The 57671-nt window shown below is 35.1% G+C and carries 46 protein-coding genes and 2 tRNA genes (1 of these 48 running past the window's edge); 19 read left to right on the top strand and 29 right to left on the bottom strand.

From position 1 onward, the window contains the following. Positions 1–940, bottom strand: the beginning of a protein-coding gene (locus FHP04_RS10910; protein WP_139856174.1) for a TonB-dependent receptor. It extends 1886 nt beyond the left edge of the window; only the first 940 of its 2826 coding nucleotides appear in the window; it begins with the start codon at positions 938–940; the stop codon falls past the left edge of the window. 173 nt (positions 941–1113) lie between these two features. Between FHP04_RS10910 and FHP04_RS10905 the strand changes: the two genes are divergently transcribed. Continuing rightward, positions 1114–2442 carry a deoxyguanosinetriphosphate triphosphohydrolase gene (locus FHP04_RS10905; protein WP_139856204.1) on the top strand — a complete coding sequence of 443 codons (1329 nt, stop codon included), beginning with the start codon at positions 1114–1116 and terminating at the stop codon, positions 2440–2442. A gap of 170 nt (positions 2443–2612) precedes the next feature. Then, positions 2613–5228, top strand: a complete 2616-nt coding sequence (locus FHP04_RS10900; RefSeq protein WP_139856173.1) for a T9SS-dependent M36 family metallopeptidase — start codon at positions 2613–2615, stop codon at positions 5226–5228. A gap of 52 nt (positions 5229–5280) precedes the next feature. On the opposite strand, the gene FHP04_RS10895 is transcribed toward FHP04_RS10900, so the two are convergent. Continuing rightward, complete coding sequence (locus FHP04_RS10895) at positions 5281–7074, bottom strand: 1-deoxy-D-xylulose-5-phosphate synthase (protein ID WP_246051419.1); 1794 nt, start codon at positions 7072–7074, stop codon at positions 5281–5283. A 105-nt stretch (positions 7075–7179) separates the two neighbouring features. Here FHP04_RS10895 and FHP04_RS10890 point away from each other — a divergent pair, with 105 nt between their 5' ends. Further along, positions 7180–7629 carry a nucleoside deaminase gene (locus FHP04_RS10890; protein WP_139856172.1) on the top strand — a complete coding sequence of 150 codons (450 nt, stop codon included), beginning with the start codon at positions 7180–7182 and terminating at the stop codon, positions 7627–7629. A gap of 25 nt (positions 7630–7654) precedes the next feature. On the opposite strand, the gene FHP04_RS10885 is transcribed toward FHP04_RS10890, so the two are convergent. The 12 genes from FHP04_RS10885 to FHP04_RS10835 all read right to left on the bottom strand — a co-directional run bounded on the left by FHP04_RS10885 (position 7655) and on the right by FHP04_RS10835 (position 22344). Next, a complete protein-coding gene (locus tag FHP04_RS10885; protein WP_139856171.1) occupies positions 7655–7903 on the bottom strand; it encodes a hypothetical protein in 249 nt (82 codons plus the stop codon). Positions 7904–7924: 21 nt separating this feature from the next. Beyond that, positions 7925–9721: a chloride channel protein gene (locus FHP04_RS10880; RefSeq protein ID WP_139856170.1), complete on the bottom strand. Its 1797-nt coding sequence runs from the start codon at positions 9719–9721 to the stop codon at positions 7925–7927. Further along, positions 9694–10566 (bottom strand): tetratricopeptide repeat protein, encoded by an 873-nt coding sequence (locus FHP04_RS10875; protein WP_139856169.1) that lies wholly within the window; start codon positions 10564–10566, stop codon positions 9694–9696. The genes FHP04_RS10880 and FHP04_RS10875 overlap by 28 nt, the downstream gene beginning before the upstream one ends. Further along, positions 10538–11083, bottom strand: a complete 546-nt coding sequence (locus FHP04_RS10870) for a hypothetical protein (protein ID WP_139856168.1) — start codon at positions 11081–11083, stop codon at positions 10538–10540. Before FHP04_RS10870 ends, FHP04_RS10875 begins: the two co-directional genes overlap by 29 nt. Positions 11084–11166: 83 nt before the next feature. Next, positions 11167–12921 (bottom strand): aspartate--tRNA ligase, encoded by a 1755-nt coding sequence (gene aspS, locus FHP04_RS10865; protein ID WP_139856167.1) that lies wholly within the window; start codon positions 12919–12921, stop codon positions 11167–11169. Between the two features lie 205 nt (positions 12922–13126). Beyond that, on the bottom strand, positions 13127–14083 hold the full coding sequence (locus FHP04_RS14720) for a T9SS type A sorting domain-containing protein (RefSeq protein ID WP_246051418.1): 957 nt from the start codon (positions 14081–14083) through the stop codon (positions 13127–13129). 3 nt (positions 14084–14086) lie between these two features. Then, positions 14087–14248: a hypothetical protein gene (locus FHP04_RS14515; RefSeq protein WP_158319136.1), complete on the bottom strand. Its 162-nt coding sequence runs from the start codon at positions 14246–14248 to the stop codon at positions 14087–14089. 320 nt (positions 14249–14568) lie between these two features. Next, on the bottom strand, positions 14569–15471 hold the full coding sequence (locus FHP04_RS10855) for a T9SS type A sorting domain-containing protein (protein WP_139856166.1): 903 nt from the start codon (positions 15469–15471) through the stop codon (positions 14569–14571). 190 nt (positions 15472–15661) lie between these two features. Further along, positions 15662–19159, bottom strand: coding sequence for an efflux RND transporter permease subunit (locus tag FHP04_RS10850; RefSeq protein WP_139856165.1), 3498 nt, complete (start codon positions 19157–19159; stop codon positions 15662–15664). A 14-nt stretch (positions 19160–19173) separates the two neighbouring features. Beyond that, positions 19174–20334: an efflux RND transporter periplasmic adaptor subunit gene (locus FHP04_RS10845; RefSeq protein ID WP_139856164.1), complete on the bottom strand. Its 1161-nt coding sequence runs from the start codon at positions 20332–20334 to the stop codon at positions 19174–19176. A 26-nt stretch (positions 20335–20360) separates the two neighbouring features. Next, positions 20361–21740 carry a TolC family protein gene (locus FHP04_RS10840; protein WP_139856163.1) on the bottom strand — a complete coding sequence of 460 codons (1380 nt, stop codon included), beginning with the start codon at positions 21738–21740 and terminating at the stop codon, positions 20361–20363. Further along, a complete protein-coding gene (locus tag FHP04_RS10835) occupies positions 21733–22344 on the bottom strand; it encodes a TetR/AcrR family transcriptional regulator (RefSeq protein WP_139856162.1) in 612 nt (203 codons plus the stop codon). The genes FHP04_RS10840 and FHP04_RS10835 overlap by 8 nt, the downstream gene beginning before the upstream one ends. 227 nt (positions 22345–22571) lie before the next feature. Here FHP04_RS10835 and FHP04_RS10830 point away from each other — a divergent pair, with 227 nt between their 5' ends. Further along, entirely contained in the window at positions 22572–23546 is a 975-nt protein-coding gene (locus tag FHP04_RS10830) for a polyprenyl synthetase family protein (RefSeq protein WP_139856161.1), read from the top strand. On the opposite strand, the gene FHP04_RS10825 is transcribed toward FHP04_RS10830, so the two are convergent. After that, entirely contained in the window at positions 23543–24073 is a 531-nt protein-coding gene (locus tag FHP04_RS10825; RefSeq protein WP_139856160.1) for an alpha-ketoglutarate decarboxylase, read from the bottom strand. The two genes, FHP04_RS10830 and FHP04_RS10825, sit on opposite strands and share 4 nt — an antisense overlap. Positions 24074–24185: 112 nt before the next feature. Between FHP04_RS10825 and FHP04_RS10820 the strand changes: the two genes are divergently transcribed. Together FHP04_RS10820 and odhB are read left to right on the top strand one after the other, a co-directional pair. Next, positions 24186–26963, top strand: a complete 2778-nt coding sequence (locus FHP04_RS10820; protein ID WP_139856159.1) for a 2-oxoglutarate dehydrogenase E1 component — start codon at positions 24186–24188, stop codon at positions 26961–26963. An 87-nt stretch (positions 26964–27050) separates the two neighbouring features. Then, entirely contained in the window at positions 27051–28271 is a 1221-nt protein-coding gene (gene odhB / locus FHP04_RS10815; protein WP_139856158.1) for a 2-oxoglutarate dehydrogenase complex dihydrolipoyllysine-residue succinyltransferase, read from the top strand. Between the two features lie 90 nt (positions 28272–28361). Here odhB and FHP04_RS10810 read toward each other — a convergent pair whose 3' ends face one another. The 3 genes from FHP04_RS10810 to FHP04_RS10800 are packed head-to-tail and all read right to left on the bottom strand — an operon-like array spanning position 28362 to position 31515. Then, on the bottom strand, positions 28362–29003 hold the full coding sequence (locus tag FHP04_RS10810; RefSeq protein WP_139856157.1) for a response regulator: 642 nt from the start codon (positions 29001–29003) through the stop codon (positions 28362–28364). Next, positions 29000–31009, bottom strand: a complete 2010-nt coding sequence (locus FHP04_RS10805) for an ATP-binding protein (protein ID WP_139856156.1) — start codon at positions 31007–31009, stop codon at positions 29000–29002. The genes FHP04_RS10810 and FHP04_RS10805 overlap by 4 nt, the downstream gene beginning before the upstream one ends. Positions 31010–31068: 59 nt before the next feature. Then, entirely contained in the window at positions 31069–31515 is a 447-nt protein-coding gene (locus tag FHP04_RS10800; protein WP_139856201.1) for a retropepsin-like aspartic protease, read from the bottom strand. Here FHP04_RS10800 and FHP04_RS10795 point away from each other — a divergent pair. The 8 genes from FHP04_RS10795 to FHP04_RS10760 all read left to right on the top strand — a co-directional run bounded on the left by FHP04_RS10795 (position 31510) and on the right by FHP04_RS10760 (position 37120). Then, positions 31510–32328 (top strand): TatD family hydrolase, encoded by an 819-nt coding sequence (locus tag FHP04_RS10795; protein WP_246051417.1) that lies wholly within the window; start codon positions 31510–31512, stop codon positions 32326–32328. The genes FHP04_RS10800 and FHP04_RS10795 overlap by 6 nt on opposite strands. 73 nt (positions 32329–32401) lie before the next feature. Beyond that, positions 32402–33430, top strand: coding sequence for an asparaginase (locus FHP04_RS10790; protein WP_139856155.1), 1029 nt, complete (start codon positions 32402–32404; stop codon positions 33428–33430). A gap of 159 nt (positions 33431–33589) precedes the next feature. Next, positions 33590–33677: transfer RNA gene (locus tag FHP04_RS10785), tRNA-Ser, on the top strand. A gap of 302 nt (positions 33678–33979) precedes the next feature. Next, entirely contained in the window at positions 33980–34783 is an 804-nt protein-coding gene (locus FHP04_RS10780; protein WP_139856154.1) for a MotA/TolQ/ExbB proton channel family protein, read from the top strand. 18 nt (positions 34784–34801) lie between these two features. After that, positions 34802–35227 carry a hypothetical protein gene (locus FHP04_RS10775; protein WP_139856153.1) on the top strand — a complete coding sequence of 142 codons (426 nt, stop codon included), beginning with the start codon at positions 34802–34804 and terminating at the stop codon, positions 35225–35227. Next, a complete protein-coding gene (locus FHP04_RS10770; RefSeq protein WP_139856152.1) occupies positions 35227–35856 on the top strand; it encodes an ExbD/TolR family protein in 630 nt (209 codons plus the stop codon). Before FHP04_RS10775 ends, FHP04_RS10770 begins: the two co-directional genes overlap by 1 nt. A gap of 10 nt (positions 35857–35866) precedes the next feature. Further along, entirely contained in the window at positions 35867–36337 is a 471-nt protein-coding gene (locus FHP04_RS10765; RefSeq protein WP_139856151.1) for an ExbD/TolR family protein, read from the top strand. A gap of 90 nt (positions 36338–36427) precedes the next feature. Beyond that, complete coding sequence (locus tag FHP04_RS10760; protein WP_139856150.1) at positions 36428–37120, top strand: porin family protein; 693 nt, start codon at positions 36428–36430, stop codon at positions 37118–37120. Here the strand turns inward: FHP04_RS10760 and FHP04_RS10755 are convergent. From FHP04_RS10755 to FHP04_RS10740, 4 genes are all read right to left on the bottom strand, one after another. Then, complete coding sequence (locus FHP04_RS10755) at positions 37115–37720, bottom strand: hypothetical protein (RefSeq protein WP_139856149.1); 606 nt, start codon at positions 37718–37720, stop codon at positions 37115–37117. The genes FHP04_RS10760 and FHP04_RS10755 overlap by 6 nt on opposite strands. Then, entirely contained in the window at positions 37720–39171 is a 1452-nt protein-coding gene (gene rpoN, locus FHP04_RS10750) for an RNA polymerase factor sigma-54 (RefSeq protein ID WP_139856148.1), read from the bottom strand. Before rpoN ends, FHP04_RS10755 begins: the two co-directional genes overlap by 1 nt. Before the next feature lie 89 nt (positions 39172–39260). Further along, positions 39261–40703: an asparagine--tRNA ligase gene (gene asnS, locus FHP04_RS10745; RefSeq protein ID WP_139856147.1), complete on the bottom strand. Its 1443-nt coding sequence runs from the start codon at positions 40701–40703 to the stop codon at positions 39261–39263. Positions 40704–40809: 106 nt separating this feature from the next. After that, positions 40810–43215: an efflux RND transporter permease subunit gene (locus tag FHP04_RS10740; RefSeq protein ID WP_139856146.1), complete on the bottom strand. Its 2406-nt coding sequence runs from the start codon at positions 43213–43215 to the stop codon at positions 40810–40812. Between the two features lie 180 nt (positions 43216–43395). On the opposite strand from FHP04_RS10740, the gene FHP04_RS10735 reads away from it, so the two are divergent. Further along, positions 43396–43728, top strand: coding sequence for a hypothetical protein (locus tag FHP04_RS10735; RefSeq protein WP_139856145.1), 333 nt, complete (start codon positions 43396–43398; stop codon positions 43726–43728). Between the two features lie 31 nt (positions 43729–43759). Here FHP04_RS10735 and FHP04_RS10730 read toward each other — a convergent pair whose 3' ends face one another. The 3 genes from FHP04_RS10730 to pyrH all read right to left on the bottom strand — a co-directional run bounded on the left by FHP04_RS10730 (position 43760) and on the right by pyrH (position 46538). After that, entirely contained in the window at positions 43760–45043 is a 1284-nt protein-coding gene (locus FHP04_RS10730) for a DUF5686 family protein (RefSeq protein ID WP_139856144.1), read from the bottom strand. Between the two features lie 90 nt (positions 45044–45133). Beyond that, the gene (frr, locus tag FHP04_RS10725) at positions 45134–45688 is read right to left on the bottom strand and encodes a ribosome recycling factor (RefSeq protein ID WP_139856143.1); all 555 of its coding nucleotides are present in this window, start codon (positions 45686–45688) and stop codon (positions 45134–45136) included. A gap of 142 nt (positions 45689–45830) precedes the next feature. Beyond that, the gene (gene pyrH, locus FHP04_RS10720) at positions 45831–46538 is read right to left on the bottom strand and encodes a UMP kinase (RefSeq protein ID WP_139856142.1); all 708 of its coding nucleotides are present in this window, start codon (positions 46536–46538) and stop codon (positions 45831–45833) included. Between the two features lie 179 nt (positions 46539–46717). Here pyrH and FHP04_RS10715 point away from each other — a divergent pair, with 179 nt between their 5' ends. Then, positions 46718–48103 carry a T9SS type A sorting domain-containing protein gene (locus tag FHP04_RS10715; protein ID WP_139856141.1) on the top strand — a complete coding sequence of 462 codons (1386 nt, stop codon included), beginning with the start codon at positions 46718–46720 and terminating at the stop codon, positions 48101–48103. Positions 48104–48534: 431 nt separating this feature from the next. On the opposite strand, the gene FHP04_RS10710 is transcribed toward FHP04_RS10715, so the two are convergent. Further along, positions 48535–49218 carry a LytR/AlgR family response regulator transcription factor gene (locus FHP04_RS10710; protein ID WP_139856140.1) on the bottom strand — a complete coding sequence of 228 codons (684 nt, stop codon included), beginning with the start codon at positions 49216–49218 and terminating at the stop codon, positions 48535–48537. A 19-nt stretch (positions 49219–49237) separates the two neighbouring features. Further along, the gene (locus FHP04_RS10705; protein ID WP_139856139.1) at positions 49238–51190 is read right to left on the bottom strand and encodes a tetratricopeptide repeat-containing sensor histidine kinase; all 1953 of its coding nucleotides are present in this window, start codon (positions 51188–51190) and stop codon (positions 49238–49240) included. Between the two features lie 209 nt (positions 51191–51399). Here FHP04_RS10705 and FHP04_RS10700 point away from each other — a divergent pair, with 209 nt between their 5' ends. Further along, positions 51400–52653, top strand: a complete 1254-nt coding sequence (locus FHP04_RS10700; protein ID WP_139856138.1) for a metallophosphoesterase — start codon at positions 51400–51402, stop codon at positions 52651–52653. Between the two features lie 139 nt (positions 52654–52792). Next, positions 52793–53089, top strand: coding sequence for a thioredoxin family protein (locus tag FHP04_RS10695; protein WP_139856137.1), 297 nt, complete (start codon positions 52793–52795; stop codon positions 53087–53089). A gap of 31 nt (positions 53090–53120) precedes the next feature. Here the strand turns inward: FHP04_RS10695 and FHP04_RS10690 are convergent, their stop codons facing one another. Together FHP04_RS10690 and FHP04_RS10685 are read right to left on the bottom strand one after the other, a co-directional pair. Continuing rightward, positions 53121–53762, bottom strand: coding sequence for a polysaccharide deacetylase family protein (locus tag FHP04_RS10690; protein WP_139856136.1), 642 nt, complete (start codon positions 53760–53762; stop codon positions 53121–53123). Positions 53763–53885: 123 nt separating this feature from the next. Then, positions 53886–57209, bottom strand: coding sequence for a glycosyltransferase family 117 protein (locus FHP04_RS10685; protein ID WP_139856135.1), 3324 nt, complete (start codon positions 57207–57209; stop codon positions 53886–53888). A gap of 196 nt (positions 57210–57405) precedes the next feature. Between FHP04_RS10685 and FHP04_RS10680 the strand changes: the two genes are divergently transcribed. Further along, positions 57406–57478, top strand: a tRNA-Gln gene (locus FHP04_RS10680). Positions 57479–57671: the final 193 nt, after the last annotated feature.

The following is a 57671-nucleotide window of genomic DNA, read 5'->3' as shown; positions in this document are numbered from 1 at the left end:
CAATTCGTTTTCCACCAGAAAGTGAATAGCTGCCGTTTAGCTGTGCGTTCTGAGTTTCTGGTTTAAAATTATTGTCGAAAGAATGAATGTTTAAATTGGTAATTGGAACATTGGTATTGTGGATGTTACCAATATATTTAGCGTTATCCATTGTTAAGAAATCCTTCCCGATTGCGCGAGAGTTTATCCCTGGTGAAATTGAAAATTGTAAACTTCCAGGACCCGTAAGTTCTTTGCTTACTATATCAATATTAGCACCCGCAACATCGCCGTAAAGTGGTACGGAGAAAGTTTTGTTGATTCCTACGCTCTCGATAATATCTGAAGCGAAAAAGTCTAAAGAAATGTTCTTGTATTCAGGATCTTCTGAAGGTAGTGGCAAACCATTTAAGGTTGTTGAATTGTAACGATCACCTAAACCGCGAACAAAAACGTTTTTGGTCCCGGCTTGTTTTTTCACTCCAGTTACTTTGGTTACGGCGCCCTCTGCGTCGCTTACACCTTTTCTAGAAAGATCTTCAGCACCAATAGATTGGGAAATTCCTACAGCTTTCTTTTGTTCTAGTAGTAAAGCAACTGCACTTTCTCGGCGAGTTATAGTTTTTATAACAACTTCATCTAGTGCGGCAGCACTTGCACCCATCGGCACATTAATATTAGTTACTTTATTAGCAGTAACATTTACATTGGGAATTTCAACAGTTTCATAACCTACGTAGCTATAAACTACGGTGTAAGTACCAGGTTCAATATTTTCTAAAGAATATAACCCGTCTATATCAGATGTTACTCCAGTTGAAGTTCCCTTTAAAAATACATTTGCAAAAGGAAGAGGTTCGTTATTGTAATCGGTGTCGGTAAGTTGTCCAACAATAGATCCGCTTTGAGCGAATGTAATTGACGTAATTAGTAAGAATAAAGTTTTAAAAAGTGTTTTCATTTTTGCCGTTTGATTTATTGGTGCAAAGAAACCTCTACCTTGTAAAGTCTACGTTAATTATGAATTATCAATAAGTAACCAATGTGTTAGCTTAATGTTAAGAGCGATTCAAAAAATAATATTGACTTCCCTTTTGAAAATAGTATCTTGCCTTCAAAATATTATTACTTATGATGCAATGGGAACAGTTGCTCTCACTTAGAAAGCAAGGCGATAAAAACAAACGACTTAGGATTGAAGAAAACGAAACTCGTATAGGTTTTGAAGTTGATTTCGACCGAATTATTTTTTCTTCTGCTTTCAGAAGTCTGCAAGACAAAACTCAAGTTATACCCTTATCTAAAACTTCTTTTGTTCACACTCGTCTTACTCATAGTTTAGAGGTTTCTGTTGTTGGACGTTCATTAGGAAGGACTGTTGGAAAACAGATTTTAAAAAAACACCCACATCTTGAAAGTGTACACGGTTACCAAGCAAACGATTTTGGAGCAATAGTAGCCGCTGCGGCTTTAGCACACGATATAGGAAACCCTCCTTTTGGTCACAGTGGGGAAAAAGCTATTGGGGATTATTTCTTAAATGGGAATGGGAAGCGTTTTAAAGATAAACTTACTGATAAGGAGTATCAGGATTTAATAGATTTTGAAGGAAATGCAAACGGCTTCAAAATTTTGACAGAATCTAAAAATGGAGTGTCTGGCGGATTGCGTTTGACCTATGCAAGTTTGGGGGCTTTTATGAAGTATCCTAAGCAATCACTTCCTAAGAAACCTACGTCACACGTGGCAGATAAAAAGTTTGGTGTATTTCAAAGTGATGTTGAATTTTTTGATGAAGTAGTTTCAGATCTTGGTTTGTTAAAAAGAGAAGGCGAGGGGTATGCACGTCATCCTTTAGCATATTTGGTAGAAGCTGCTGATGATATCTGCTATACCATTATCGATTTTGAAGATGGGATAAACCTTGGGTTGATTGAAGAAGAAGTTGCCCTAGAGTATCTTATAAATTTAGTTAGAAACAATCTTAAAAGTGATGTGTACTATAAACTTTCAACTTCCTCAGATAGATTAGCATATTTACGTTCGCTTGCAATAAATACTTTAATTGCAGAAGCCGCCTCCATCTTCCTTGAAAATGAAGAGGAAATACTTAAAGGTACATTCTCTGTTTCACTATTGGATAAAAGTCAATACAAAGCTCAAATCGCCGATATTATTGAGGTGAGCGTAAATAGGATTTATCAAAGTAATGAAGTAATGGAAAAAGAAATTGCAGGTTATACTATCCTTACTACTTTATTAGATGCCTATACAACTGCTTTTGAAAACACATATAATGGTGAAGCACGTCAAAAAGATAAGGTGTTATTAAAGCTTGCTGCTCTAGATAAGACAAAATCTAAGAGCGTATATGAATATTTAATGGAAAGCTGCAACCATATTTCAAGAATGCCAGATGGCAATGCACTTCAGATTTTTCAAAAATTAAATGGTAATCTTTAATTATAAAGGGTATGCCATTGACACAGTAAATGTTAAAATATACTGTTATGTTAATAAATACCTTAATTAATGTTAAATTTAGCGGCTACATTGCTCTTTTAGTTTCACAATTGTTTGTAGAGTTGGAACACTAATCTCGGCAAACTCTTATAATATTAAATCAAATTTTCATGAAAAAAATTATTTACTCACTCATTTTATTAACCTTTAATCTAAGCTTTGCCCAGGATTACACCAATTCCATCAAATCGTATCTTCAGCAAAATAGATCGAACTTAAATCTTGAACAACAAGATTATTCAGACATAAATATTACTTCACAAAGTCACTCAAAAAGCTTACAAGCAGACAATGTTTATGTAGAACAGCGTTTTCGTGGAATTAAGATTCACAATGCTATTTCTTCTTTTGTACTAAGAGAAGGATCAGTTATTTCAGCTCAATTAGCATTTACAAACAATATCGCACTTAAAGCGAACACTACTCAGCCTTCTGTTTCTGCTCTATCGGCAATTTCGAATGCTGCATCAGAATTGGGACTTCCAGCTCCAACAGGTTTAAACCTTATTGAGACAGTGGGAAATAACTCTTATGTTTTTACTGATGGAAATATTTCAATAAACAACATTCCTGTAACTCTTGTGTATCAAGGATTAAACGACAACCAAACTTTGCGTTTGGCTTGGGATGTTAGTATTTATAAAAAAGATGCTCAAAACTACTATAGTGTACGTATTGATGCCTTAACAGGAAAACTGTTGGAAATAAATGACTGGGTTGCTAGTTGCAATTTTGAGGCTCAACCTCACTCACACACTATGGAGGCAACTGAGAGTGTTTTATTTTCTAAAAAATCTTCAGCAGACTTTCATCAGCCAGTTGTAAATGGATCTGCATACAGAGTATTCCCAATACCATTTGGAGCGCCAAATGATGGAGATGATGTTTTAGTTTCGGACCCTTCTAACGTTGTAGCTTCACCATTTGGATGGCACGATACAGACGGTGTTGCAGGTGCTGAATACACTACTACTCGTGGAAACAATGTTTTGGCTAAAGAAGATATTGCAGGTAATAATGGTGCAGGTATGCAAGCTGAAGGAGGAGCAACGCTACAGTTTGATTTTCCTTTCGACTTACCTCAAAATCCATCAAACTATACAGAAGCAGCTATCACAAACTTATTCTATATGAACAACATCATGCACGATGTGTTTTACCAATATGGTTTTGATGAAGAAAGTGGAAACTTCCAGGCTAATAACTATGGTAATGGAGGTGCTGAAGGTGACCATGTGGTAGCAGAAGCTCAAGATGGTGGTGGTTTAAATAACGCAAACTTTATGACTCCTCCAGATGGATATTCTGGAAGAATGCAAATGTACTTATGGTCTGCTCCTCAAAATGTTTTAGGTACTTTTATGACTGTAAATAATGGGGCATTAGCTGGGGATTATTACGCACATAAATCAGCTTTTAGTGGTGGTGGAACGCCACTTCCAACTACGCCAATTACAGCTAATTTAGCATTAATTGAAGACGATAACTCTGGAAACTCTACAGACCCTCACGATGGATGTGATAACGTAACAAATGCTTCTGAGCTTAGCGGCAAAATTGTTGTTATAAGAAGAGGAGAATGCGGTTTCGCACAAAAAGTACAAGCAGCAGAAGATGCAGGAGCTGTAGCTGTTGTAATGGTAAATAATATACCAGGCGACCCAATAAGAATGGGAGGTTCTGGAGCAGGACTTGGTATTCCTGCGATTATGATCTTTAAAAGTGATGGAGATGCTATTATAGATGCATTACTAAATGGTGAAACTATTAGTACAACTTTAGTGGATGATGGTTCTGGAACAGATTTTAACCAACGTGATGGAGATGTAGACAATACTATTGTAGCTCACGAATACGGACATGGAATCTCAAACAGATTAACTGGAGGTCCAGCTGCTGCAGGATGTTTACAAAACGAAGAGCAAATGGGTGAAGGTTGGAGCGATTATTTCGCCCTTATGCTAACTATGTTACCTGGTGAATCTGGTGAAGATGTAAGAGGAATGGGAACTTATATTAGCGGCGAAAGTAGAGCAGGTGATGGAATTAGATCCAAACCTTATACTACTGATATGTCAATCAATAACTTTACTTATAACAGTATTAAATCTCAAGTTGCGCCTCATGGAGTAGGATCGGTTTGGGCAACTATGTTATGGGATTTAACTTGGGCATTTGTAGATGAGTATGGTTTTGATGAAGATATTTACAATGGTACTGGTGGAAATAATATGGCGTTACAGTTAGTTGTAGATGGTTTAAAATTGCAAAGATGTAGTCCAGGATTTATTGATGGTAGAGATGCTATTCTTGAAGCAGACGAAATTATTAATGGTGGAGCTAACAAATGTTTAATTTGGAATGTTTTTGCTCGTAGAGGATTAGGATTTAGCGCTAATCAAGGAAGTGTTGCAAGTAAGCAAGATGGAACTGAAGCTTTTGACGTACCTGCAGATTGTCCACTTGGAACAGCAAACAATGAAATAGAAAATAATTTCATTATTTACCCTAACCCATCTAATGGGCATATTAACATTAAATCTAGATTCGACCTTGGAAATACTAAAGTTTCTATCTATGATATTAATGGAAGATTAGTATTCAACAAACAAGTTGAATTACACCATACCGCTTTAATTGACGCTAGTGAATTATCTACTGGTATGTATATGATTACTGTAGAAGGTGGTGATAAAACTCAAACTTCAAAACTGATAATTAAATAAGAAAAGAAATTATCAGTTAAAAATTAAAAGAGGCTCAAAAGAGCCTCTTTTTTTATATATATTGTTGAAGTGTAAGCTTAATTTTTTCTGGGGATATTCCAGCAATATCACGTAATTCTGAAGTGGTTCCGTGTTCTAGAAATGTATCTTGAATCCCTAAAATTTCAATTTTGTTACTATATCCCATCGAAGCAGCAAAAGTAGCAATGGTAGATCCTAAACCGCCAGTAGTAGTTCCATCTTCAATAGTAATTATAGTATGGTGATTCTGGAATATATTATGAAGTAATTCCTCGTCTAAAGGTTTTAAGAATCTGATATCTACAACGCTTATTTTTTCTTTATCTGAAGGGTTAAGCATTTTAATAGCTTGTAATGCCTCGTTTACAATTGTACCAATTGTTATAACCGCTATAACTAAACCTTCCTTTAAAACATTTGCTTTTCCAATCTCGATAGCCTGAAAAGGCTGTTTCCAATCAATAATTTTTCCTCTACCTCGAGGATAACGAATAAAGATTGGTAACGGTAGCCCTTGCTGAGCGGTAAACATAATGTTGCGAAGTTCAACTTCATCTCGCGGTGCAAAAATGATGAGGTTTGGGATACAGTTTAAGTATGCCAAATCGAAAATTCCGTGGTGGGTTGCTCCATCTTCACCTACTATTCCAGCTCGATCTAAACAGAAAATAACTGGAATTTTTTGTAAACATACATCGTGTATCACTTGATCGTATGCCCTTTGAAGAAAGGTTGAATAAATATTACAAAATACGGTAAAACCTTGAGTCGCCAATCCTGCGGCAAAAGTTACAGCGTGTTGTTCTGCAATCCCAACATCAAAAGCTCTATCAGGAAAAGCGTCCATCATAAATTTTAAAGAGCTTCCAGTAGGCATTGCTGGAGTAATTCCAACTATCTTATTATTTGTAGTAGCTATTTCTACTAGTGTTTTTCCGAAGACATCCTGAAATTTAGGAGGTAAAACTTCGTTGCTTCTTGGCGCAAGATCTCCTGTTAAGGCATCAAATTTCCCAGGAGCATGATAAACCACCTGGTTTTCCTCTGCTTGACGTAATCCTTTTCCTTTTTTGGTGATTAAATGAAGAAGTTTTGGTCCAGGAATATTTTTTAATCGCTCCAATTCTGAGATTACAAGATCTAAATTATGACCGTCTACAGGGCCGGAATAATTAAAGTTTAAAGCTTCGAATATATTATCGGCTTCTTTTGCGCCGTTAAGTTTTACTTTTGTGAAGTACTCTTTTAAGGCACCTACGCTAGGGTCGATTCCAATGGCATTATCGTTTAAAATCACCAATAGGTTAGTATCTGTAACTCCAGCGTGATTTAGCGCTTCGAAGGCCATTCCACTAGCTATGGAGGCGTCTCCTACCACTGCTATATGTTGTTTGTTTGTTTCACCTCTTAGTTTTGAAGCAATCGCCATTCCTAATGCTGCTGAAATTGCAGTACTGCTGTGGCCCACTCCAAAAGTATCGTATTCACTTTCATCGCGTTTTGGAAAGCCACTAATACCATTAAGCTGTCTATTAGTGTGAAAAATTTCTTTTCTACCTGTCAAAATTTTATGGCCATACGCTTGATGACCCACATCCCAAACTAAAATATCTTCGGGTGTATTAAACACGTAATGTAAGGCTATTGTAAGTTCTACTACGCCTAAACTAGCGCCCAGGTGGCCTTCTTTAGTGGCAACAATATTTATTATAAACTCACGAAGTTCCTGTGCCAGTTGTGGCAAATTTTCCTGAGGTAACTTACGTAAGTCCTCTGGAGATTTAATATTATTTAGAATGTTTACTAACACGTGGTAAAGATACATTTATTGGGAATTTGTTAATTGGAGATTTCGTTAATTTGTCAATTAAGTAAATGCTAATTCAATTAATCGTAATTTTAAACTGAATTTAGAATACAATTTATTAAAATGATCAATCCTTACGACGATACATATTTTATGAAACGCGCCTATCAAGAGGCAGAAGAAGCTTACAAAAAAGGTGAGATTCCGATTGGAGCTGTAGTGGTAATTAACAATCAAATAATAGCTCGAGCGCACAATCTAACAGAAACACTAAACGATGTTACTGCTCACGCCGAAATGCAGGCCATTACTTCTGCTGCTAATTATTTAGGCGGAAAATACCTTATCGATTGTACGTTGTACGTAACAATAGAACCTTGCCAAATGTGTGCGGGAGCTTTGTTTTGGAGTCAGATTTCTAAAATAGTATACGGTGCGAGAGATGAAGCAAGAGGTTGTATTTCACTAAATACAAAGCTTCATCCGAAAACTGTAATGACAGGAGGGGTTATGGAAAAAGAAGCTTCTACATTATTAAAGCGATTTTTTATAGAAAAAAGAAATCTAAATTAGATTTGCGCTAAGCCTAAAAAAAAAATTACTTTTTATCTTTTGAGTTTTGATACTCTTGCATTTTAAGGATATTCTCCTTGGTTAGCATATAGTCTTTTACATTTTTATCCTTCCATCGATGGTATATAAACAGAGGCATCAAAATAAAAAAGCCAAGTGAAATACTTAAACCAATAAGTAAGTTGCCAGTGGCTTCATCATCTGGTTTTATATAAAATCCGCTTCCCAATCCTGTGAAAACTACAATTAATAATATTATTAAAATATACTTCATAAATACGTATTCTTTAAGGTATTAGTTTCTAGAAAAATCAATTAACTTTTTTCTGTAGGCTGTGAGTAACTTAGACTTTGATATAAATCCGTAATATTCGCCATTTTTAATTACAGGGAGATTCCACGCGCCAGTATCTTGAAATTTTTTCATTACTTCTGTCATCTTATCTTCACTAAGGTTAACTACTGCAGGTGGATGATGCATTAACTCGCTAGCTTTCATTTCTTCGTATAAACTCTGATTAAACATAACAGGTCTTAAGTCGTCTAAAAGTATAATTCCTTCCAAAGCCTTTGTTTCTTTGTTTAAAACAGGATAAATATTTCTTTTAGATTTCACAACCGCTTGGTTGACTATTTCACCTAAATTCATTTGTGGATTAACACTTATAAAATCACGTTCTATCACAGTTTTTATATCCATTAATGTAAGCACTGCGTGGTCTTTATTATGAGTAATTAAATCTCCTTTTTTCCCTAGTTCCATAGCATAAACCGAATGTGGAATAAAGTACTTTGTCATAGAGAATGATATGGTAGCTACAATCATTAAAGGAATAAAAAGCTCATAGCCTCCGGTTACTTCTGCGATTAAGAAAATTGCGGTTAAAGGAGCGTAAAGTACGCCTGCCATTAAGCCTGTCATTCCCACTAAAGTAAAATTGCTTTCCGAAACTCCATTTGGAAACAATCCACAATTATTTATTATTTTGGCTACAACATTCCCCATTATACTTCCCATAAAAAGTACTGGTGCAAAAATACCTCCTACACCTCCTGCGCCAAAGGTCAAAGCACTTGCTATAATTTTAAAAAAGACTAATCCAGATAATAAGGCAATCACCATCCACACACTATTTAGGTCTAGATTGAATATATTGTTCTGCAAAGCTAACTCTGGCTTTCCTTTTACTATATCGTTTATAATGTCAAAACCTTCTCCATAAAGGGGTGGAATAAAATATATTAGTACACCAATACTTAAACCACCTATAAAAAGTCTTTTAATTGGCGATTTTATCTTCTCGAACAATTCTTGAAAGAATGCATAGGTTTTTGCAAAGTATATTGAAACTAATGAAGCTATTACTGCAAGAATTATATAGAAAGGAATATTACTAATATTAAAGGTGTCGGTTTCTTTAAAAGGTAGTAGAACATCATTTCCGAAGAAGAAATAAGAAGTTAAAATTGCTGAAACCGAAGCTAACAGCAAAGGAACCATAGAAACTAAAGTGAGGTCTAAACTAAAAACTTCAATCGCAAAAATAATAGCAGCGATTGGAGCCTTAAACATAGACGACATAGCCCCTGCTGCAGCACATCCAATTAATAATGTACGGGTGGCTTGGTCTACGTGTAATACGCGTGAAAGATTCGAACTTATTGCAGCACCTGTAGCAACAGTGGGCCCCTCAAGCCCTACGGATCCACCAAAACCTACTGTAATTGGGGCGGCAATCATACTTCCAAACATTTGAAAACGCCTCATCAACCCCTTTTCTTTTGATATAGCAAAAAGGGTAGAAGGGATGCCGTGGTTTACTTTATTTCGGATTAAGTACTTAATAACTAAATAAGTAATTCCGAGTCCGATAAGTGGGAAGATAAAGTAAAAAGCAGAATAGTACTCCGCAATTAATTTTCCTTCTAGTAAAAGCTGAATAAAGTGAGTGCCGTTTTTGATAATTACAGCCACAACGCCTGATAAGAAACCTACAATTATACTTAAGATATATACAAATCGCTGATTTGATATATTCTTAATTCGCCAGATAAGTAGGCGTGCTAATATGCTTCTTTTTTGTGCGGGCATTGGTTGCTAATCGCGTTTTCTAAATTATTTAAGTCCTGAATATAGATCTGTTTTAAAGCTTCGGTATAAACGTGCTTGTTAAAATAACCATTTTTAAAATTATCCAAGGCCATATCTAATTCTTTCTTAGCGTCTTCACATTTATTTTGTTCAAATAAAATTAAAGCTTTATAATAACTTCCATCTGCCGTCTTGTTTTGATTATAGAAAATCATCTTGTCAAAGTCTATTAAGGCAGCTTCAGGGGTGTTATTTTCATAATGAGCAATACCTCTATATAAAAATGCAGTAGGCTCAGCCCAATCTTCACCATTCTTTTCTGTTACATCATCTAAATAACGGTTTAAATACTTAATTGAATTCTCGTAATCTTTTAGGCCTAGATAGGCCAATCCACGCCAATAATCTACACTGTGGCCCTGTGGTGCATCGGTGAAGTCTGGGGTTAAAGTATCTGAAGCATCAAAATCTGCAATAGCCTTTTCATAATCTCTATAAAACTGTAGGTAAAGATACCCTCGCCACGGCACCCAAATTTTTGGATCACATTTAGCTGCTTTGTCGAATTTGATTTTCCATTCATCAATCAATCCCCGCTTTAAATAGGCTACAGAAAGTTCTCGGAGCGCTTTACAATTGTTTGGGTCCATGGCAACCGCTGCTTCCAGCTTTGTCATAACTCTTGGGTCGCCTTGTGCAGCGTGTAAGCCTACTGCTTCTTTGTATAATTCAACCGAGTATTGCTTCTTTTCAGCTTCAGACATTTGTGAAGTGTCTTTTTCACAAGAAGTAAACACAGCTGCAATAAATAGTAGGCTAAGGTAATATTTCAGTAATTTCTCCATCTTTTAATTTATACGATACGTACATATAATAATCTACGGGTTGTTCATCAAAACGTAATATATTCCAATGTTTTGCTTGAGCTGTTATTGCGAGTAATTGGGAGACTAATTCTTCTGAAAATTGTGTTTTTTGATAATTTGTATCTACTTCAATAGTTTCAAACCATCCAGGTTTTCCTTCACAATTAACCAAAAATCTAAAGTTTAGATAGCCAGAATCTGTATAACTATTGTTTTTGTATTGCGCCAGTATATCATCCCTATACTGCTTTTTATTACCAGCATATCCTTCTTCTGAAGCACCGTGATGTACGTGATATATTGTTTTAGGATCACAAAGATTGTAACTTCTATTTAAGGCTGTTGTTTCTTGATTGATGTACCCCACATAATTTGGATAGGCCTCCTCGTTAACTGGGAATTTTTTGTGGTAATACAACCAACCGCCAAAAAAGACAAAGAGTGCTATAATGCAAAGACCTAGAACTATAAATGTGATGATTTTTAGAGCTTTCATTAATTATATTGATAACCTTAATCAAAAAACCTAACAGACATTGCGATACAAGAAGCACTCTGACCTGTTAGGTTTAAGGTGTTTTATTTATTTAATTCAACCCTAAGGTGAAGTTCTTCTAATTGTTTTTCATCAATTGGAGCAGGGGCGTCTATCATTACATCGCGTCCCGAATTGTTTTTAGGGAATGCAATAAAATCGCGTATTGTTTCTTGTCCGCCCAAAATAGAAACCAGTCTATCCAGTCCAAAAGCTAATCCACCGTGTGGAGGTGCACCGTATTGGAAGGCATCCATTAAAAAGCCGAACTGTGCTTTTGCTTCTTCAGGGGTAAATCCTAAATAATCAAACATCAATGACTGAGTTTTCTTATCGTGAATACGGATAGAGCCACCGCCAATTTCGTTTCCGTTTAAAACTAAGTCGTAGGCATTTGCTTTTACTTCTCCAGGATTAGTATCTAGAAGTTCTAGTTGTCCAGGTTTTGGAGATGTGAATGGGTGGTGCATTGCGTGGTAACGCTCCGTTTCTTCATCCCATTCTAAAAGTGGGAAGTCTATTACCCAAAGTGGTGCAAACTCGTCATTCTTTCTCAAACCAAGTTGCTCAGCTAAATGCATTCTTAAAGCACTTAGTTGTGCTCTTACTTTGTTTTTGTCTCCGGAAAGTACACATACTAAATCGCCCGGATTTGCACCTGTAATTTCTGCCCATTTTGCTAAATCATCTTGATCGAAAAATTTATCTACAGAAGACTTAAAGGTTCCGTCGTCATTACAACGCGAATAAACCATTCCTAAAGCACCAACTTGAGGACGTTTAACCCAGTCTATTAATTTATCTATTTCTTTTCTTGTAAACGCATTTCCACCAGGAACTGCAATTCCAACCACTAATTCAGCTTGGTTAAAAACGCCAAAGTCTTTGTGTTGAGCTACTTCATTTAACTCGCCAAACTCCATCCCAAATCGGATATCTGGTTTGTCGTTTCCGTATTTAGCCATTGCTTCGTCGTATGTCATTCTTGGGAATTCAGAAATCTCTACGCCGTTAATTTCTTTTAAAAGGTGTCTCGTTAAACCTTCAAAAGCATTTAAAATATCTTCTTGTTCTACGAAAGCCATTTCGCAGTCTATTTGGGTAAATTCTGGTTGGCGGTCTGCACGTAAATCTTCGTCACGGAAACATTTTACTATCTGGAAATACTTATCCAAACCACCTACCATAAGCAATTGCTTGAATGTTTGTGGCGATTGTGGAAGGGCATAAAACTGTCCTTCATTCATTCTTGAAGGAACCACAAAATCGCGCGCTCCTTCAGGAGTTGATTTAATTAAATAAGGAGTCTCTACTTCAATAAAACCTTGGTTTGATAAATAGTTACGCACTTCAATAGCAACTTTGTGACGGAAAATAAGATTTTCTCGCACTGGATTTCTACGAATATCTAGGTATCGATATTTCATACGTAAATCCTCACCACCATCTGTTTCATCTTCAATGGTAAATGGAGGCGTAAGCGATTCGTTTAATATAGTTAATTTAGAAACCAAGATTTCCACATCCCCAGTCGGCATATTTGGATTTTTTGAAACGCGTTCAATCACAGTTCCCGTTACTTGTATCACAAACTCTCGCCCTAGTTTTGAACATCTGTCCATTACGTCTTTTGGGGTACGTTCTTCATCAAAAATAAGTTGGGTAATGCCGTAGCGGTCACGAAGGTCCACCCAAACCATAAATCCTTTATCACGAGTTTTTTGAACCCATCCTGAAAGGGTTACTTCTTTATTGATATCTGCGGCGCGTAGTTCGCCGTTATTATGCGTTCTGTACATCTTATTCTGAAAAAAATTAGCAGGGCAAATTTAACAAGTATAAAGCGAATTGTTGTGGTTTTGTGCGGATTATTATTTCTGTGGCTGTTTTGCCACTCCCGAAGGCTTGGGACACGAATTATATAGAAATACTCAGTAAAAAAACCTGCAAAGTTTTTTAAATCTTTGCAGGTTAAGAAAAATGCTGTTAGGTACATAAGATTATTTATTCTTTTACAAGCTTTTTGATAGTTATATTTCCTCTTTCATCTTCAATATTTAAAAAATATATGCCGCTGGAAAGATTTGAAACGTCTATTGAACTTTGCTTGTTGAAATCTAAAGTTTGATTGCTTAAAAGTTTACCTACAGTATTGTATATTTTAATATTGAGGTTTCCTTTACGGTTAGGCGAAATTATTTGTAAAACTTCGTTTACTGGGTTTGGGTAGATGCCATAATAGTCTAGGGGTTCAGCATTTAAACCTAAGGAGCAATCTTCACTATATGAAGTCCACGAGTCAATACACCATCCAGTTATAGGTAATCCAGTTGTACATTCTGGATAATTAGCATTCTCAATGTCAACTTGTATGCATTCCAAATCGGGGTTTCCAGTTGTAAACATATCATTTACATGGTGGTTATTACCATTATCAATCCTCAAATTTTCTAATTCGCAATCTGTACACGAAAAATTCAAGAGATTAAAGTTCTCCGATAAGTCTAAGCTGGTAAAAAAATTACCATCACCAATAAAAGATTCAAGCTGCAAAGTTTGTTGAAGGTCTATATCACTAAGTAAATTTTCTGCGACCCATAACACTTTTAATTCAGAATTTTGTAACACATCCAATTCGCTCAATAAATTATTATGACAATATAAATTAACAAGGTTTAGGTTTTGGGAAAGATCTAGAAAGGCTATTTGATTATTAGAACAAATTAATGTTTCAATGTTTATAAAGCTCTGAATTCCCTCCATGGAAGAAATATTTTTAAACCACACATTTAAACTTATAACTGCTTCGGCTTCACTCACCTGTATTTCACCATCGTTATTGGTGTCAACCCCTTCGTCAATAAGAGCATTTTTAAAATTTGCATCCGGTATATTTACAATCTGCCCATTGCTGATATTAAAATATAAAGTCAATATTATTAGAATTATTATAGTTTTCATAATCTATTGCTTTAAAAGGTTTTTAGAATCTTGTATTTGACCATCGCATACTAACGCAACGCTGTAGGTGCCCGAGGTGTAATTTGAAATATCCAATACAATACTGTTTAAAGCAGTATCTACAATGTAATTGTTGGAGGTGCCGTTAGTTATACTTGTTACCATTAGGTAGGCAGAACCGGCATCCTGGGCAACATAATAATCATGCCTATTCTGAGCAAATAGAAAAAAAGAATAAAATAAAAATAGTAGTAGTATTAATGCTTTTAAGGCTTGTGGCTTGTGGCTTGTGGCTTGTGGCTTGTGGCTTGTAATGTCATAATATGAGGATTAAAGTTAGTTCATTTCTTAAAATTATGCAAAAACCTTCAAAATTAAAATAGGTAATTCCCTGTATTATGTTGGGGATTTCCCCCTTTTCCCAAATACCTCATTTATATATGAAGAAACAGAAAAATGTCCGTTCGAGCGCAGTCGAGAACTATTTATTGTTTTACAAACTTTTTCACCTCTACTCTCCCGCTTTCATCTTCAATATTTAAAAAATAAATACCGCTGGAAAGATTTGAAACATCAATTGAAGTTTGCTTATTAAAATCAATATTATGAGTGTTTAAAAGTTTTCCTTCTGTTGAATAAATTTGGGTTTTAAGTTTGCCTATATTTTTTGTGCCATTTAATACCAAAACTTCATTAACAGGGTTTGGATATATAGAAAATAGTTTTTCATTAATATCATTTGTTCCTAAAGAGCAGTCTTCAGAATAGATAAAATTTGCAGCAAAATACCAGCGAGAATATGGTAATTCATTATTATTTGCAGCCACCTCATCATCCACAGTAATACACTGTAATTCTGTAAGTTCACAAGGCTCACCTTCAAATTGGCAGGGCAGGCTTATTGTTAAAATTGAATTAGCTCCATTTTTTAAATTCAAATTTTCTAGAAAAATTACATTCCCCGCTTCAACAATTTCAAGATTTACGTTACTGGAAAAGTCCAATGAAGTCATTAGCATTGAAAAGCCAGGACTTTGACTATTAAAATAAAGCTCTTTTAATAGAATGTTTTCACTCACATCTAGTAAATAAAGTATATTACCACTTACATCCAACAATTCTAAAGCTGAAAAATCTTCGAGACCTGTTAAATCTTCTATAAATCGATGATTCACATCGAGCGTTACTACATTTTCAATATCGCTAGTTAAAACCTGTCCATTTATCATACCATCGCTATCAATGCCTAAGTCAATAAGTGCTTGTTCAAAATTAGGATCGGGTATATTTGTTACTTGTGCGTAAAGCCCTAATGGCAATAAAAACAGCCATATACATTGCTTATATAGTGTAGCTGTTTTTTTGTGTATTTTGAAAAATAATTTCATTATTTGAGGCTTGAAGTTAGTTATTTGCTTAAAATTATGCAAAAATCTTCAAAATTAAAATAGGTAGTTCCCTGTATTATGATGGGGGATTTCCCCTTTTATTCTGCTAAGTTTAGGTATGCACAATAAAAAACCCTTTTGGAAAATTGCTAGCCAAAAGGGTTTTAGTGTTTTATTGAATATTAATAGTTTAGGCTATCCGCTCGTAATTATTAGCTTCTTTAGCTCTTTGCTTTTTTAACTGCTTTAATCGTTTTCTCTTTCTCAATCTAATTTTAGCGCGATTCACCAAATAAAACATCACGGGAACCACAATTAAGGTTAAGAAAGTTGCGAAAATTAATCCGAAGATTACTGTCCAAGCCAATGGTCCCCAGAAAATTACGTTGTCCCCACCAATATAAATATTAGGGCTGTAATCTGTAAACAACCCGAAGAAATCGATATTAAATCCGATAGCAAGCGGGATAAGCCCTAAAACGGTTGTAATCGCTGTTAAAAGCACTGGACGCAAACGGGATTTTCCACCCGCTACAATAATCTCAAAATACTGTTTTTTGGTAAGCATTTGCTCCTCGTCCATTTGCAACTCATACTTTTTACGATCTATAAGAATCTGGGTGTAATCGATAAGTACAATGGCGTTATTTACAACAATACCTGCAAGCGAGATAATTCCCATCATCGTCATAATAATTACGAAATCCATTTGGAAAACTACCAATCCGAGGAATACACCTGCTAAGCTTAATACTACCGAAGTAAGAATTATAATAGGTTTTGAAAGTGAGTTAAACTGAGCAACCAATATTAATAATATTCCTCCTAAAGCATAAAATAGCGCCATCATTAGGAAGCCCATATTGTCTTCTTGTTCTTCTTGCTCTCCTGTAAAGGTTAAATTAACGCCATTAGGTAAATCGTAATTTTGAAGTTCGGTTTTTAAATCGTATACAATTTCGGTTCCGTTATAACCTCCAATTACGTTTGAATAAACAGTAATGGTTCTTTTTAAATCTTTTCTTTTTATTGCACTAAACGAAGCTGTATTGTTTTTGGTAACCATAGCTGAAATGGGTACTTGAACAATTTTCCCTTGATTGTTTCTAAAAGTAATTGGTTGATTAAAAAGTGCACTTTCGTCATACCTCGATGCCTCTGAAAGACGTACGTTTATTTCGTAATCGTCGTTTCCATCTTTGTAAGTAGAAGCTTCTTCTCCAAAAATGGCACGACGTAACGTTTGCCCAATTTGCCCTGTGCTAATTCCTAACTGTCCCGCTTTTTCACGATCTACAGTTACATTCATCTCAGGTTTACTCTTGTTTACGTCTATTTTTAGCTCTTCAATCCCGCTAATACCTAACCCTTCAATATACGAACGAAGATTTTCGGCCTCGTGAAGCATTTCCTCATAATCATCCCCACTTAATTCGATATTAATTGGGTATCCAACAGGAGGTCCAGCAGCATCTTTTTCAACAATAATAGAAGCTCCTGGAAAACCTTTTACCGATTCTCGAACTTCTTCTAAAACATCACTACTTTTTACACCACGTCGCAACTGATAATCTCGCATAGATAAAGTGATTTTACCTTTCTGCGGCATATCGTTACTTTGGCCCCCGTCGGTTTGTGGGTTTCCAGCACCTTGGCCTACTTGCGAAACTGCAGATTCAACCATATAGTTGTAGCCATTGTCTTCGTATTTTGAAATGGCTTTATATATACGCTCCTCAACTTGTTTGGTAAGCTCGTTTGTTTTCTCAATATCTGTTCCTTGCGGATATTCTATATAAGTAATAATTTGATTCGGTTCATTTTCTGGAAAGAAAAGAACTTTGGGTTGTACTAAGCCTACTAAGACGAACGAAAGAATTAACAATACCACTGTACCAAAGAAAAACACATAGGCTTTGGTTCCTTTTAATGCATATTTTAAAGTGCCTTCATAGAAATTTTCAAGTTTTTTCAAAGATTTATACTGAAAATACTCAACTGCACCTGCCAATACATATTTGTATAACCAAAGCATTATAGCCGTTAAGATTCCTAAATTTCCAAATCCTCTAAAGGCAGCAATATCCATAATAAACCCAGCAACCAGAAGCAATGCTCCAGCTCCAAATAATATTAAACTCCAGCGAATAAGCTTTCGCTTTGTAAGTGGCTCTTCTTCAATCTTCATAAATTTTGAAGTAAGCATGGAGTTAATTACAAGGGCTACAAAAAGCGAAGAACTCAATACTACAGATAGTGTAATTGGGAAATAAATCATAAACTTACCTATCATTCCTGGCCAAAGTCCGAGCGGGAAAAAGGCTGCAAGTGTAGTAGCAGTAGAGGCAATAATAGGCCAAGCAATTTCACCCATACCTTGTTTTGCTGCTTTTCTAGGCGACATTCCCTCACTCATCAAGGTGTATACGTTTTCTACCACCACAATTCCATTGTCTACCAACATTCCGAGACCCATAACGAGTCCGAAAAGCACCATTGTATTAAGCGTAAAACCTAATGACGATAGTATAAACAACGACATAAGCATAGAGAGTGGGATGGCAAAACCAACAAAAAGCGCATTTCTAAACCCTAAAAAGAACATAAGTACCACAACAACCAAGATAACCCCAAAAATGATGTTGTTTACCAAGTCGTTTACCTGGTTTTCAGTTTTGATTGATTGGTCATTAGAAAGACTTATATGAAGTGTTTCTGGCAGGTAATTATCTTGCTCGTCTTTGATAAGTTCTTTAATTAGCTCAACCGCCTCAATCATGTTTTTTCCTGCTCGTTTCTTAACATCGAGCATCACAACAGGTTCTCCGTATTCACGAGCAAAAGTTGTAGCATCTTTCTCGTGAAATTTAATGTCGGCAATGTCTTTTAGGAAAACAATCCCGTCATCTTTTTTAACTACAAGCCTTTCTAGCTCTTTGGGATTTTGAATCTCACCCGTAATACGAATGTTTTTCTGAACCCCATTGGTTATAATATTACCACCAGAAATTGTAGTGTTTTCACCTTTAATAGCATTTATAATATTGTCGAAGCTCACTTGAGAAGCGGTCATTTTATAAATATCGACAGCTACTTCAATTTCTTTTTCTTCAGCCCCTCGAATAGTAGCTTCCTTTATTTGAGGCAGCATTTCAATTTTATCCTGAAGGTATTCAGCGTAATCCTTTAATGTCTGAACGGTATAATCTCCTGTTAGGTTTATGTTTAGAATAGGAAATTCTTCCGAAAAATTTAAATCGAAAGCATTTGGTTCAACTTTAGCTCCATTGGTAAGTACTGGCCAAGTAGCTTCCGCTTTTACAAGGTCTATTTTATCTTTAACAGATTGTTTTGCTACAGGAATTTCTACACTTTCTTCAAATTCTACAATAATTATAGAGTAATCTTGAAGTGTGGTAGAAGTAATTTCTTTTACTCCTGCAATATCCTTAAACTCTTCTTCTAAGGGTTCGGTTATAAACTTTTCTACGTCTTCGGCAGAGTTTCCTGGGTTAACCGAACTTACATAAATCTTAGTTTCAATAATTTCAGGAAATGCCTCTCGTGGCATACTATAGTAGGCAAAGGCACCTAAAAACAGGATAATAGCCATTACCACATAAACTGTCATTTTGTTATCGATAGCCCAAGATGATATACTAAATTCTTTATACGGGTTTTTGCTCATTTTGCAAGAGTTTCTTATTGTTTGATAGTTACTTTTTGACCGTCGCGAAGTGTTTTTGCACCTTCTTTTATAATAGTATCACCTTTTTTGAGTCCCGACTTTACTTCGGTGTGGTTACCGTATGAAAGCCCTGTTTCAATAATGATGCGTTTAGCAACACCAGTACTGTCGTCTATAGGTTTGTATACGTATGCAATAGTTTCACCTGCAGCATTTTCTTGTAGAATATTCTCAGGTATAGTAATGGCATTCTCAGCGCTGTAATCGTTAACCTTAACTGTTGCAATTAGATTTGGTTTTACATTCCCGTCCTTATTTGGAATTTCAACTTGAATCTCAAAACTTCTATTATTCGGATTTATATAGTTGCTTACTTGGCGAACAGTTCCTGTAAAGTTTTCATTAATTGACGCTAAGTTTACTTCAACACGTGTCCCTTTTTTAATGTTTGTTAAATAGGTTTCAGGTATTGACGCTTTAACATACATATCACTCAAGTTTACTAGTCGAATAATTGGAGTTTGTCCCGGTACAACTACTTGACCTGGATCTGAAATAATATCATCTATCACTCCGCTAAATGGCGCAGTAATGATTGTTTTTCCTAATTGAGCGCGCAACTGATTGGTGGTGTTCCTTGCTGCTTCGTAATTGGTTTTTGCTTGGAGATACTGAATTTCTGAACCAATTTTTTGTTCCCAAAGTCTTTCTTGACGTTCGAAAGTTGTTTTTGCTAATGCTAGTTGTGCTTCTTGTTGCGCTACTTGGCTAGATAAACCACCATCGTCAATTTTGGCAAGACGTTGCCCTTTTGACACCCGCTGACTTTCTTTTACGTATATATTGGTAAGTACACCTGAGTATTCGGCATTCAATACGACATTTTGATCTGTTTCAACATTTCCCTGCACTTCAACATAGTGTTTAAAAACAGTGTCTTTAATCACTTCAGCAGTGATTAACGCTGGGCGTTCCTTTTTTTCGTGAGAATCGATATAGTCATTCAACTTGTCGATCTCAGCTTTAAGGTCTCTTTGTTGTTGATTAAGTTCAGTTCTTTTAGTCTTAATTGCAGAAAGATCTCCAGATTCTATGAGAGAATCCACAGATTTTTGGTCACCGCCGCAAGAAACCAAAGTGGCTATAAAGATTATAAGTAGGAATGTTTTTTTCATTTTTTGATTTATTTAAGTCGGTAGGGTTAATATTTTCCTTTTATTTCATCCGAAACTATTCGTAATTGCGGGATGTTTAAAACTGTTTCCAGATTTGCTTTTTCGTTTATTACATTCAACATCGATTGAAAATATTGTTGTTGCGCTGTATATAATTGTGTTTGTGCTTGTCGTAAATCAAAACTCGTTGATAAGCCTTCAGTAAATTTTACCTGATTTTTATTTTCAATTCGCTCTGCTAATCTTAAGTTCTTTTTAGAATTTTCATAATTCTCGATTGCGAATTGATAATTGCTTTGGGCTGTAGTTAAATCGAGTTTAATTTCTTGCTTGGTGTTTTCTAAATCTGTTTTAGCTTGGTCTAAAGCAATTCTTGTGCGTTGTGTCGCAGCACTTCGCATACCACTACTAAAGATAGGAATGTTCAAACTTACACCTAGTACTGAGGATTGATACCATTTTTGGTCTCCATTGAAAAATGTAAAATCTTCACTATTTGCCGATGTGCCGTAATTTATAAAGGCCGAAAGAGTTGGTAGTGCTTTACTCTTCTCTAATTTATTTTCAAAAAAACGTTGTTGAACAAGATTGTTTGCAATTTTGAAATCTACATTCTCTTCAAAATTTATTGAATTGTCTAAAAGTGCAAGACTAATATTTGCATTTGCTAATTTGGCTAAATCGTCTGTTAACATAATTGGTGTGTCAACATCTATCCCCAAAGAAAGGTTGAACATTTGCTTTGCTATTTTCCGACTTCTTTTGGCATTGCTTAATTGTGTTTCGATGTCTAAAAGTGTAATTTCTAGCTGCTCGACACTCTCTTCTTCGGCCAATCCATTTTCAAATATTTTCCTGGTTTCAAAAAGATTGTTTTCTAGATTGGTTTTGTTTTTTTCAAAAATAGCTACCAACTCTTCAGAGAGTAGAACACTTCCGTAGGCGTTAATAACACCTTTGCGTACTTCTAAACGCACTTTTTCATTGTAATTCTCGGAGTATTTTAAAAATGTTTTTGCTGCTTTTAAACCTACAAGATAACTGCCATCAAAAATAAGTTGGTTTAAAGTAGCTACTGCATTGGCATTTTGCTTTGTTCCAAAAGTTACTGGAAGATATGTGCCTGGTTCTCCACCTGCAAGCTCCCCAGGAAGCAAAGTTACTGGCTGTTTTAAGTTGTTTTGATAAGTTGCGCTTCCGCTAATTTGCGGTAGCCCTTGAGCTGTAGTTTCCCACTTTTGCTTTATGGCCTTAGCAATGTCACGTCTAGCATTAATAGAAGTGTAATTGCTATCTAAAGCAAATAGAATTGCTTCCTCAAGACTAAAACTATATTCTTTTTGCTCTTGAGAAAATCCTGCAAAACTGAACAGTATAATACTGACTATTAAAATTCTTTTAATCATTAGTGTGATGTTCTTTAAGGTATTTATTTAGTGTCATTAATCCTTCAGGTGTTACAATTCCTCGTAAATGATATTCTAAGTATTCTTCAGCCCTATATTTTGATGAAAACTTTTCAATAGGAAATAATGCTTGGTCGTGAATGTTGGTTATCCCCATAAAATAGAGACGACTTATAAAATCTGAATCAAGGTTTTTACGGTATAAGCCTTGTTCTATACCCTTTTTTATATTCTTTTGGGTGCTTTCCAACATTTTTTCAAGCTGATTCTTATGAATACTCGAACTTATTTCGGGGTAATATTTGTTTAGCTGATATTGTGCAGATGAATGTTCATCCTTCAATTTCTGCATTATAAATTTCTTAATCTTGAATAATTCTTCAATCGGATTTATATCTAATGCACATATTTCGTCTATCCCAGTCGTGATATTGTCTAGCATAAACCAAGCACATTCTTTAATAAGTTCAGTCTTATTCTTAAAATGTGTGTAAATCGTCTTTTTTGATATAGCTAACTCTTGAGCTATATCATCCATGGTAACACTCTTAAAACCAAGCTTTAAAAAGAGGTCTGTAGCTTTATGGATTATTCGTTCTTTCATAATGGGGTGCAAAGATAGGTTGTGGAAACTTTTAAAACAATAGTAGTTTCCAAAGTTTTATTTTATTTAACATTTTGGATGTGAGGATGTAATAGCGGGCGTGATGAATAAATTTTTGTGTTATTCTTCAAAAGGAGAAATCTACTTTTTAAGTTTCAACTCTTTTTCGGTTATAAATTGTGTGCATTTGCAATGCTTATTTTACCTTAGCCAAAATTTTTTATTCAATGGAAATTTTATCGAAATACAACACACTTCTCAATCAAAATCTTGAAAAAGCAGTTTCTCAAAACGAGCCAGCTCAACTTTACGATCCTATTAAGTATATTCTTTCATTAGGAGGTAAAAGAATTAGACCAGCCCTAACGCTGATGGTTTGTGATTTTTTTGGAAAAGATTATAAAGAGGCTTTATCTGCAGCAATGGCAGTAGAGTTGTTCCATAACTTCTCGCTTATTCACGATGATATTATGGATAACGCGCCTTTACGTAGAGGTAAAGCAACTGTTCACGAAAAGTGGGATGTAAATACAGGTATTCTTTCCGGTGATGCTATGCTAATTTTAGCATATAGATTTTTTGAAAATTACAATCCGAACACATTTCAGGATTTAGCTAAACTTTTTAGTGAAACTGCTTTACAAGTTTGTGAAGGGCAACAACACGATATGGATTTTGAAACTCGTGATGATGTTTCGTTAGAAGAGTACATTAATATGATAGACCATAAAACCGCTGTCTTGGTTGGAGCGGCTATGAAAATGGGAGCTATTGTTGCTGATGCTTCTGAAAGTGATAAGGATAAAATCTATCAGTTTGGGAGAAATCTTGGAATTGCATTTCAGTTGCAAGACGATTACTTAGATGTTTTTGGCAACCCAGAAACATTTGGGAAGCAAGTTGGTGGCGATATAATTGCAAACAAAAAAACTTTTCTTTACCTAATAGCAATAGAACATAGCAGTAAAGTTCAAGCTGAAGAATTGGAACATCTTTACAGTATTAATCCAAAAGATCCAGCTGATAAAATCTCAACGGTTAAGGATATTTTTGTTAACTCTGGAGCGGCGAAAGCTACTCAAGTTGAGATTGAAAAATACAGTAATTTGGCTTATTCTGTGTTAAACGAAATAAACATTGCTGATGCGAAAAGAGAAATGCTTCGTCAGTTTGGAAATAGCTTGATGGAGCGAAACGTTTAAAAATACACTCTTACAAATGGAGCAAAGGCACTCCCGTAAATGCTTTCATCTTTATCAAAAAGTACATCGTATCGAACTCCCATAGTAAAATTATTACTACGGAATCCAGCACCGAGATATAGGGCAGGATACCAATAATTTCTTGTTACATCGGGGCTACCTATATATTTATAAGTTCGGTTTACGTTTAATTCTTCAAACTCTGCTGAAAGCTGAATTTCAGGAATTACGTTATAAAGTGCGAGCACACTTCCACCTAAAATAGTTGCAGAATTGTTGTTTTTTAAACTTGCGTAAGTTCCTGTAAGTGCTACTCCTGCAGAAAATTGATTGTTAAATTGATAAATAGCACTTGGAGCTAGCGTACCGCTAAAGTAACCGTTTCCAAAATTTAAACCCACGCCACCACCAAATCGCACATGGTCCCAAAAGTTGTACTGTTTCTCCTGAGCATTCGCATTATTTGAGTAGAATATTACTAAAATTAGTAATAATTTAGCAATTAGTCTATATACTGTCTTTTCCATTATGAATACTTTATGAGTTTCAAACAATAAATATATGAAATCGAGCCGCCTATTGTGCTTAATTATTGTAAATTTGTACCGTTTTATTTAAAAGACCATTTGTATATTTATCATGGATAAATTTTCATTCTTAAACGCGGTTCATCCATCTGTAATCGCAGAACAATACGAAAAATATTTACAATACCCAGATAGCATTGAACCAAGTTGGAGAGCATTCTTCCAAGGGTTTGATTTTGGCTCAGAGCCAGGAAGTCAAGAATTCTTTGCGGATTCAGTAGTTGCTTCAACAGATCCTCAGGATTATGATCTAGGTGCAATTTGTGCTGATGTAATTAAAGAATTCCAAGTAATAAAATTAATTGATGCCTATCGTACAAGAGGGCATTTCTTCACAAAAACAAACCCAGTTAGGGAGCGTAGAACTTATACCCCAACCTTAGATATTGAGAATTTCGGACTTTCACAAGACGATTTGAAAGCGAAATTTAGAGCGGGAGAAATTATTGGTATAGGGGAAAATACTCTTGAAGAAATCATCACGCACCTTAAGAGAATTTATTGCGAATCTATAGGTATGGAATATATGTTTCTTCGTAAACCCGAAGAAATAGATTGGATTCAGCAAAGACTAAATGCTAACGACAATCAGCCAAACTTTACTGTAGACCAAAAGAAGCATATTCTTAAAAAGCTTAACGAGGCAGTATCTTTCGAGAATTTCCTTCACACTAAATATGTAGGGCAAAAAAGATTCTCTTTAGAAGGAGGTGAAAGCTTAATTCCAGCTTTAGATACTCTTATCGAAAACGCAGCAGAAAGAGGTGTTGAAGAATTTGTAATGGGAATGGCTCACCGTGGTCGTTTAAGTACTCTTACAAATATATTCGGAAAAAGTGCAAAGAATATTTTCAGTGAATTTGACGGTAAAGATTACGCACTCGATATTTTTGATGGAGATGTTAAGTACCACTTAGGTTGGACTTCAAAACGTAAAACAGATTCAGGAAAAGAAATCAACTTGAACATTGCGCCAAACCCTTCACATTTGGAGACTGTTGGAGCAGTAGTTCAGGGTATTGCACGTTCTAAACAAGACGACCATCACAAAGACAACCCAAGCAAAGTATTGCCAATAGTTGTTCACGGTGATGCTGCAATTGCTGGTCAAGGTCTAGTTTATGAAATTGTGCAAATGGCACAGCTTGACGGTTATAAAACAGGCGGAACAATACATATTGTAGTAAACAACCAAATAGGTTTTACTACAAACTACCTAGATGCACGTTCATCTATATACTGTACTGATGTTGCTAAAGTTACATTATCTCCAATACTTCACGTAAACGCAGATGACGTAGAAGCTGTAGTTCACGCAATGAACTTTGCACTTGACTTCAGAATGGAGTACGGTCGTGATGTGTTTATTGATTTATTAGGTTATAGAAAATACGGACATAACGAAGGTGATGAGCCTCGTTTTACGCAACCTAAACTTTACAAAGCAATTGCTAAGCACAAGAATCCAAGAGATATTTATGCTGAAAAATTGATTAGTGAAGGGGTAATCGATAGCGAATACGTTGCTAAACTAGAAAAAGAATACAAGGATAAACTAGAGGAAAATCTAGAAGACTCAAGAAAAGAGGATAAAACAACCGTTACTCCATTTATGCAAGATGAATGGGATGGTTACGAATATTCTGAAGATGGTCAGATGTTAGAGCCTGTTGACACTACATTTGATTTAAAAATGCTTGATGAAATTGCTGAGGTAATTACAGCGCTTCCAAAGGATAAGAAATTCCTTAAGAAGATAGCTAAGCTTATTGAGTCTAGAAAAGAAATGTACTTTGAGAAGAACAAACTTGACTGGGCAATGGGTGAGCTATTGGCTTATGGAAGTTTGTTGAAAGAAGGTCACGATGTAAGAATGAGTGGGCAGGATGTAGAGCGTGGAACTTTCTCTCACCGTCACGCAGTAATAAAAGTTGAAGAGAGCGAAGAAGAAGTAGTTCTTTTAAACAACTTAAAAGGCGATCAAGCTAATTTCTATATTTACAACTCATTGCTTTCTGAGTATGGAGTTGTAGGTTTCGATTATGGTTATGCTATGGCTAGCCCTAATACATTAACCATTTGGGAAGCACAATTTGGAGATTTCAGTAATGGAGCTCAAATTATGATAGACCAATATATTTCAGCTGCTGAAGATAAATGGAAGCTTCAAAATGGTTTGGTAATGTTATTGCCACACGGTTATGAAGGCCAAGGTGCAGAGCACTCATCGGCAAGAATGGAGCGTTACTTACAATTATGTGCTGTAGATAATATGTTTGTTGCAGATGTTACAACACCAGCAAACTTATTCCACTTATTGAGAAGACAAATTAAAACTAAATACCGCAAACCATTAATTGTATTTACTCCTAAGAGTTTACTGCGTCATCCAAAAGTAGTTTCTACTAAGGAGGAATTTGCAAATGGTACATTCCAAATGGTTATTGATGATGCGGAGGTAAAAGCGTCAAAAGTAAAATCATTGGTATTTGTAACAGGTAAATTCTATTACGACCTTCTTGATAAAAGAGAAGAATTGAAAAGAGATGATGTTGCGTTGGTAAGAATTGAGCAATTATTTCCACTGCCAACCGATGAGATTAATAAGATTATTAAGAAGTATAAAAATGCAGACGATATAGTTTGGGCACAAGAAGAACCTAAAAATATGGGAGCTTATTCTTATTTAATGATGCATTTTGAAGAAGCTAAAAACTTTAGAGTTTGCAGTAGAAAAATGTATGCTGCTCCAGCTGCAGGAAGTACTGTTCGCTCAAAAGCAAGACACGCTAAAGTAATTGAAAACGTGTTTGATAAAGACATGAAGTAAGAATTATGCTTACTTTGTAAATAATAAAGTAAAAACATTTAAATTTATTAGATTAATAAACGAAGGTTTATATAAAACAGAAATAATATGGCATTAGAAATGAAAGTCCCGTCTCCGGGAGAATCCATCACAGAAGTTGAAATTGCCGAATGGTTAGTAAGCGATGGCGATTATGTGGAAAAAGATCAAGCAATCGCTGAGGTAGATAGTGACAAGGCAACTCTTGAACTTCCGGCAGAAGCGAGTGGAATCATTACTTTAAAAGCTGAAGAAGGTGATACAGTTGAAGTAGGGCAGGTGGTTTGTATTATTGATACAGACGCTGCAAAGCCAAGTGGCGGAGATGCTCCTAAAGCTGATAAAAAAGAAGAAAAGAAAGAAGAGGCTCCTTCTAAACCAGCAGCTCCAAAGGAAGAAGAAAAGAAATCTTACGCTACAGGTACTCCTTCTCCAGCAGCTAAAAAGATTCTTGACGAGAAAGGAATGTCTTCTAAAGATGTAAAAGGAAGTGGACGCGACGGTCGCGTAACTAAAGACGACGCTATTAAGGCAACTCCATCTATGGGTACTCCAGGAACAGGAAGCCGTGGAAGCGAGCGTAAAAAACTTTCTATGTTACGTAGAAAAGTTGCAGAACGTTTGGTTTCAGCTAAAAATGAAACAGCGATGCTTACTACTTTTAACGAGGTAGATATGTCGCCAATTTTCGAATTAAGAAGTCAGTATAAAGAACAGTTTAAAGCTAAACACGGAGTAGGATTAGGCTTTATGTCTTTCTTTACTTTGGCAGTTGTTCGTGCATTAGAGCTATACCCAGATGTAAACTCTATGATTGACGGAGATTATAAGATTTCTTACGACTTTAAAGATATTTCAATTGCCGTTTCTGGACCTAAAGGTTTAATGGTTCCTGTAATTAGAAATGCTGAAAATTTAAGTTTCAGAGGTGTTGAAGATGAAGTGAAGCGCCTTGCACTTAGAGCTAGAGATGGTCAAATAACTGTTGATGAAATGACAGGTGGTACGTTTACAATTTCTAACGGAGGAGTTTTCGGAAGTATGCTTTCAACTCCAATTATCAACCCGCCACAATCTGCAATTTTAGGAATGCACAATATTGTTGAACGCCCTATTGTAAGAGATGGAGGAATAGTAGTAGCACCTATTATGTTTGTTGCACTTTCTTACGACCATAGAATTATTGATGGCCGTGAATCAGTTGGATTCTTAGTTGCAATTAAGGAAGCATTAGAAAATCCAGTTGAGTTATTAATGAATAACGATGTGAAAAAAGCGTTAGAATTATAATCTAACGAATAGATATCTATTAAAAAATCCGGCTATTGGCCGGATTTTTTTATTTGTAATAATTAATATATAAGATTGAAAAGAACAACCTTATAGTAATTTTTCATGATTTTCTTTCGCCCAAATAAGCAAACTATTGGTTTTAGCCTCTAAGTTTAATTTGTTGATAATATTGCTTCTGTGTTTTTCCACCGTTCTGTAGGATATAAATAGTAGTGAAGCTATCTCTTTATTAGTTTTGTCAATTGCAATAAGCTTCAGAATCTTTTTTTCTGAGGGCGTGAGCTTTTTTAAATCATTGCTTTCAACAGGATTAATGTCAATTAGCTCCATGATTCTATTACTGAAAAAAGGTTCCCCCTTAGACACGGTTTTAATGCAATTTTCAATTTCATCTAAAGCAAATTCTTTTAAAATATATCCGAATATATTCAGTTCTTGTGCTTTTTGATAAAGCTCCTTCTCCTTATGAAGAGTGATAAGTACAATTTTTGTATCAACACCTTCTAGGCCTTTGCATTTTTGTGCAATTTCAATCCCAGACATATACGGCATTTGTATGTCGATAATGGCTATGTCGGGATTTTCCTTCACAATTAAGTTGTAAGCTTCCCTTCCGTCATTTCCACTACCAATTAAATTATAGTTTTTCTCAATCAAAAAATCACTTAACCCTTTTAATAATAAAGGGTGGTCATCTGCTATAATAATTGAATGTTTATGCTTTTTCATAATGGTAGTTGAAATTCTAATAATGTTCCAAAGTCTTTTTTTGAAGTTACTTTCATTTGCCCTTTTAGAAATTTAGTGCGTTCTAGTAACGTTTTTAACCCAAGAGATTTTAAATCTTGGTATTTGTCAGTAAAATCAAAACCCACACCATTGTCGCGAATAGAAATAAGTATATTGTTTGACAATATTTTAATAGAAACTTTCCCAGCTTCAGCATTTGCGTGTTTTATAATATTACTTAAGCTTTCTTGAACTATTCTATATATGTTGACCTCCTCTTCTTTAGTAAATAAATTATCTATATTATCTATTTCTGAAGAAATGAAAAGGGATGTGTTTTCATCTATTTGCCTAATTGTGTTTTCTATGGCTTTGGTAACTCCTAGTTCTTGAAGGTGAAATGGGTGCAAGTCTCTTGATATGCTTCGTACTTCTTCAATAGTATGATTCACCATTTCTTTAACTTCTGGGGTGCCTTTTTTAATCAGTTTGTTTTTTATGAGTAGTAATTGTTGCCCTATTCCATCGTGTAAATCTTTCGATATTCTGCGACGTTCTTTTTCTTGAGAAATAAGTAATTCCTGACTGAATTTTTCTTGAAGATCTTTATTACTTCTTAAATGTATTTGATTCCGATATAAAATAACAACTCCGAAAGCTAGGATTAAAGCTATTCCACCAAAAACCATTGCTTTTTTAAAAATTTCATTGTCCTTTTCTAGTAAGCTAATGTTTGTGTTTTTTTCAATTAGTTCTTTTTCTTTTTTTTCAGTTTCATATAAAGAAAGATAGTAAGCTAATGCATTTGCGGTACTTCTATTGTAAATGGAATCTTTTATTAAAGATGCGGCGCGGTTACTTTCGATGCTTTTTCTGTACTCTTTCATATCAAAGTAGATTTCTGATAAGAATTTGTAAGAATTCATTATATCGTCTTCAGAATTAATGCTTTGGGCGATTTCTAAACACTGAACGGCAAATTTTTCAGCTTCTTCGTAATAACCTGTGGTTTGTAAAAATTTAGCCTTTGCACCTAAATATTTAATTTTTGTTACTTGGTCTTCAAGAATGTCAAGTTTTATATTTTCTAATAGGTTTAAATGAATGTTTGCCTCTTTAATCTGGAATCGCTCGCAGTAGTAGTTTACAAGACTTGAGTGAATGTTTATAAATACAGTTTTATTAGACTTTTCATTATCAAAGTTTTCTACCGCTAAAAGCAAAGATTTAAATTCAGCATTTTTATCGCCCATTTTGTGGTAATCAATGGCTTGATTATAGTACTCTTGAGATAAGAAGGAGTTTAATTTTAATTTTCTAATTTTCTCTATTAGGGCATTTCTTTCTGTTTTTGCTTTTTCATAAAAACCATTTCTACTAAACATATTAATGATTCCTTGCTGAGCAGTAATCATACAGTCGTACTTTTTTTGACTTTCAAAAATCGAATATGCCTTGTGTAGGTCTTCACCTGCAAGTATGAATTTTCCTAAACTTGAGTATGCTTGCCCGCGATAATAATGTGTTTCTGCAATACTAAGTGAATCGCAATAAGAGAAATTTAAAAATGCTTTATTGTAATCGGAGATTGCTTTATTAGCATCAACTTGTGTGTTTGCCATACCTCGTTTTAGATATAAACCTCCAAGTAATAAGCTGTCGTTTATTTTATACTTTCGCGCGAGAACGCTGTTTATAACGGTTATTGCGTTTAAAGGGTCGTTGCGAAAGTTTGTAAGTGGACGTTGTAGATCGATCGCTTTTTTAGCAGCAGATTCTATAAAGTCTAGTTCTTGAGCTAATTTAACGTATTCAATACTGTATTGAATAAAAGCATCGATATTAGTCTTCTTATTTAGGGAAATAAGACTGTCTAAAGTTGCTAACTTTTCAGTTCTAGATTGTTCGATTTGAGCAAATCCAGAATACTCAATTTCATGCGCGTTGAATCCCCAAATGGGGGATAACGCAATAATAATAAAAAATATAGCTAGGTTCTTGAGCACGTTTATATTATCATCTATTTACTATAAATGTACTTAAAAAAATACAATAATTCTTTTAGTTAAAGACTCGGTAGCTTTATATAAAAGCAATTTCTTCCATAATCGATAACTGCGCGATTCTTTTTCAGAAAATCGGCTCCAATAATACCGTGAATAGGTCCTTCTTCAACTTGTGCTAATGCTGCGTTTACATGAGTGAGATCAAATAACACAAAATCCATATTAGAAATCTTCCAATTCTTAATTGCAAAAATGTTTTTTCTGGAAAGCATAGTTTCCATGTTTATAGCTCCGGCACCAGCAGCTTTAATCATGCTCTCTTCACTAATAAGTTTAAAGTGAGTACTGTTTTTGAAGCCTACACAACTGGTAGAAGCACCAGTGTCTAAAATGAAATCGCCTGAAACACCATTTATTTTAGCCGAGAATAAATAATGCCCTGTTGCTAATTTTTTAAGTGGAATGCGATAAAAACCTTGGGTTTCAAGAAATTCTCGTAAATGCATCAATTTTTTTGCTCAAAGATAGTAAACAAAATAAGTAGCTTTGCAGATATGATGACAGATACCCATACCCATTTATATAGTGACGCCTTTTCTGATGACCGAGCAGATATGATGCAACGTGCATTTGATGCAGGGGTTACACGTTTTTTTATCCCTGCAATAGACTCAGGTTTTACCGAATCTATGTATGATCTAGAGAAGGAATATCCTGAAAATGTTTTCTTAATGATGGGCCTACACCCAACTTCAGTTAAAGAAAACTATAAAGAAGAATTAGCTCATGTAGAAGAACAGTTTGAGAAACGAGATTTCTTTGCCGTTGGCGAAATAGGAATTGATCTTTATTGGGATACTTCTACATTAGAAATCCAAAAAAAAGCGTTTAAACGCCAAATTCAATTAGCAAAAAAATACAAACTGCCTATAGTAATACACTGTCGTGATGCTTTTGATGAAATTTTTGAAGTTTTAGAAACTGAAAAAAGTGAAGACCTCTTTGGAATCTTCCATTGCTTTACCGGAGATTTTGAACAAGCACAAAGAGCTATTTCATTTAATATGAAATTGGGGATAGGTGGTGTAGTTACATTTAAGAATGGAAAGATTGATACTTTTTTAAACCAAATTCCTTTGAAACATATCGTTTTGGAAACCGATTCGCCTTATCTTGCTCCGGTTCCTTATCGAGGAAAACGTAATGAAAGTAGTTATTTGGCCTTAATTTGTAAAAAACTCTCAGAGTTATACAATATTTCTGAAGCAGAAGTGGCTCGTATAACGACTGAAAATTCCAAAGCGGTTTTTAAAGTTTGATGACTAAGAGCCTTATCGTGAAACCTTTTAAATCGCAACATCTTATTTTTCATTTAAAAGCTTAGAGATTAATATGAAAACCCAACCTAACATACTCCTTATATATACAGGTGGAACTATCGGGATGATAAAAGACTTTGAAACTGGTGCTTTGCGCAATTTCAATTTTGATGAATTATTAAATCATATTCCCGAACTTAAATTATTAGACTGTAATATTACTACAACCTCTTTTCCTGAACCCATTGATAGTTCTAATATGAACCCTAAGTATTGGGTAGATATAGCTACTATTATTGAAGAAAACTATGATGAAATTGATGGGTTTGTAGTATTGCACGGTAGCGATACAATGTCATATACGGCATCGGCATTGAGTTTTATGTTGGAGAATTTAGGAAAACCTGTGGTTTTTACTGGTTCCCAACTTCCAATTGGAGATTTACGTACCGATGCAAAAGAAAATTTAATTACTTCCATTCAAATTGCATCGTTACGAGAAAAGGGCGTTCCGAAAATTGCGGAGGTTTGTCTTTATTTTGAGTACAAACTATATAGAGGAAATAGAACAACTAAGATTAATGCAGAGCATTTTGAGGCTTTCGAGTCGCCAAACTATCCAGAATTGGTTCAAAGTGGGTTGCATTTAGTGGTTAATAATCAAGCGCTTTACAAACCAAACCGCAGAAAAAGACTTAAAGTTCATAAAACGATGGAGAGCAATATACTGTTGGTTAAGATTTTTCCAGGAATAGATGAGTCAACTATTAAGTATTTATTCGATTATCCTGAAATGAAAGGTTTAGTTTTAGAAACCTACGGTGCAGGTAATGTAACTACTGAAGAATGGTTTATCAATTCGCTTAAGAATGTTATAAAAAGAAGAGTTCCGGTAATAAATGTAACCCAATGCACTGGTGGAAGCGTAAACATGGGTCTTTACGAAACTAGTACAGAGCTTAAAAAAATGGGGGTAATTAGTGCAAAGGATAGCACTACAGAAGCTGCATTGGCTAAATTAATGTACTTATTAGGTGAAAATGTATCTCCAAATAGCTTCAAAACTATATTCGAAACCTCATTAAGAGGAGAAATGCAGTAAATTAATCTGTTATTTTTTTTTATGGCGTTGATTTTTTTTTGATATTTGGCACTCGTTAAGCGGAAGCACCTTTTTTTGTAACTAATAAGTAGGTGTTCGATTCGAATATTTGAAATAAATTTTTGCTTCAGATTTGTTCTGAGCTAAAAAACATTTTTTAGAGAGGTGGCCGAGTGGTCGAAGGCGCACGCCTGGAAAGTGTGTATACGCCAAAAGCGTATCGAGGGTTCGAATCCCTTCCTCTCTGCGAGTATATTTTTGCATTATTAAGGTAATGAAAGAGCGTGATCTAGCAACTAAATAAAGTAGAAATAAATGCAATAGTAGCAAGGATAAACTTGATTAAGATAATTAACAGATTTCAATCAAGAAAAATTGATACTATATATAAGTATAAAAGTTCATTAAAATTTAAAAAGGAAGCTGATATTAACCTATTTAGGGTGGATTGGAAATTCCTTTTTAGTACATATTAATATTCTTGTAGATTAACTAAATTATTTTATATCTTTAAACCTTTAACTAAAAACAAACTTTAAGTCGATAGCAATGAAAAAATTATTTTCTATTATGGCGCTCGCCGCAATGGTATTTGTAGGCACGTTAAACGCAAACGCTTCAACAGCGCAAACATTACCAACCAGCTCACAAGCTTTGGTAGCAGCAGCAACAGTATCTTTTATTCAGGACGAAACGGCTTCTGCCGATGTTGCTGATAAAGGATTCCATCAAGAATTAAAAGAACGTTTCGTAGAGGGTGGTCCTGGATTTATGGGGGTTGTACTTCTATGTTTAATTCTAGGATTGGCAATTGCTATTGAAAGAATTATCTACCTTAACCTTTCAACAACCAACACACAAAAATTAGCTCAGGATGTTCAAGACGCACTAAACAGTGGTGGTATAGACGCTGCTAAAGAAGTGTGCAGAAACACAAAAGGTCCTGTTGCATCAATTTACTATCAAGGTCTTGATAGAGCCGACGAAGGTATAGACTTAGCTGAAAAAGCTGTAGTTGCTTACGGAGGTGTTCAAATGGGACAACTTGAGAAAAACGTATCATGGATCTCTCTATTTATCGCTATTGCACCGATGCTTGGTTTCATGGGTACTGTAATAGGTATGATTACTGCGTTTGATAAAATTCAAGCAGCTGGTGATATGAACCCTTCTCTTGTAGCTGGTGGTATTAAAGTTGCACTTTTAACAACTGTATTTGGTTTGATCGTTGCGATTATCCTTCAGATTTTTTACAATTACATTATCGCTAAAATCGATAGTATTGTAAACAGCATGGAAGATGCTTCTATCACTTTAATCGATATGTTGTTCGATTACAACTCAAAAAAATAAATTTAAACAAACCACAAGATGGCATTACATAAAATATTAAAAATTGTAGCATTGCTTTTAAGCGTTGCGGGAATTATTTTTCTTGCAATGATCATCTCAAAAGGTGATACTGCAGTCGCTGAAACTGGCGCAGGAGTAGATGGCTTCTTGTATGTGGCCTATATCACTTTCGCTTTAATCTTAGTATTTGTTCTCTTCTTCGTTCTTAAAGGTATTTTTGCCGGAGATGTAAAGAAAACATTACTATCAGTAGGAGCATTCTTACTTATTGTAGTAATCTCTTATGTTTTAGCTGAAGGCACTCCAATGGCAATGCGTGAAGGCGATATGCTTTCTGCAAGTGGCTCAAAATGGGTGGGTACAGGTTTATATACCTTTTACATCTTAGGAGTTTTAGCTATTGCAGCAATGGTATTTAGCGGAATCAAAAAACTAGCAAAATAATGGCAAGAAGAGCAACACCGGAAGTAAATGCTGGGTCGATGGCAGACATCGCCTTCCTATTGCTTATCTTTTTCTTGGTAACTACTACCATCGAAAAGGATAGTGGGATTGGAAGACAGTTGCCGCCTAAAGAACCGCCAACGGACGAACAAGTAAAGATTAAAGAAAAGAACCTCTTTATCGTAAATGTTAACCGAGAGGATCAATTGCTAGTTGAAGAGAAACTAATGGATCTTAAAGACTTGCGTCAAGCAGCAATTGAATTCTTAGATAATGGTGGAGCACCTGCTGGAAGTCCAGAATACTGCGACTATTGTAAAGGAAGTCGTAATCCTGAATCTTCAGATAACCCTGATAAAGCAGTAATATCTGTTCAGAACGATAGGCTTACTTCTTATAAAATGTATATCGCTGTTCAAAATGAATTGGTGGCAGCATACAACTATTTAAGAGATCGGGAATCACAAAGGCTTTATGGCTGGAAGTTTACCGAAATGACCAAAGATTTAGATGAAGGAAAGATTAAAGGTGAAGTAGCAAAAGAACAATTGCAAGAAAAATTGCAAACAATTCAAAAGCTATTCCCTCAAAAGCTGTCAGAAGCTGAACCTAAAAAATCTGGATCATAATATTACAACTATGTCAAAGTTTAGAAAGAAAAAAAGTAATGAATTACCGCCTGTAAGTACAGCATCTTTACCGGATATTGTATTTATGCTTCTATTCTTCTTTATGGTAGTAACTGTACTGCGTGATGATAATTTATTGGTTCAAAATAAATTACCTAAAGCAGACCAAGTTGAGAAATTAAAGAAAGATAGATCGGTGTATATTTATGCTGGAAAACCTTCAGCTCGTTACCAAGAGAGTTTTGGTACTGAGGCGAAAATTCAAATAGGGGATAAGTATACAGATATATCTAACATTAAATTCGCACTTACTGAAGCACGTCAAAAACTTCGTCCTGAACTTCAGGATAAAGTAATGGTTGCTCTTAAAGTAGATGAGGAAACTAATACAGGTATGGTAACAGACATTAAGCAGGAATTGCGTGATCTTAATATGCTTAAAATTATCTATATCACTACTCCAGGTAATGAGTTAGACTAAGCATAACAATAATTATAAATAAAAACGTCTCATAATAATGAGGCGTTTTTTTGTTTCCAAGATTCTGAAAATACGTTTATCTTTATCGCTATGAATAAAATTCTCACATTCCTTTTTATTCTTACGGGACTGGCTGCTTTGGCGCAAGACACATTGCCACGTCCTGTGGTAGATTCAGTTTATAGAGAGGATCAATTCTACTTGGGGGTTACCTACAATGTGCCGTTAAATCTTCCTTCAGGTGTGTCTACAAGAGGATTGACAGGTGGAATTCATTTTGGATTTCTAAGAGATATGCCCATCAATAAGCAACGTAATATTGCAATAGCCGTGGGACTTGGTATCGCATTAGATCAGTACGGTCAAAATTTGTTTATAGGTGAATCGCTATATGATGAAACTATATTTAAGGTTTTAGATGAGGATGTAGACTATTCACGAAATCGCTTTAATACCAGTATAATTGAGGTTCCTTTTGAATTTAGATGGCGAACATCTACTCCAGAAAAATATGCTTTTTGGCGTGTTTATCCTGGGTTTAGAGTAGGATATGCCTTTTGGTATAAATCTACATTTAAACAGCCTGGAAATAACGTTAACCAAACTAAGATACCCGAATTTAACCCTTTGAGATTAACGGCTACCCTGAGCGCTGGTTTTAGTAATTTCAACCTCTTTGCGGCCTACGCTATAAATCCTTTCTTCGATAATGCTAAGACTGTTGATGGTGAGCCCTTCGAATTTCGTCCCCTTAAATTGGGTATAATATTTTTTATACTATAACCAAAAGTTGAATAGTATAAGTTGAGGCAATGCTCCAATAAAAAGTCCAAGCATTAATTCGCGATAATCGTGAGCGTTAGCATTTAATCGAGAAGAAGCAACCCAGCCATTTACAAATAGAAAAAAACTGATTGAGACTAATAAGTTGATTTTAAAATGTGCGCTAATTCCTACCAGAAACATTAGTATACCTGCTACTCCCATTTGGTGTAAACTTATTTTTACTTTAAAAAACACCATTATTAGAGCGCTAAAAGTAGAAAACAGGATACCGACTATAAAGTAATACAATTCCGGATCGTCGTAAATGTCAAAAACCATTTTAATGATTAGCAACAACAGAATGCACTGAATCATTAAGGGGAGCTTTCGCTCTTTTACGTTTCTTAAATAAATAGTTTCAACTGCTCCTAAGTTTTTCAACAAGAAAAATACTACCAAGGGAATCAAAACAGTAATAATGGTTATAGCCAAAAGCTCGGCTCGAACTATTTCTGCATCTACATACCTAGGGGTAACATTGTAATACAATATAACACCCAATAGCGGCATCAAAAGAGGGTGGAAGATATACGAGGCACTTTTAAGGAATAAATTCATCAGATTTCTTTTCGAAGTCTTGCTACTGGCAGATCCAATTGTTCGCGATATTTAGCAATAGTACGACGTGCAATTGGATAGCCCTTTTCCAATAAAATTTTCGCAAGCTTATCATCTGTAAGTGGTTTGCGCTTATCTTCTTCGGAAATAGTTATTTCAAGTATTTTTTTAATCTCTCTTGTGGAAACATCTTCACCTTGATCATTCTTCATCGATTCGCTGAAGAATTCCTTAATCAACTTTGTTCCGTATGGGGTGTCAACATACTTGCTATTAGCAACTCGTGACACAGTTGATACGTCCATATTAATCTTATCGGCAATATCTTTTAAGATCATCGGCTTAAGCTTTCGTTCGTCACCGCTTAAGAAATACTCTTCTTGGTGATGCATAATTGCATTCATAGTAATGTAAAGAGTTTGCTGACGTTGTTTAATAGCGTCTATAAACCATTTTGCTGCGTCTAGCTTTTGCTTAATGAACATAACAGCATCTTTCTGTGCCTTCGATTTTTCTGTGGACTCCTTGTAGCCCTTGAGCATATTTTTATAATCGTGGCTAACGTGAAGTTCGGGTGCGTTTCTTCCGTTTAAGGTTAAATCTAACTCTCCATCCACAATTCTTATTGTAAAATCGGGAACTACATGTTCAACTATTCTATTGTTACCAGAATACGTTCCTCCTGGTTTTGGGTTTAGCGCTTCAATTTCGTGAATTGCTTCACGGAGTTGGTCTTCAGTAATATTTAATTTTTGAATTAATTTCTTATAATGCTTTTTGCTGAATTGGTCGAAAGAGTCGTCTATAATATCAATTGCCAGTGCAATAGAAGGGGTTTGTTCTTTTCGCGCTAACTGAATCAACAAGCACTCTTGTAGATCACGAGCGGCAACACCTGCTGGGTCTAATTCTTGAACTACTTTCAGAACTTTTTCTACTTTATCTTCGGTAGTGTATATATTCTGAGTAAAAGCAAGGTCGTCTACTATGTCCTGTAAATCACGACGGATGTACCCACTTTCATCAACACTACCAACTAAGAAAATTGCTATTTCCTTTTCTTCTTCATTTAGTCTATAGGTGTTTAACTGCGTCATTAGGTGCTGAGTAAATGAGGTTCCGGCCGCATAAGGCATTTGTTTTTCCTCATCGTCTGCGCTGTAATTGTTTGCAGAAAGCTTATAGCTTGGCACTTCGTCATCACTAAGATAATCGTCAACGTTTATATCGGTTTCGATTACTTCGTTGCCTTCGTCGTATTCCTCGTTGCTGAATTCGTCATCAAACTCATCGCTTTCCTCTTTGCCACCTTCAAGAGCTGGGTTTTCTTCCAATTCCTGCGCAATTCGTTGTTCGAATGCTTGCGTAGGTAATTGAATCATCTTCATCAACTGTATTTGTTGAGGAGATAATTTTTGGGATAGTTTAAAATTTAATTGTTGCTTTAACATGGTTATAAATACTACATCATAAAGTTAAAAAAAACTAGCTACTAAAATAATTAAGTAGCTAGTTTTAATACAATCTTATGTTATTATAATTAGAATTCTGCGTTACCTGGAGTTCTTGGGTAAGGAATTACATCGCGAATGTTCCCCATTCCTGTTGTAAACTGTACTAAACGCTCAAATCCAAGCCCAAAACCACTGTGAACAGCAGTTCCAAACTTACGTAGATCTAAGTACCAATATAGTTCTTTTTCGTCAATGTCCATTGCGGCCATTTTCTCCTTCAATACATCAAAGCGTTCTTCACGCTGAGACCCGCCAACAATTTCTCCAATTCCAGGGAAAAGTACATCCATCGCGCGAACCGTTTTTCCATCGTCGTTCAAACGCATATAGAAAGCTTTAATTTTTGCAGGATAATCAAAAAGAATTACTGGGCATTTAAAGTGTTTTTCAACTAAGAAACGCTCGTGCTCACTCTGTAAATCTGCACCCCATTCTTCAATTAGATATTTGAATTTTTTCTTCTTATTTGGAGTAGAGTTTTTAAGAATATCTATCGCTTCGGTATAACTTACACGTTTGAAATTGTTGTCTAAAATAAAGTGTAGCTTTTCGCGAAGTTTCATATCGCTACGTTCATTTTTCGGTTTGCTCTTTTCCTCTTCCAACAATCTATTCTCTAAGAATTCAAGATCGTCAGCACAATTATCTAAAGCGTATTTTACTACATATTTAATAAAGTCTTCAGCTAAATCCATATTCGCATCCAAATCGTTGAATGCAACCTCTGGCTCAATCATCCAAAACTCAGCTAAGTGGCGGCTAGTATTCGAATTTTCTGCACGGAATGTTGGTCCAAAAGTATAAACTTTACCAAGTGCCATTGCGTAAGTTTCAGCTTCTAACTGTCCGCTAACAGTAAGATTTGTTTCTTTTTCGAAGAAATCCTGCTTGTAATCTATATTTCCATTTTGATCAAGGGGTGGATTTTTAGGGTCTAAAGCCGACACGCGGAACATTTCACCTGCACCTTCAGCATCACTACCTGTAATAATAGGTGAGTGCATATAGTTAAATCCGTTTTTCTGAAAATATTCGTGTACTGCAAATGCAAGTTTTGAACGTGTACGCATTACGGCACCAAAAGTATTGGTTCTAATACGTAAATGTGCTTGCTCGCGTAAAGTTTCTAATGTATGTCTTTTTGGTGAAAGGATAGTAAGTTTTACATCTTCAGGTTTTGCTTCCCCTAAAACAGTAAGTTTTGATACTTGAACTTCTACTTTCTGACCTTTCCCTTGACTTTCTACAAGTGTTCCTACAACTTTAATTGCTGCACCAACAGTCACCTTTTTTAGAACTTCATCTTCAAAATTTTCAAAATCCACTACGCATTGAAGCGTATTAATTGTTGATCCGTCATTTAGCGCTATAAATCTGTTACTTCTAAATGAGCGAACCCAACCTTTTACAGTTACTTCAATGTGGGTTTTTTCGCTATTCAGCAATTCATCAATAGTTTTGTGTCGCATGGTCATATTTTAAGTGGAACAAAGATACTTTTAAATAAAATTCCATAAAAGTAAAAGCACCAAATTCCAAATTGATAAGGTTTTGTTTAATGTGTAATTGAATTTGCTATTTTAATTTTTCATCATTTTCATCATCCTCTCCATCAGATAAAATTTCAATAGCAGGCTTTTTCATAGTTTGCTTATTTGCAATGCTCTTTTCAAGTGAAAGCAACAGCGTAGGCAACAATAACAAGTTGGATAACATAGCAAAAAGAAGCGTAATTGAAACTAATGCTCCTAATGCTACTGTGCCTCCAAAACTAGATATTGTAAACACTGAGAACCCAAAAAACAGTACAATAGATGTGTAAAACATACTTACTGTAGTTTCGCGCAGTGCACCATATACCGATTTCTTGATTTTCCAATTATTTGCAATTAGCTCTTGCCTGTATTTTGCCAAGAAGTGAATAGTATCATCTACCGAAATCCCGAATGCAATACTAAATACCAAAATAGTAGATGGTTTTATAGGAACCCCAACAAACCCCATTACACCTGCGGTTATTATTAGCGGGAGCAGGTTAGGGATTAACGAAACAATAATCATTTTGAAGCTTCGGAACATCCAGGCCATAAATAATGCAATTAAGAAAATTGCAAGTGAAAGGGAAAGGATTAGGTTATTTACCAAAAAGTGAGTTCCCTTTTGAAATACCAATGCTTTTCCAGTAACAGTAACGTTGTATCTTTCTTCAGGAAAAATTTTGACGATTTCAGCATTTAGATCTTCTTCTATACGGTCGAATCTATCTGGTTCCGTATCCTTCATAAAAGTTGTGATACGTGCAAACTGCCCTGTACTATCTACGTAGCTGCTAAGCATATTTGTATCGGTATTACTGCTTTTTGCGTGAGAAAGAATAAAACTTCGCTCTTGACTATTAGGAAGTTGATAGTAGTCAGGATTTCCGTTGTAGTAGGCTTGCTTAGAATATTTTACCAGTTCTACTACCGAAATTGGTTTAGCAAATTCTGGAATTTCCTTAATATGTTCTTGTAGCCTGTCAATTCGTTTTAAGGTAGCAAGGTTCATCACTCCCTTTTTCTTTTTGGTGTCTACCATTATCTCTAATGGCATAATACCTTCGTATTCCTTTTCAAAAAAACGAATATCGTCAAAGAAGCCAGTGTTTTTAGGCATATCTTCAATTAAACTACCAGAAATCTTGATGTTATAAATGCCAATAATACTTGCGCAAAGAAGTAGCAGTGCCGTAATGGAAATTGTAATGCGTTGTTCTTTTACCATGCGCTCAATCCAATTCACAAAACTGTTTATCCACGTTTTGTTCAAGTGTTTTAGGTGCTTGTATTTAGGCACCGCCATATAGCTATATATAATTGGTATAATGAATAAACTCAATAAAAAAATCGCCACTATATTGATAGAAGCTACAATACCAAATTCTCTAAGCAATTCACTATTCACCAGAATAAAGGTAGCAAAACCTGAGGCAGTTGTAAGGTTGGTCATTAAGGTTGCATTCCCCACTTTAGCAATAACGCGTTGTAACGATTTTGCTTGATTTCCGTGAAGTTTTATTTCCTGCTGGTATTTATTGATTAGGAAAATACAATTTGGAATTCCAATTACGATAATCAATGGAGGAATTAGCGCTGTAAGAACAGTAATTTCATACTGCAGTAACCCTAAGAATCCAAAGGCCCACATTACCCCAATTATCACGGTAAACATTGAAATAAACGTAGCGCGCCAAGAGCGGAAAAAGAAGAAAAATATCAGGGAGGTTATAAATAGTGCCGCCCCAATAAATAATCCGATTTCGTCAATAATACTTTGTGAGTTGAGTGTACGGATGTAGGGCATACCAGAGGTATAAACCTTTACGCCAGTATCTTCTTCAAACTTTTTGATAAGTGGAATTAAATCTTCAACCACAAAATCTTTTCTCGCTGCGGTATTTACGATGTCCTTTTTCATATAAATAGCCGAGCGAATAGACTGTTTGTCTGGGCTATAAATTAAACCGTCATAAAATGGAAGCTTGTTGAACAGTTCGTCTTCATACCCTGCTAAATTTTCACTGGTAAAGATTGAGTCTTTTATAAAGGGTACGAGTTCGAAACCTGTGGTGTCGATTCTCTTTTGAAGTTTTTGAAGGTTACCTACCGAAAGTGTGAGTTCTACCTCATTAAACTTCCCGATGTCTTCAGAAAGTTTGTTCCACGCTTTAAATTTTTCAGGCGTGAAAATAGATGAATCTTTCACGCCCATCACGATAAGGTTTCCTTCTTCGCCAAAATGCGAAAGGAATTTATTGTACTCAAGATTTATTGGGTGGTCATCTGGCAGTAGATTGGCTTCGGTATACGTAAAGCGCATGTTTTTCCACTGGAGTGCAAGAAGAACTGTAATTGCGGCAATTACAATTAAAATCCAGGTGCGGTTGCGCAGTATAAAACGGGCTACCCAACTCCAAAATCCGATGCTAAAAAGTTTGTTCAAAGCAATTTTTTAAAGATTCCGCAAAGGTAAGGATTCCCTATAAGTAGGCGATTTATTTTTAAGGGTATTTTGGAGTATCTTAATGGGTTAGAAGAATTGTTTTAGAATTTGTTTAGATTTACGATTATTAGAGAATAAGGTGGTAGACTACATGTATTTATTTATTAACCATTGATTTAAATGCAAAAAGAAGTTTTAATATTTGAAAAGCGCGGGTTTCCATCAATTAAAATATTTGATAAGCATTTTGAAATCAAAGCGATTGACCATTGGGCATACAAATCTTTTACGTATTCTGAAATAAAAGAGATTTTTCACTATAACCCAAATAAAACATGGTGGAGAAAACTCTACATCCAAATGTCATATACAGCTCAACTGTTTTCTAATAACGAACCCAAAATATTAAAAGTGTTATTGAGGAATGGTGGAGAATGGACTTATAAAACATCTTCTACTTACGACCCTCAATTTAGGAAAGCTCTTAACGTGATAAATAGAAAACTATGTTAAAGCTCTATTTTTCAGCTAGCGAGATTTATAACTAAACTTTCAGATTAAAAGTAAATTTAAATGATATGTTGTCTTCAAAATTTGGTAGGCTATAATAGCCATATCTATAGGCAAAGCTAAGTCCGAAACCAAGTGCTATTTTATTCAGTTCTAATCCTGCTTCGTTATACGGATGGTCTAAAGTGTTGAAAGGAATACCGAAATGGCGATCTGTATTCTTCATATCTCCAATAGCGTGACGAGAGATTAACACCAATTCTGGATTCCATTTTTCAGCTAATCTAAACCTCCTAAAGGTATGCTTCATTTGAAGCATTGCTAATTTATCGGAGTAAAACTCACCAAAATACATCGTTTCAAAACTCTGCACACCTGCTACAGAAAAACGCTTTATTAGTGTTTCTTTAATAGGTTGGTTTGGAAAAGCGTGAAATAAATGCGTTAAAGGCAAATCTCCCGTTGCAATTTCGCTTTGAAGTATGAAACTTGTAGAAGAGAGGTTTTTGCGTTTTATTTCGTAATCGAGCTTAAGTCCAAATTTGGCGTAATTAAAATCACTGCCAGCTACGTCTTTAAATCCTTTTGTAATTTGTGTGCTTACTTTAGGAAGTCTATCGGTTGTCACTCTATTTCCGTCGTCGTTTACTATAGTGTCTGTCTTTAATTTTATGCGGAAAGATAGAATTGCTTCTGCCAATTTGTATTGGTTATATGTCTTTCCTTCATCTATAAAATAGTAGTCTTCAAAATTGTTTACGTCTGAATGTGCTACGCGGACTTCGGTCAATATACTTGGCGATAGTTCACTTTGAATATTGGCTTGCCATTCTTTATAGTCGTAAAACTCAATAACATTTAAAAGTCTTGGTTCAAATAGCGAGTAAAATCTTGCATCGGTTAGGAAGTCATAAGAACCAATTTCTTTAATGTCATCGGTATAGTACAAGCTTATCCAGGTTTTTTTTTCTTTGTTTACTCTTGCACTTCCACCGAGGCTATATTTAAATTCCTTGTCTTTAAACCCATAGGCAACATAACCGCCAAATCTATACTTTTCAAAAAGCTTGTCATTGGTAAGTCCTCCTACACCAAGGCGTAATCCTTCGTGATTGTTGTACTTTACGAGGGTTTTTAAATCGATATCGAAAAAACCAACAGGGAAATATCCAGTAGTAAGGGGATATCCTTTTTCTTTAGAGAATTCTAAAAAAGTTTTTTTAATTCCCGTTACAGAATCGTTATTTGTTTCATTGTTTACTTGCGCAATAGCAGTGACTCCTATTAAAAAGGAGAATAAAAATAAAATCTTACGCATAGGTGTAATAAACTGTTGATTAGTGTCGTAAAAATAAAAAAAAGCGGCACAGGTGCCGCTTTATTGTATATAGTTTAACGAAAAAGGAAATTAAACTGTCATAATTTCTTTTTCTTTTTTCGCTAAAATTTCATCGATTTTTTTGATGTGAGTGTCGGTCATTTCTTGAACATCTTCTTCCAAACTCTTTTTAAGGTCTTCAGAGATATCTAAGTTTTTTAAATCGTTGTTAGCATTTTTTCTGTCGTTACGCACTCCGATTTTTGCTTCTTCAGCAACTGCTTTTGCTTGCTTTGCTAAATCTTTTCTGCGTTCTTCAGTTAGTGGTGGTACGTTTATAATTACACTCTCCCCGTTGTTCATTGGGTTGAAACCTAGGTTTGCTAAGTGAATACCGCGTTCAATTTCTGGAATTAAGCCTTTTTCCCAAGGTTGAATAGAAATTGTCATTCCATCTGGAGTGCTAACATTTGCAACTTGGCTTAATGGAGTAGGACTACCGTAGTAATCTACCATTACACTTCCTACCATAGAAGGAGAAGCTTTTCCAGCGCGTATGTTTACTAGTTGTTTTTCAAGATGCTTTAGCGCATTTGCCATTGCTTCCTTAGTACCATCAATTATAAAGTCTATTTCGTCTTCCATATCTCGACTTAGTTCGATAACCGAACGTATTTATTATTTATAGTTTCTGTTTTTGAAAATTGAATAGTTCAAAATTAAGAATTTTTAACTCAAAACTCAATATTATTTTATAACACCTAAACCGCTTAAAGTGGTGTTAGCGTTATAAATTTACTTTTGTTCCAATATTTTCACCAGAAACTACTTTAAGCAAGTTTCCTTTGGTATTCATATCGAAAACAATGATTGGTAATTCGTTTTCTTGACTTAAAGTAAATGCAGTAGTGTCCATTACTTTTAGTCCTTTTTGAAGCACATCTTCAAAACTGATAAATTCAAATTTCTCTGCAAGTTTATCTTTTTCTGGATCGCTAGTATAAATACCATCTACGCGAGTTCCTTTTAAAATTACATCAGCTTGAATTTCTATTGCTCTTAAAACTGCAGCCGAATCTGTAGTGAAATATGGGTTTCCAGTACCTCCTCCAAAGATTACAACTCGACCTTTTTCCAAATGTCTAATTGCTTTACGACGAATAAAAGGCTCTGCAACCTCATTGATGTTAATAGCACTTTGTAATCGGGTTGGGATATCTTCATTTTCAAGTGCACTTTGTAATGCTAAGCCATTAATTACAGTGGCTAACATTCCCATATGATCACCTTGAACTCGATCCATTCCGCTGCTAGCGCCTGCCAAGCCTCTAAAGATGTTTCCGCCGCCAATAACTATGGCTACTTGTACGCCTCTATCGGTTATTTGCTTAATTTCTTGAGCGTATTCTTTAAGACGAACTGGGTCTATCCCGTATTGTTGTTCGCCCATCAAGGCTTCCCCTGAAAGTTTTAATAATATTCTCTTGTAGTCCATAGTGTGGGTTTACTGCGGCAAAAATAAAGAAAAATATTGATGCACGATAACTAATTATTAAAAGTAGTTTTTGAAAAAATATAATACCACTTACAAGTTAACTGCTTTTAAATGATGACTTCTTGATTATTTTTCGATAGAAAGGTAAACAGGCATACTAATCTTAAAAATCTCACATTATGAAAACATCAATATTTTATTTTTTATTGAGCGTGTCGTCTATTGTATTTGCTCAAAACAGCACTCCGTCTCAGGCTTATTTTAATCCTATTACTATTTCAGAAATAGAGTGTATTCCCGATGCGCATAGGCAGAATATTTTGCAAGAAATTGAAACCAATAAACGAGCAATTCTTGAAGTTAATCCAGAAATTTTTCAGTATAGAACAACTACACATCCGCTTTTTGAACTTCCATTTAAAGCAAAGTCAGGATTTAATGATTATGGATATTATTCATTATTCAATCAGGTAGATCACAACATTGCTCCTGGAGGTCGATTATTAGATTATAACTGCGGGGAGAGAACTTATGATTGGGCAACTGGAAATCACGCCGGAACAGACTATGTAGTGTGGCCATATCCATGGAAAAAAATGGAAGAAAATGTTATGGAGATAGTTGCCGCAGCTCCTGGAATAATAATTCAGAAGAAGGATGGATATTTTGATAAGAACTGTGTAAACAATGGGAACCCAAATTGGAACGGCGTTATTTTAGAACACTCCGATGGGTCGCAATCTTGGTATTGGCATTTTAAAGACGGAAGTACAACAACTAAAAACGTGGGTGATACCGTGGCAAGTGGTGAGTATTTAGGATTGGCCGGAAGCTCGGGAAGTAGCACAATTCCACATTTACATTTTGAAGTTCACGATGCTGCCGGAGATCTTATAGACCCATACGCTGGACCTTGTAATGACTTAAATTCTGATAGTTGGTGGATTGAGCAACCTGATTATATGGTTCCCGAAATACTTACGCTTTCTACTCATTATTCGGAAATATTAGATGATGACTGTGGAGAAATTGAAGGTACTTATGAAGAACTCAATTTCTTACCTGGCGAAACGATTTATTTTAAATTGTTCTATCGAGATATTCAAACAGGCGATATAACTAATATTCAAGTGAAGAAGCCTAACGGAAATATACTTTGGGATTACGATTTTATCTCGGAATGGCCTAATAATTTTGCTGCTTGGGCCTATTGGATTTGGCCTACAGACAGTACTTGGGAAGATGGCGTTTATAATGTGACAGTTACGTTTGGTGGAAAGACTTATGAAACTATTTTTGGAATAAATACCAATCTTTTGGTAAATGAACCTGAGATAAATGAGGTGTTAATATTCCCAAATCCTACATCAGATTTTATTAATGTTCAGAGTGTAGAAGAAATTAGCAGTATCTCGGTTTACGATTTGGCGGGGAGAGAAATTTCTAAACACTTTCCACAGTCGGTTAATACTACCATAGATTTTTCAGGATTTAACACTGGAATTTATTTGGTGAAAGTTGACTCGGCTGATAAGTCGCAAACTTTTAAAATAAGTAAGTTATAGGTTATTTTATGCTTTCTGTGTTTATTTAAATAAGAAAAAGTCGCTCCTCCTCAAAAGCGACTTTCCTTTATACCGAAATATTGAAAACACGGTTAGTTAGTTTTCTAATTATAAATTAATTATCCCCACAATTACTTTAATTTATCTCGGTATTGTTTTTTATAAAAATAGCCACGCCCCACCGTGGCTATCTTCATTATCAATTGAAAACTCAATTGAAGCTATGGTTTAAAATACTATTAACTAAACCAATATATATTACGATTTTAACCATAGCCAAATTTTATACCTTTTTAATTTGATTCATTATCGGCAACAAAATCTTTATTTAAAAGTGCGTTTGCCAATAATTATAAATCGAATATAAACTGTAAAAAATAATTAACTTAGATTCTTTAGTGAGTGGGGTGTAATTTTTAGTGAATGAAAAATTAACTTTGAATTAGCTGTTTTAGCTCAGATTTCCGAGAGTTGCTAATAGGAATTTCTATGTTGTTTATAATTACAACATTTTTACACAACGCATCAACTTTTAATAAATTGATTATATAGGAACGATGTGTTTTAACAAACTTTTCTTGGTTGAGTTGAGAAGATAAGTACTTGAGCGTTTTAGGGACTAAATACTTACGTGTGGTAGTTATAACATAGCAGTAATTGTCATAGGCTTTCAGGTAGAGAATTTGTGATTGCTTTATTTTATAAAGTTCATTATCTGCTGAAAAAGAAAGAAATTCTTCATCGTGAATGTAGTTATTCCAAGCAATTTCAATATTACTTCGCAATCCATTTTCGGTAAATGGTTTTACAATATAGCCCAATGGGCGCGTTTGCTTAACCCTTTTTATAGTATGCGGATCTGTTTGAGACGTTAGGTACAAATACGGTTTGTCCAGCATGTCTAGGTTTTCTGCTAAATCAACACCGTCTTTTTCACCATCGAGTTGAATATCTACTAAAACAAGATCTGGTTTGTTGCTTTTAATTTCGGTTAATGCTTCGTCCACATTATCGGCATGTCCGCAAACAATATATCCATTTTTCTGCAAAATAGACTCTAAGGTTATTGCGATTATCGGATCGTCTTCAACTATGTATATATTTAATTTACTCAAAATATTTAGCTTATTTTAATCAAAGTATTTCAAACTTTTTGATTTTTAAAATTACTTTAGTGCCTTTATTTACTATCGAATTATAATCTAAAGTAGCTTTTAGTTTTTTTGATAATGCCTTCATTAATTTAATTCCGAATGAGGTTCCTTTAATTTCGCCTTCAAAACCCTGTCCATTATCAAGAACCTTTAACACAAGCTCGTCATCTATTTTTCTGAAATCAATTAAAAGAATGCTTTCTGGTTTAATAGTTTTATAAGCGTGTTTTAAAACATTGACAATTAATTCGTTTAAAATTAAACCTATAGGGGTTATTGTTTCAATACTCAATACTATAGGTTCAATATTTAATTTGTAAGGTAAAACTTCACTTTTAAATTGATGTGTTTCAAAAATATCTTTGGTTAATGCTTCCAAATATTCTTTACTGTTAATCCCTACTAATTGGTCTTTATTGTAAAGTCTTTGATGAATTAACACCATCGACTTCACTCTGTTTTGAGCTTCACGAAGGGCAACTTGTGCTTTTTTATCTTCCATGCTTTCGGACTGAAGATAGAGGAGTGATGAAACTATTTGGAAGCTATTTTTTACACGGTGATGAGTTTCTTTTAACAGCACGTTTTTCTCGTCAATAGTAGCTTCTAGTAGTTTTTTCTGTTTTGCCAAAGAGCGGTTTTTCTTTCTGTTTTTATAAAAGAAAAACCCTAAAAATCCTGCAAATAGAAAGCCTATGCCTGAAAGAACACCATAAAGTTGACTTTCTTTTTTACGTGCCGATATTTCGGCATTTTTAAGTGCAGAAGTTTTATTGAATTCAAACTGCATTTCCTGTTGGGTTTGTTTTCTAATGTTTTTCTCATTAAAAATAGTTTCTCTAGCATCGACAAATAATTCAAAATTTTCAAGCGATTTGTTTAGGTCGGCAGTGCTTTTATATGCTGTGTACAAACAGTTACATGCTTTGGAAAATACTTGTATTCCATCAGACATGGAAGTCATTGCTTTGGCTTTTTCGCAATCGGCAATTGCTTGCGAATATTCTCCCTGCTTTAAAAATAAGTCGCCTCTATAAGCTAGTGTTTCTGCTAGTCGGCCAGACATATTATTGCTTTCATAAAAGGCGATCGAAGTGTTTAGATAGGGCAAGGCATCTTCAAAATTGTTCAAGTTTGTGTGCGCAATTCCTATGTTTAAATCTGAATTTACTAGCATTACAGGAGGTGCGTTACCTTTCTCCTTTAATTCTTTTCCTTTGAGAAAAGCTTCTAATGCTTGTTCGTGTTTGTTAGTTTTTAAAAACAAATCACCTTTGTTAGTAATGAAAACTCCAGCAGCTATGTATGATTTGTCGTTTAAGGCATCTTTATACCCTTTATCATAATAAATGGAGGCCTTGTCGTACTCTTCCATTTGATTATAGAAATTAGCAATACTATTGTCTAGGGACAATCGCTCTTTTTTTAATTTTCTAAGATCTAGATCATTTAGCTTGTTGGTATCTACTTTGTCTAAAAACTCCTGTGCTTTTAAGGTTAGTGCAAGTGCCTGTGGCATATCTCCCTTTATTCTATAAACGCCACCCTCAGTATTGTATAATGAAGATTTTAAGAAAGGCAAATCCTCTTCCTCAATTAAGGATTTTGATTTTTCGATATAATAAAGTGATGAATCTAACTTCGAATTGTAGTAATAGTAGTTTCCGTAAAAATAATATGTGGTAGCGAGAAGCTTGGGAGTATTGCTTAAGGTAGAAACTTCTTCCGCTTTTTTGATGAGCTTTTCACTTCCCGCCCCGTAACGTAAATTGCTAATAAAAGTGGTTAATGCTGTTATTTTTTCATCTGCTGAAGATAAGCTTTCAGTGACCTTTAAAAGAGAATCTATAACCGCAGCATTAGTTTCTGGATTTTTTTGGGAAAATCCAGAAAAGCCGATAATAATAGCTAAAAAAAGAAGTGAGGTTCTCAATATTTAGTATTCTGATTCTAAAATACTAAAATAATATTTAACAGCTTTACAGCGCTAAGATTATATAAAGGGATTGGGTACTAAACAATTTTATTGCTTATAATATTATATGGCTTAAAAACATGCCGTTCTTGATAATCGTTAAAATAAAGTGAAGTTTGCGATAAAGGTTTTTCAATCTTGTTACTTTTAAAAATTCTATCTACACTATGCGTTGGTTTATTTTTATTTCAGTTTATATTCTCGTTGATATTTATGCCTTTCAGGCTGTGAAAACACTTACTAGAAATCCCTTTGTTTACGGTATTTATGTTTTGCTTTCACTAGCTGTTTTGGGAGCTTTAATTTATGAGCTTTCGGCAATGGGAGCTGGAAAGAACATGGGGGTAAGCACTATGTATGTATTTGGAGCTTTCCTTGCGCTATTTGTTCCGAAATTACTAGTCGTTATTTTTATGTTTGCTGAAGATATAGGTAGGTTTTTTGTGGGTACTTATATGAAAGTAGCAGGAAGCAGTGAAACACCATTTATGGCTTCGCGAAGAAAGTTTGTAAGTACACTTGCCTTGGGAATTGCTGCTATTCCATTTGCCTCTTTAATTTATGGAATGATTCAAGGGAGGTACAATTACAAAGTCTTAAAATACGCATTAGAATTTGACGACTTGCCTGATGAGTTTGATGGGTTTACACTTACACAAATTAGCGATGTTCACATTGGTAGTTTTAGCAATAGAAACAAGGTTGAATACGCCGTTAATCTTATCAACGAACAGCAAAGTGATATGATTGTTTTTACAGGGGATTTGGTAAATAATCTCGCTGAAGAAATGGACGATTGGAAAGGGTTGTTTAGCACATTAAAAGCACCACAAGGTGTTTTCTCGGTTTTAGGAAATCACGATTATGGCGATTATGTAAAGTGGAATAGTGCTTCAGAAAAAGTAGAAAACCTTAACAGGCTAAAATCAATCCAAAGAGAAATGGGCTGGGATTTGCTTTTGAATGAGAACCGATTTATTACTAAAAACGGTCAGAAAATAGCTGTGGTAGGAGTTGAAAATTGGGGAGAAAACGGTTTTAAAAAAGCAGGGGATCTCGACAAAGCTTGTGAAGGAATTTCAAAAAAAGATTTTAAAATCCTTTTAAGTCACGATCCCTCACATTGGCAATCTGAAGTAAAAAAAGACCCACGAAACTTTCACCTTACCCTCAGCGGTCATACCCACGGGATGCAGTTTGGTATTGATATTCCTGGAGTTTTTAAATGGAGCCCAATAAAGTACAGGTATGAAAATTGGGCAGGAATTTATCAAGAGTTTGGAAGATATATAAACGTAAATCGAGGTTTTGGATTTCTAGGTTATCCAGGAAGAGTGGGAATGTGGCCGGAAATAACTGTGATTAAACTTAAAAAAGGTCAAACTCAAACTAAAAGCAGTAAAAATTTAAGAGAAGTCTAACTAATTAATTGTTATCTTGTAAAGTGGTTAAGTGAAAACACACCAAACTATTCCTAAGCATACATTACAGGTGCTACGTAACATTAGGAAGTTATTTTATTATATTTGTAATACATTGTTCAACTAATACATTAGATGAATGTCGAAATTCGGAGAATTAATTGAAAGCCGCACTCCAGTGCTATTAAACTTTTATGCAGAATGGGATGAAACTTCTAAAAAGATGCATCCAGTATTGCGTGAAGTAGCCACTGCTTTAGGAGAAAATGCACGCGTTATAAAAATAGATGTAGAAAAAAACAAGGAACTTTCTGATGCTTTACGCGTTAAAAACCTTCCTACATTTATGATTTATAAAGATGCAGAGATGAAATGGCGACAAGGAGGTGAACAAGATGCCGATACTCTTATCGGACTTATTAAAGAATATATTTAGTTGCTAAAGATTTGTTTTTAGTAACTATATATTAAAGTGAGGCACACTTCCAGCCTTTTTCAGATATATAACGCAATACTTTAGGTAAAGTATACCTGAGATTTTTCTCGGCTTTTAAACTGTCGTGAAATACGACAACACTTCCAGGCTTTATGTTTTTCAGTACATTTTGAAGACACTTTTCCTTTGAAATGGAAGCGTCGTAATCAAAACTTATTATATCCCACATTACAATTTTATAGCCTTTCTTCTGAAGTATTTTAGCTTGTTTTGAAGTTATTCTCCCATAAGGAGGTCTAAATAACTTTGAACCAAATGACTTCTGATCCATACCACTAATTTGTTTTATGGTATTGAGTATTTGCTTAGAAGCTTTCTCGGTGTTTTCGATATAATTTGAAGTTTTTGTCTTCCATCCGTTTAAATGGTTGTAGGTGTGATTCCCTACTGTATGACCTTCAGAAATTACATTTTTAAAAACCTCAGAATGCTTTTGAATGTTGTTACCAATACAAAAGAAGGTTGCTTTGGCTTGGTGTTTCTTTAATTCGTTTAACACCCAAGGCGTAACTTCAGGAATAGGGCCGTCGTCAAAAGTGAGGTAAACTGAATTTTTAGCACGCGAAAATGCCCAAATCCGTTCAGGGTATAACCGCTGAATAAACCTGGGCATTTTTACGATTTTAAATTTCAATTTTTAAAGTTGAATAAGCTTAAACAATGTTATAAATGCTATTCTTAATTTTAAAGTCTGTTCTTGTTGAAGGTTTCCTCTCAACAAATCAAATATTTAAATTTAGTTTATCGGCAATTCCTCTTCAACAGCTTCAGAAGGTTGCAGCTGCATATTTTCTAATATACTAGAATCTAATTCCACTTCAAGAGTTTCTTTAGCTTCCATTTCTCGATCTAAGTCAATCGCTTCATCTGGAGTATAGAAATGGCGGAACATCTTTAAGTAATCGTTGAATTTCTTTGCTTCAGCCTTGGCAAACTCTTCATCGTCGTAAATAATTACAAACTGAATTAAACTTCTGTAGCGCTCCATATCACTTATGATATCGGAAGCAATATTGCGTTGTCTATTAAACTTAAGACCGTTGTAGTAAATAAGACGTTCTTGGTAAATCTTAGTAACATCATTATATACTTGACGAGCTTTTTCTTTTTTACCTAATTCGTAATATCCTATAACAAAAGGCTCTAGTAGCGAGTAGTATTCAAAATACTTCACTGGCATTTTTTCCATTCCAAGATCTAGTACTTTTTCAGCTTTTTCTTCTTTACCTTCATTAATTAAGGTTTCTGCAAGACGCGCTAAATTACTTCGGTAGGTAATACCATTTCTACGTGTTTCAGTATCGTGATAGATATCCGGGCTACCGCTATTACCCCAATCCCAAGACATAACGATATCGTACATCTTATCGCTGTCTATACGACCCATTTCATAAGGGTTACGGTTGTTCATTGGTGTTTTAATTGGCACCAATTTATACACTACACCTTCAAGCTGTAGGTATTCTTTCATCCAGATATAATCGTCGTCACCAAAGCTTCCGCCACTAAAGTAGATTGGTCGCTCCCAATTGTTGTTTGCGATTATATCCAACATCATCATACGGTTTTTGTAGATAACGTCACCTTTTACATTAATATCGATATAAGGAACAATTTTATCGGCGTCTTTAGCGTCAACAATTCCATTTCTTAAAACTGCTTCCTTATCTACAGGAATGCGAATTACTTTTGAAGGGAATGTATGCACTTGTTGACCATTTTGTAATTGCATTTGCGTGGCAGGACTGTCGCTTGCAACAAAATTCATCCAAGTTTTAATGTCAATAGTATCTTGATTTGTTCTTTGGTGAATAAGGAAATCGCGAGTACCAAAACGATATTTATCGTGCGTTAGTTGCGACGGAATAGGATCGCTCGTAAACGCTTTTTTCTTCATATCGTCTATATACCAATCCGTTTGGAATAAACTTGTGTTTACCACACGCACATCTTGGCGATAACCCTCCACATTCTGAATATACCAAAGGGCAAAAGTGTCGTTATCTCCAATAGTAAATACAATTCCATTTTCATCGCAGGAATCTAAGTACATTTTCCCCATTGCTTGGGCAGTGTAGCGGTTGCTACGATCGTGATCGTCCCAGTTTTGTGATGCCAATAATATAGGCGCTGCCAAAGCAGTAGCAATCATTACCACTGGAAGTGCAATTTTAGGTTTTATATATTCCTTTGCAAGATCGAAAAGGGCATAGGCACCATAACCAATCCACATTGCAAACACATAAAAACTACCCACTAAAGCATAATCTCTTTCGCGAGGTTCAAAAGGTCGCTCGTTGAGATAAACTTTTAGGGCAAGTCCGGTAAACAGGAAGAACACTAATAATACCCAAAAACTCTTTTGATCGTTTTTAAAATGAAAAACTAAGCCTATAATTCCTAGAATAAGGGGAAGGAAAAAGTAAGTATTTCGTGCTTTATTGTTTTTTATATCGCTTGGCAAGTTGTCTTGGCTTCCTAAGCGGAGTTCGTCTATAAACTTAATTCCACTCAGCCAATTCCCGTGTAGATCTGTGTACTGACCTTGGATGTCGTCTTGTCTACCTGTGAAATTCCACATAAAGTAGCGCCAATACATATATCCAAATTGATATTCGAACATAAACTTCATATTCTGAAGAAAGGTAGGCCTCTTAATATCTAAAAACTGTCCGAAATTCTTTAGGAATTTGTCGAAGTCCTTGGTATCAACCAAACCTTGAGCGTGAGCTTGTTTAAATTTATTTACTTCATCAATCAATCTAGGCTCATTAAGATATTCAGCTTTAACCGAAAAATCTAATCCGCCAGTAAACTCCATATAGTTGGCGCTGTGTTCGGTGCTCCACATACGTGGTAAAAATCCTTTTTGGGCGTCATCTGTGTTTTGACTTGCGTTTTTGTAATTGTTTACAATAACATATTTCCCGGTAGCTTCATCTTTTTCGTAATTTGGCTTATCGTCTTTATACGGATTGTTTTCATCTAGACCTACATAGCTTTCAGTGAAATGTGGTCCATAAAACAAATGTGTTTCTGGGTACTGCTCCCTATTGTAATACGCTAAGAGTTCACGGGCGTTGTTTGGGTTGTTCTCATTAATTACTGTTCCTGCATTAGCACGGATTGGAAGCATTAACCAGCTGCTAAATCCAATAAAGATAAAAAGCACACAAAGCAGAATTGTATTAAGTTGTACAAAACCTTTTTTACGTGTTAATCGCAAGGTATAGATAAATACTACAACGAAAAGTAAAGCAGCTATTATGGTTCCGGAGTTAAAAGGAAGGCCTACGCTGTTTACAAAAAACACTTCGGAAGCACTAAAGAATTTCATAGACATTGGTAGCAATAGCTTGAAGATAAAGAGTAGGATGGCTACAGTAACTACGTTTGCAATGATAAAATTCTTGATTGTAACTGTTTTGTAATGCTTAAAGTAGTATAAGAAACCTATAGCAGGAATGGTAAGTAGCGCCATAAAGTGCACCCCAAATGAAAGTCCGATAATAAAGGCAATAAGAATTACCCATCGATTCCCTCTTGGTTCAAGCATTTCGCGTTCCCAACGAAGCGCGGTGTAAAACAAAACCGACATTAGAAAAGCCGCACTTGCATATACTTCGGCTTCTACTGCGTTAAACCAGAAGCTATCTGTAAAAGCAAAGGCTAAAGCACCAACAGCAGCACTTCCTAAGATTGCTAAAGCGTTGGTTTTTTCTATTTCTTGTTTTTTAGAAATTAGATTGGTCATCAATATTGTAAGCGACCAAAACATAAATAATATGGTAAATGCACTTGAGAATACCGACATTAGGTTAATGGTAAGTGCGATATATGTGGCATCTGGTGCGAATATTGAGAAAAATGCCCCAAGTAATTGGTATAATGGAGCTCCTGGTGGGTGACCTACCTCAAGGTTACTTGAAGTGGTAATATATTCGCCAGCATCCCAAAAGCTTGCTGTAGGTTCTACCGTAAGCCAGTAAGTAGTAAGCGCTATAGCAAAAACAATCCAACCTGTGATATTGTTCCATTTTTTAAAGTTGAAAGAACCCATAAGTACATTTAAAGTTTTGATGGCACGAATTTACTAATAATATATATAGCTTACATAGGTAAATAGGGTAACGTTCAACTTGCTATGTTATTTTTTTAGGGGTAAAAATTGAAATTAAAAAAAGAAGGTGAAATTTTTTTCGAAAAAGTTTGTACAAGCCAAAATATGTATTAAATTTGCAACCTCATTATGGAAATGGCCCATGGTGTAACTGGCAACACGTCTGGTTTTGGTCCAGAAGAGTCTAGGTTCGAGCCCTAGTGGGCCAACTTTATCAAACCCTAATCAGCTGAAAAGCAATTGATTAGGGTTTTTTTGTACCGCCCATTGTACCGCCCTGACGTAGTTTTATCGGATCAAGAACAATTGTTGTGTTTATGCAAAAATCGTTGTTAATCTATACAGAAAGAATTCTACGTTTTTCACTCCTCTAAATTGTGCCCTAAATGCTTTTATCTTTGC

It is taken from the genome of Aequorivita sinensis, from assembly GCF_006346335.1.
Classification (GTDB): Bacteria; Bacteroidota; Bacteroidia; order Flavobacteriales; family Flavobacteriaceae; genus Aequorivita; species Aequorivita sinensis.
The sequence above is the reverse complement of the archived record's forward strand: the minus strand, read 5'-3'. Positions and strand labels throughout refer to the sequence as shown.

What these genes read in the sequence shown, in the direction of transcription:
- FHP04_RS10905 (WP_139856204.1), top strand. Translation starts at nt 1,114, where the DNA reads ATGCAATGGGAACAGTTGCTCTCACTTAGAAAGCAAGGCGATAAAAAC.
- FHP04_RS10900 (WP_139856173.1), top strand. Translation starts at nt 2,613, where the DNA reads ATGAAAAAAATTATTTACTCACTCATTTTATTAACCTTTAATCTAAGC.
- FHP04_RS10895 (WP_246051419.1), bottom strand. Translation starts at nt 7,074, where the DNA reads ATGTATCTTTACCACGTGTTAGTAAACATTCTAAATAATATTAAATCT.
- FHP04_RS10890 (WP_139856172.1), top strand. Translation starts at nt 7,180, where the DNA reads ATGATCAATCCTTACGACGATACATATTTTATGAAACGCGCCTATCAA.
- FHP04_RS10885 (WP_139856171.1), bottom strand. Translation starts at nt 7,903, where the DNA reads ATGAAGTATATTTTAATAATATTATTAATTGTAGTTTTCACAGGATTG.
- FHP04_RS10880 (WP_139856170.1), bottom strand. Translation starts at nt 9,721, where the DNA reads ATGCCCGCACAAAAAAGAAGCATATTAGCACGCCTACTTATCTGGCGA.
- FHP04_RS10875 (WP_139856169.1), bottom strand. Translation starts at nt 10,566, where the DNA reads ATGGAGAAATTACTGAAATATTACCTTAGCCTACTATTTATTGCAGCT.
- FHP04_RS10870 (WP_139856168.1), bottom strand. Translation starts at nt 11,083, where the DNA reads ATGAAAGCTCTAAAAATCATCACATTTATAGTTCTAGGTCTTTGCATT.
- aspS (WP_139856167.1), bottom strand. Translation starts at nt 12,921, where the DNA reads ATGTACAGAACGCATAATAACGGCGAACTACGCGCCGCAGATATCAAT.
- FHP04_RS14720 (WP_246051418.1), bottom strand. Translation starts at nt 14,083, where the DNA reads ATGAAAACTATAATAATTCTAATAATATTGACTTTATATTTTAATATC.
- FHP04_RS14515 (WP_158319136.1), bottom strand. Translation starts at nt 14,248, where the DNA reads ATGGTAACAAGTATAACTAACGGCACCTCCAACAATTACATTGTAGAT.
- FHP04_RS10855 (WP_139856166.1), bottom strand. Translation starts at nt 15,471, where the DNA reads ATGAAATTATTTTTCAAAATACACAAAAAAACAGCTACACTATATAAG.
- FHP04_RS10850 (WP_139856165.1), bottom strand. Translation starts at nt 19,159, where the DNA reads ATGAGCAAAAACCCGTATAAAGAATTTAGTATATCATCTTGGGCTATC.
- FHP04_RS10845 (WP_139856164.1), bottom strand. Translation starts at nt 20,334, where the DNA reads ATGAAAAAAACATTCCTACTTATAATCTTTATAGCCACTTTGGTTTCT.
- FHP04_RS10840 (WP_139856163.1), bottom strand. Translation starts at nt 21,740, where the DNA reads ATGATTAAAAGAATTTTAATAGTCAGTATTATACTGTTCAGTTTTGCA.
- FHP04_RS10835 (WP_139856162.1), bottom strand. Translation starts at nt 22,344, where the DNA reads ATGAAAGAACGAATAATCCATAAAGCTACAGACCTCTTTTTAAAGCTT.
- FHP04_RS10830 (WP_139856161.1), top strand. Translation starts at nt 22,572, where the DNA reads ATGGAAATTTTATCGAAATACAACACACTTCTCAATCAAAATCTTGAA.
- FHP04_RS10825 (WP_139856160.1), bottom strand. Translation starts at nt 24,073, where the DNA reads ATGGAAAAGACAGTATATAGACTAATTGCTAAATTATTACTAATTTTA.
- FHP04_RS10820 (WP_139856159.1), top strand. Translation starts at nt 24,186, where the DNA reads ATGGATAAATTTTCATTCTTAAACGCGGTTCATCCATCTGTAATCGCA.
- odhB (WP_139856158.1), top strand. Translation starts at nt 27,051, where the DNA reads ATGGCATTAGAAATGAAAGTCCCGTCTCCGGGAGAATCCATCACAGAA.
- FHP04_RS10810 (WP_139856157.1), bottom strand. Translation starts at nt 29,003, where the DNA reads ATGAAAAAGCATAAACATTCAATTATTATAGCAGATGACCACCCTTTA.
- FHP04_RS10795 (WP_246051417.1), top strand. Translation starts at nt 31,510, where the DNA reads ATGCATCAATTTTTTTGCTCAAAGATAGTAAACAAAATAAGTAGCTTT.
- FHP04_RS10800 (WP_139856201.1), bottom strand. Translation starts at nt 31,515, where the DNA reads ATGCATTTACGAGAATTTCTTGAAACCCAAGGTTTTTATCGCATTCCA.
- FHP04_RS10790 (WP_139856155.1), top strand. Translation starts at nt 32,402, where the DNA reads ATGAAAACCCAACCTAACATACTCCTTATATATACAGGTGGAACTATC.
- FHP04_RS10780 (WP_139856154.1), top strand. Translation starts at nt 33,980, where the DNA reads ATGAAAAAATTATTTTCTATTATGGCGCTCGCCGCAATGGTATTTGTA.
- FHP04_RS10775 (WP_139856153.1), top strand. Translation starts at nt 34,802, where the DNA reads ATGGCATTACATAAAATATTAAAAATTGTAGCATTGCTTTTAAGCGTT.
- FHP04_RS10770 (WP_139856152.1), top strand. Translation starts at nt 35,227, where the DNA reads ATGGCAAGAAGAGCAACACCGGAAGTAAATGCTGGGTCGATGGCAGAC.
- FHP04_RS10765 (WP_139856151.1), top strand. Translation starts at nt 35,867, where the DNA reads ATGTCAAAGTTTAGAAAGAAAAAAAGTAATGAATTACCGCCTGTAAGT.
- FHP04_RS10760 (WP_139856150.1), top strand. Translation starts at nt 36,428, where the DNA reads ATGAATAAAATTCTCACATTCCTTTTTATTCTTACGGGACTGGCTGCT.
- FHP04_RS10755 (WP_139856149.1), bottom strand. Translation starts at nt 37,720, where the DNA reads ATGAATTTATTCCTTAAAAGTGCCTCGTATATCTTCCACCCTCTTTTG.
- rpoN (WP_139856148.1), bottom strand. Translation starts at nt 39,171, where the DNA reads ATGTTAAAGCAACAATTAAATTTTAAACTATCCCAAAAATTATCTCCT.
- asnS (WP_139856147.1), bottom strand. Translation starts at nt 40,703, where the DNA reads ATGCGACACAAAACTATTGATGAATTGCTGAATAGCGAAAAAACCCAC.
- FHP04_RS10735 (WP_139856145.1), top strand. Translation starts at nt 43,396, where the DNA reads ATGCAAAAAGAAGTTTTAATATTTGAAAAGCGCGGGTTTCCATCAATT.
- FHP04_RS10730 (WP_139856144.1), bottom strand. Translation starts at nt 45,043, where the DNA reads ATGCGTAAGATTTTATTTTTATTCTCCTTTTTAATAGGAGTCACTGCT.
- frr (WP_139856143.1), bottom strand. Translation starts at nt 45,688, where the DNA reads ATGGAAGACGAAATAGACTTTATAATTGATGGTACTAAGGAAGCAATG.
- pyrH (WP_139856142.1), bottom strand. Translation starts at nt 46,538, where the DNA reads ATGGACTACAAGAGAATATTATTAAAACTTTCAGGGGAAGCCTTGATG.
- FHP04_RS10715 (WP_139856141.1), top strand. Translation starts at nt 46,718, where the DNA reads ATGAAAACATCAATATTTTATTTTTTATTGAGCGTGTCGTCTATTGTA.
- FHP04_RS10700 (WP_139856138.1), top strand. Translation starts at nt 51,400, where the DNA reads ATGCGTTGGTTTATTTTTATTTCAGTTTATATTCTCGTTGATATTTAT.
- FHP04_RS10695 (WP_139856137.1), top strand. Translation starts at nt 52,793, where the DNA reads ATGTCGAAATTCGGAGAATTAATTGAAAGCCGCACTCCAGTGCTATTA.
- FHP04_RS10690 (WP_139856136.1), bottom strand. Translation starts at nt 53,762, where the DNA reads ATGCCCAGGTTTATTCAGCGGTTATACCCTGAACGGATTTGGGCATTT.
- FHP04_RS10685 (WP_139856135.1), bottom strand. Translation starts at nt 57,209, where the DNA reads ATGGGTTCTTTCAACTTTAAAAAATGGAACAATATCACAGGTTGGATT.